Here is a 54,355-nt window from a genome sequence, read left to right as displayed (position 1 = left end):
GCCATATAGATCGCGCAGCCGGAACTCTCCCGGCTCCGTCGCGTCGATCTGCTCTTGCAGCCGCTCGGCCTCGTCCTGAGACAGCCTCCGCCTCACAGGAACGCCAGCACCACCAAACACACCGCCGGGATCGCCATCTGAACCGGCCGCAGCCGCGCGAACCAGCGCGGCGCCTCGCCCCTCCGCGCCGCCAGCGGGTCCAGCACCGTCAGCGCCGCGAAGGCCCCCGCCAGCACCAGCGCGCCCAGGGGCGGCACCAGCACCAGCGACAGGAACGCCGCCGAGAACAGGCCGAGCATCTCTGCCAGCACATGCGGCCGCGGCCCCTCGGGCAGGGCGAACGAGAATCCCCGCCGCACCCCCGACACGAAGATCACGATGCTCGCCCCCCACAGGACCGACAGCCGCAGCGCCAGCTCGTCCAGCCACGGCGGCCCCACCCAGACGCCAAGAAGCGCCACGACGAAGGGCACCATCGGCCCCCAGCCAAAGACATGCGCGTCCCACGGGATGCTCTTCCGGTCGGGTCTGTTCGCCTGTTCATCCATGTGGCCCCAGCGCAAAGGCGTTAAGGCCGGTTCCCCGGTCCGTGCGCAATCCTTACGAATCGCCCCCGAATCACCCGCCGGCGCCCCTCCGGCACCGCGCACACGAAGATCTCACGCTGTTCTCACGCGACTCCTACGCGGTTCATACGTTTCTCCGACGACAGGCGCGTGGGATTCTGGCGGTTAACGCCAGCCCGGCGCACAAGGCCACCGATGCCGATCCGCAACAGCTTTACACGTTATGATTGCATTCCCGTACCCGGACTTTGCCGGCGCGGCGATCCGTGCCTAGCTTGTCGGGTCGTCGACCACGGTGGTTCGGCGGTTCCTCCCTGAAGGACTGGCCACGCCTCTGGGCGTGGCCCTTTTCAGCCCCCGTCCCCCTTCAGCGCCCGCAGCGCCGCCGGCATCCGCCGGACCGCCCCGCTCCGCCAGTCGATCGCCACAAGCTCCACCTGCGCCCGAAACAGCGTCTGCGCGCCTCTTCGCACGACCTGCTCCAGCCGCACCCGAACGCCGCTCGCCTCCACCAGCGCCGTCGTCACGTCCAGCACGTCATCCAGCCGCGCCGGCGCCAGGAACTCCGCCTTGACCCGCCGCACGGCAAAGACGGTTCCCTCCTCGCGCAGCGCCACCTGGTCGATCCCCAGCTCTCGCACCCAATGCGAGCGCGCTCTTTCTATGTACTTCAGGTAGTTGGCGTGATAGACGATCCCGCCCATGTCGGTGTCTTCGTAGTAGACGGTTACCGCAAAGCTCATCCCTCGCCCCCGATCCGCGCCGCCAGCCGATACGCATGCGCCGCATCCGTCGCCGCCCGCGGCAGCACCGGGTCATAGGCCGCGCCGATCAGGCGCCCGATCTCGGGGCGCAGGATGACCGTCCCATTCGGCGCCTCGGCCAGCGCCGACCGGTCCGAAAACGCGGTATCCGACCACAGCAGGATCGTCTGGACCACCTGCGCCAGCGCCACCGTTTCGGCCGGCAATTCGGCCATCTCGCCGCTCATCCGCACGAAGACGAAGGCCGCCCGGATGGCGCCATCCCCTTCGAAACGGAAGGCGCGGTACTGGTTGGCGTCGACCTCTTCCAGGCGCGGCAGCAGCGCGTCAAGATCCGGGATCAGCCGACCAAGGTCGGGGACGTGCCGCAGCTCGTCCCACTCGCGCAAAAAGAAAAACAACAAATTCACGCCCAGCTCCGGGTCCGTCTCGACCACCGGATGCCGCGCAAGCTCCGTCACCGCCTGCAGCGCCCCCTTCACCACCGCAAGCGTCTGATCCTCGATCCCGAACACCACCGGCGCAATCGGTCTGCCCCAACGGGCAAAAATGTAACTGCCATCCGCGCGGGTAAAGAGCCGCGCAACCTCGTCAGGTGTCATGGAGCCTCCGTTCTTCGGCAATGCGACGCGTGCCTACAGCAGGGCCATGCGCCGGTCACGTGTCGAACAGATCCCCGTCCGAAACACGTGGCGGTCGAAGTCCCAGGTGAGACCACGCCCGCGGCGCCAGCATCCGCCCGCGCGGCGTTCGCTGCACGAGGCCCTGCTGCAGCAGGAACGGCTCGATCACCTCCTCGAGCGCATCACGGCTTTCGGAGAGGGCGGCGGACATGGTTTCGATCCCAACGGGGCCGCCATGGTAGTGCTCGGCGATCAGCCGAAGGTAGCGTCTGTCCGCCCCGTCGAGACCGATCTCATCCACGCCAAGCCGCGTCAGCGCCGTATCCGCGATATCCCGGGTCAGCCGTCCGTTCCCCTCCACCAGCGCGAAGTCGACGACCCGCCGCAACAGGCGCCCGGCGATCCGGGGCGTGCCGCGGGCTCGAGTGGCAATCTCGCGCGTGCCCTCCGGCTCGCTATCCACACCAAGAAGCCGCGCACCCCGCGCAACGATGGCCTGCAACTCGTCCACAGTGTAGAATTGCAGGCGCACAGGGATGCCGAAGCGGTCCCGCAGCGGCGTCGTCAGCAGGCCCAGGCGCGTCGTGGCCCCGACCAGCGTGAATGGCTGCAGCTCGATCCGCACGGTCCGGGCGGCAGGCCCCTCACCGATCACGAGGTCGAGCTCGAAGTCCTCCATGGCGGGATAGAGCACCTCCTCGACCACCGGATTCAGGCGGTGGATCTCGTCGATGAACAGGACATCCCGCGCCTCAAGGTTGGTCAGGATCGCCGCGAGGTCTCCCGCCTTGGCCAGAACCGGGCCCGAGGTCATGCGGAAGTTGACTCCCAGCTCCTTCGCCATGATCTGCGCCAGCGTCGTCTTCCCTAGGCCCGGAGGTCCGTGAAACAGGGCGTGGTCCATTGCCTTGCCGCGCATCCGCGCGCTTTCGATGAAGACGCGCAGGTTCGAGCGCGCCTCGGCCTGCCCGGTGAACGCATCCAGCGTCTGCGGGCGCAGCGCGTGGCCCTCATCCTCGGGCAGCGGCTCGGGGCGGAGCGTCGGATCTGCACCTGTCATTGGCAACACCATCCCCGAGGGCCCGAGGCACTCATGCCGGTGCCAGCCGCTTCAGCGCAGCACGGATCAGGGTCGCGGTATCGGCATCGGGCGTCTCGGCAGCCGCCTCGGCTGTGGCGCGGGCAGCCTCGGCGGGAGTGTACCCGAGGTTCGACAGCGCCGACATCGCCTCGGCCTGGGCCGCTGCGCTGCCGGTGCGATGGGGCGCTTCGGTGGACGGGGCGGCCGCGCCGGTCGAGGCTTGCCCGGCGTCGATCACGGGCGCCGGCTCCACGTCGGATACCGCGCCGCCCTGCGCGCCCAAAGCCATGACGGCGGGCGCCTTGTCCTTCAGCTCGTTCACCACGCGGGCGGCGATCTTGGGTCCCACCCCCGGCGCGGCCCGGATTGCGGCGCTGTCTCCCAGCGCGATGGCCCGGCTGACGCCCTCTGGCCCCAAAGCGCCGAGGATGGCGAGAGAGGCGCGCGCACCGATCCCCTGGACGCTCATCAGCAGGCGGTGCCACTCCTTCTCCAGAAGCGACGGGAAGCCGAAGAGCTGCAGCAGATCCTCGCGCACCAGCAGGTCGGTGAACAACGACACCGCCTCGCCCGGTCCGGCCAGCGTCAGGCGCGTCCTCTCCGAGACGTAGACGACGTAGCCCACGCCGCCGACGTCGATCAGCACGTGGTCGTCGCCCAAATAGCCGATCCGTCCCTGAAGCCGGCCGATCATGCGCGCACCGTGGCCCAGGCACGGGCCGTCGACAGGTGCACGGCGTGGCACAGCGCGATGGCAAGCGCATCGGCGGCGTCCGGCCCTTCCGGGACCGCGCCCGGCAGCTGCATGCGGACCATGTGGTCGATCTGCTCCTTGGCCGCGTGGCCCACGCCCACCACCGTCTTCTTCACCTTGTTCGGCGCATATTCCCCGATCGACAGCCCCGCCTCGGCCAGCGCCAGAAGCGCCACACCGCGCGCCTGACCGAGCTTCAGCGACCCCGCACCGTCGGAATTCACGAAGGTCTGTTCGATCGCGGCGGCCTCGGGCGCATAGAGGGCAATCACCTCGGTAAGTTGCCGGTGAAGCGCAACGAGCCGCAACGCCAGCTCCTGTTTTCCGTCCGAGCGGCAGAGTCCATTCGCCACGTGGCGCATCCGGCTGCCATCTGATTCGATCACACCCCAGCCCATGGTGCGAAGACCCGGATCGACCCCGAGAACGCGCATGCTGCCTGCCCTTTTATTCGTTGTTTTGCGAAGGCTAGCACGAATGGGGAACACGCGCCAAGCGGTCGGTTTCCGACCCCCCGCCTTCCGGTTGCGACGCAGAAGTCGAATTGCGACATCGCCCTGTCGAAATACGACATTCTGCATGCGACATTTCCCCTATTATTTCAGCCACTTGGCACCTTGATCTCGCGGTTCGGGCGAAGCACATGGGCGCCATATGGCAACCGTCATCAATGCAAGGAACGATCCGATGGCGCTTTACGATCTTCACCGCTCTTCCGAAACGCCCCGCACAACGGTTCTGGCCTACCGCGTGGCGTCCCTCGTCTTCGCTCTTGCGGACGGCTTCAGCACGCGGCGCGTTCGCCGCGCCTCGCGTGCACTGATGCGGCTGAGCGACTGGCAGCTTGCCGATATCGGCCTCACGCGGGCCGACCTGTCCCGCCGCTGAGCCGCACGCCGACACGCGACAAGGTCTCCCGCCGCAAGACGCGGCGGGAATGCCCCAAAGCGTCAGGCCAGACGCATCGTCAGCGTGGTCCAGTCGCCAATGACGTCCGTTTCGACCACGTCATAGCCGTTCTGGCGGTAGGCCGACACGACCTCCTCGGCCTGCGGGTTTAGAATCCCCGACAGGATCACGTGCCCCCCGGCGCTGGAATGCGATGCCATAGCGGGCGCGAGATCGATCAGCGGCCCCTTCAGAATATTGGCGAAGATCAGGTCGTAGGGTGCGGCGCCTTCGATCCGGGGGTGGTCGAACCCCGTCGCCTCAAGGCAGATAACCCGCCCGGCCAGGCCGTTCAGCGCGACATTCGCCTCGGCCACATCCACCGCGACCTCGTCGATATCCGAGGCGATCGGCACCACCGGCAGCGCGCTCGCGGCGGCCATCGCAAGGACCGCTGTGCCGCATCCGATATCCGCCACGGTCGTCGGCGCGACCCCGGCCGTCAGCAGCCGGTCGAAGGCGACGAGACAGCCCTTGGTCGTGCCGTGATGCCCGGTGCCGAAGGCCATGGCCGCGTCCACGAGCAGCGGCACGCAATCCGCGGGCACCTTGTCGGCATCATGCGAGCCGTAAAGAAAGAACCGCCCCGCCTCGACCGGAGCAAGCTCGCGGCGGACCTTGTCGACCCAGTCGATCTCGGGCAGTTCGGACACGGTGAACGGGCGGGCCGAGAACGTCGCGGCCAGCAGCGCCAGCCCCGCCTCGTCAGGCGCCTCGGTGAAGTAGCCGCCGATCTCCCACAGGCCCGAGCCGTCCTCCATTTCGAAGACGCCGACCCCCGCCGGTTCGGGGTCGAGCCGTTCCATGGCCTCGCCAAGGGCCTTCGCGTTCATCTCGTCCGGCACCAACGTCAGGGCAGTGTAGGTGGGCATGGGGAAACCTTTCGAGCGTGCTGTCTCAGAGAATAGATCCGGTCGGATAACGCATGGAAGAGCTACGCTCGCAAGGCCGCTCATGTCGAGGGGCGGTTCCGCGACCCTCTTGTGGTGAAGCCACAGACCTGCCCTACCTGCCTCACGATGGACATGCAGGTGAGGACCATGGTGATCGAACTTCATTGCTTCGGAGAAAGCGGAAACGCCTACAAAGCGGCCTTGCCGATGGAACTGGCCGGCGTGGAATGGCGCCCCGTCCTCGTGGACTTCTTCAACGGCGCCACCCGCAGCGAAGAGTTCCGACGCCTGAACGTCATGGGCGAGGCCCCGGTCATGGTCGATGGCGACCTCATCCTGACGCAATCGGGCGTTATGCAGCAGCACATCGTCGAGAAGACGGGTCGCTTCGGCGGCGCCGACGTGGCGGAGGCGCGCGAGGTGTTGCGCTGGCAGTTCTGGGACAATCACAAACTGTCGGCCCAGGCGGGGTCGACGCGCTTCCTGATGAACTTCCTGCCCGAGGAGAAACGCCCGCAGCCGGTCATCGAGTTCATGCAGGGACGGCTCCGCGCCGCCTACAAGGTGCTCGACTCGCACTTGACGGGACGGGACTGGATCGTGGGACGGGACGTCACAGTCGCGGATTTCTCGTGCTGTTCTTATCTCTTCTATCCAGAACCCTTCGGCTTCGACCGGGCAGACTGGCCCGAGATCGACCGGTGGCTCGGGAACATCCAGTCCCTGCCGGGCTGGAAGCACCCCTACGATCTGATGCCCCGCGGGGCTTGAGAGGAGGAAGAGATGACTGAGGCCTATATCTACGACGCCGTGCGCACGCCGCGTGGCAAGGGCCGCAAGGACGGTAGCCTGCACGAGGTCACCTCGGCACGCCTGTCCGCGGTAACGCTGAACGCCCTGAAACAGCGCAACGGCCTTGAGGGTCACGCGGTCGAGGACGTGATCTGGGGCAACGCCACCCAGGTCAAGGAGCAGGGCGGCTGCCTTGCGCGGACGGCCGTGCTGGCTTCGGATCTCGACCAGTCGATCCCGGGCCTGTCGATCAACCGCTTCTGTGCCTCGGGGCTCGAGGCCGTGAACATTGCCGCGAACCAGGTCCGCGCCGGCGCGGGCGACGGCTACATCGCCGGCGGCGTGGAATGCATGAGCCGCGTGGCCATGGGCTCGGACGGGGCGGCAATCGCGGTCGATCCCTCCATAGCGATGAGCAGCTACTTCGTGCCGCAGGGCATCGCGGCCGACATCATCGCGACCGAGTACGGCTTCAGCCGTGACGACGCCGATGCCTTTGCCGTGGAAAGCCAGAAGCGCGCCGCCCGCGCGTGGGAGGAAGGCCGCTTCGACAAGTCGGTGATCGCGGTCAAGGACGTGAACGGCCTGACCATCCTTGACCGTGACGAATACATGCGCCCCGGCACCGACATGCAGTCCCTGGGCGGCCTGAATCCGGCCTTCAAGGAAATGGGCGAGACGATGCCCGGCTTCGACCAAATCGCGCTGATGAAGTATCCGCATCTGGAAGCGATCAACCACATCCACCACGCCGGCAATTCGTCGGGCATCGTGGACGGCGCCGCGGGCGTGCTGATCGGTTCAAAGGAGTTCGGCGAGGCCCGCGGCCTGAAGCCCCGCGCCCGTATCCGCCAGACGGCCAAGATCGGCACCGACCCCACCATCATGCTGACCGGCCCCGTGCCCGTCACCGAGAAGATCCTGCGCGACAGCGGGATGGAGATTGGCGACATCGACCTTTTCGAAGTGAACGAGGCGTTCTCGTCCGTGGTCCTGCGCTTCCTTCAGCGGTTCGGTATCGACCACGATCGGCTGAACCCGAACGGCGGCGCCATCGCCATGGGCCACCCGTTGGGCGCCACCGGCGCAATCATCCTCGGCATCCTGCTCGACGAGATGGAGCGGACGGACAAAGAGACGGGCCTTGCCACCCTTTGCGTCGCATCCGGCATGGGGGCCGCGACGATCATCGAAAGAGTGTAGTCAGAATGCCCGCGATCGATTTCCAGTCCTGGCTCGATGCACGCTCGAAGAGCTTCTTCGACCAAGACTTCGATGCGCATCTCACACTGGTTTACCTGCCCTTCGCGATAGCGACCCGAACCGCGGTTCTGGTCGTGGAGGACGAGGCCAAGTTGCGCATCGGTTTCGACGCGTGGTCCGACATGCTGAAGTCGCAAAAGGCGACCCACATGATCTGCACCGCGCGCCACGTGGAAATCCTGGGCGACGACATGATGTCCGGCACCTTCGACACCGAAATCCTCCGGGATGCCGTCCGGATCTGCGATCCCTATCGCAGCACGGCGACGCTGAGGAAGATCGACGGAGCTTGGAAGGTGATCTCGATTGCGAACGGACTGACGAATTCCACCTGGCCCTTCGTCCTGCCGAATGTGGACCGGGACGCTGGCGGGCAAGAACTGATTTGGACGGGCGATACGGGCCCGAGGGGAGAGAACGATGGCTGATTTCAAGCTTGAGAAACACGAGGACGGCGTGGCCGTCATCACCTGGGACGCCGAAGGCAAGTCCATGAACGTGATGACCCGCGAGGCCTTCGCCGATGTCGACGCCATGATCGACGACGTGCTGTCGGACGACGCGGTGAAGGGCATCGTCATCACGTCCGGCAAGAAGGACTTTGCCGGCGGCATGGACCTGAACGTGCTGGCCAAGATCCGCGAAGAGGCCGGCGACCAGCCTGCCAAGGCGCTTTTCGACTTCACGATGGAAGGCCACCGCATCCTGCGCAAGCTCGAGCGGGCGGGACTGGACCCCAAGACGAACAAGGGCGGCAAGCCTGTCGCTTGCGCCATTCCAGGCACCTCTGCCGGGATCGGAACCGAGATCGCGCTCGCCTGTCACCGCCGCTTCATGGCGGACAATCCGAAGGCCAAGATCGGCCTGCCCGAGATCATGGTCGGCCTCTTCCCCGGCTCCGGCGGCACCACGCGCTATTCGCGCATGGTCGGTGCGATGGCGGCGTCCCCTGTCCTGCTCGAAGGCAAGATGCTCGACCCGAAGAAGGCCAAGAGCGCCAGCCTCGTCGACGAGGTGGTTCCGGCGGACGAGCTGCTCGACCGTGCCAAGGCCTGGGTGCTGGAAGCCAAGGACGCCGACATCGTCAAGCCTTGGGACCAGAAGGGCTGGAAGATGCCGGGCGGCGAACCCTACCACCCCGCCGGCTTTATGACCTTCGTCGGCGCCAGCGCGATGGTGAACGGCAAGACCAAGGGCGTCTTCCCGGCCGCCAAGGCGCTGCTGTCGGCGGTCTACGAGGGCGCGCTGGTGCCCTTCGACACGGCCCTGAAGATCGAGGCGCGCTGGTTCGTCAACGTGCTGATGAACCCCTCCTCGACCGCGATGATCCGGTCGCTGTTCCTCAACAAGCAGGCGCTCGAGAAAGGCGCGAACCGGCCCGAGGCCCCCGACCAGACCGTGAAGAAGGTCGGCGTGATGGGCGCGGGCATGATGGGCGCCGGCATCGCCTATGTCGCGGCCCTTTCGGGGATCGAGGTCGTCCTGATCGACCAGCAGCAGGCCAGTGCCGACAAGGGCAAGGCCCATGCGGAAGGGATCCTCGACAAGGGGATCAGCCGCAAGAAGGTCACCGCAGAGAAGAAGGCCGAGGTTCTGGGCCGGATCAACGCGACGACGGAGTACGAGGCGCTGTCCGGCTGCGACCTGATCGTCGAGGCGGTGTTCGAGGATACCGGCATCAAGGCCGAGGTCACGAAGCGCGTCGAAGAGGTCGTGGGCGAGGACTGCATCTTCGCCACCAACACCTCGACCCTGCCGATCAGCGAACTGGCCGAAGCGAGCAAGCGCCCCGAGCAGTTCATCGGCATCCACTTCTTCAGCCCCGTCGACAAGATGATGCTGGTCGAGATCATCAAGGGCCAGAAGACCGGCGACCGGGCCGTTGCCAAGGCGCTCGATTTCGTGCGCCAGATCCGCAAGACGCCCATCGTGGTGAACGACGCCCGCTTCTTCTACGCCAACCGCTGCATCATCCCCTACATCAACGAAGGGGTGCGCATGGTGAAGGAGGGGGTCGAGCCTGCCCTGATCGAGAACGCCGCCAAGCTGCTGGGCTTCCCGCTGGGGCCTCTCCAGCTGACCGACGAAACCTCGATCGACCTCGGGGTGAAGATCGCCAAGGCCACCAAGGCGGCCATGGGCGACGCTTATCCCAACGCCGAGGTGGACGAGGTCCTGTTCTGGCTGGCCGATGAGGGGCGCATGGGTCGCAAGGCCAACGCGGGCTTCTACGCCTATGACGACAAGGGCAAGCGGCAGGGGCTGTGGGAAGGTTTGGCGGACAAGTTCACCGTGGCCGACGCGCAGCCCGACCTGACCCGGGTGCAGCACCGCCTGATGATGGCGCAGGTCCTTGAAGCGGTGCGGGCGTTCGAGGAAGGCGTGCTCGAGGACATCCGCGAGGGCGACGTGGGCGCGATCCTGGGCTGGGGCTTCGCGCCGTGGTCGGGTGGCCCGTTCTCGTGGCTCGACATCCTGGGCGCCGCCAAGGGCGTCGAGATCTGCGAGGCGCTGACCGCCGAGTGCGGCGAGCGGTTCGAGGCCCCGAAGCTCCTGCGCGAAATGGCGGAGTCGGGCGCACGGTTCTACGACCGCTACGGCGAGGGTCAGGCGGCAGCTGCCTGATCCCTGAACCCTGCACTGTGATCAAACGCCGGGCTCAGCGCCCGGCGTTCTCGTTTCAGAGGTCAGGCGACGGTTTCGCGCGCCTCCTCCGCCTCGATGATCGAGGCCAGTGTCTCCGCCGCTTCGAGTGACAGGGGGGTATAAGGACCATCCTCCTCGCCCGGCATAAAGCTCCGCACTTCGCCGCAAAGTACTCTGGGGCAGTAGAACAGTGCGCCGATATTGGCGAAGATCACCTGATCCGTCTCGAAGCAGAGCGACACGACCTCGACCCGCTCCGCCGGCTTGAACCGGACGATCCCCCGCAGCCCTTCGAGCGCCTGCGCGGGCATCAGCGCGAACGGATCGCCGAAGACCTCTTCCGCGGTGTCGCTCTCCAGCATGACCGGCTGTTCGGGCAGCAGCATCATGTCGGACTGGTTGCCGAGCGCGCCGCCCGGCACGTGCAGCGGCAACAGGTGGCGCGGGCAGCTCGCCGGGTCCGACCACAGGACCGATCGTGTGACCCGCGTCACCGGCATCAACCCGTCGTCGAAGGTCAGGACGGTGTCGCCGGGCACGATGGCCTCGACGGGCCGCCAGCCGATGGTCGTTGCGACCCGGGTGCCTGCGGCCAAGCCAGATCCGCGCACCTCGTCGTGCGACGACGCGCTCACACTCTCCCGCTTCAAGAATTTCAGCATCTTCGACCCCTTCTGGAGATATGGCCGCTCGTGCCACGCGGCATATCCTCGGGGGGAATCGGGGCGAGATTGGGGTGCGCCGCTGGCGACAGTTAGGAAAAGGTTAATGCGTACCGGGAAATGTCATCCGCGTAGGCCCGCGCCACGATCTCGGCCGTGTCGGCATCATACAGGCCGCGCCAGTCGGATGGCCGCTCCGAAAGATTCTCGTGCGGGAGTTCAACCGCGATCCCGATCTCGGCCGCGAAGGCTGCGAGGTCCTCGGCCAAATTTTCCTGCCGCAAGATCGTCGCCCGCGGGAGCGTTCCGTCGGCGAGGCGCAGGTAGTCATCGATCTGGTCGGCCGCAATTTCGGCCCCCGTCTCGGGTTGGCGCAGAAAAGCGTCAAAGGGCATGGCATGCGCGCGACCGACGGCGGGATGATCGAAGCTCTGCCGGCGCAGCCAAAAGTAGTAGCTGACCATGCGGTCCCACGGGTTGCGCACAATGGTCACGACGCGCATGGCGTGGATCTGCTCGGGTGCCAGCAGCCCGTCGAGGTCGGACAGGCGCGAGTGCTTCCACAGCCGCCTATGCGCCTTCAGCTTCGCCACCCGGTCCCGGCGCCGCCGCGCCTTGGGAGTGTCGCCAATCAGGATGTCATCCTTCATCGCCCGCGCCTCGAGCGCGAGCGCAACGGAGGTGCCCCCGGTCTTGGGCACGTGGACAAAGATATAGCCGCGCCCCGGCGAAATGATCATGGCCGCCGTTTCCCGCTCGCCCCTGTCACCACGCGCGAGGAATACGCGCGGCCGGGGCCATACGCATCCGCTGGACCGTTGCCGAGGGGCGTCAACCGGCTTAGGTGACTGGAAAGCGACACCTGCAAGAGGCGCCGAAACAGACCCGATGACCGCATTGACCGAGTTCGAACGGCTCGAGGCGCCGGCTCTCTGGCGTCCGGGCGCCGGCGAACAGCGGCGGGATGTCGTGGTCTCCCTCGGTGAGGCGACGCTCGCCATCTACGCCATGGACGAGACGCCGCTGGCGCATTGGTCGCTGCCTGCGGTCGAGCGACGCAATCCTGGTGAGATGCCTGCCATCTTCGCCCCCGGCCCCGAAGCCGCCGAGACGCTCGAGATCGACGACGACTTGATGATCGACTCGATCGCGCGCGTGGATCGGGCGATCCGGCGACGACGGCCCCGGCCCGGCATCCTGCGCTCGGCCCTGTTCGCCGGCGCGCTTCTGGCGGTCGGTGCGCTCGCCATCCTCTGGCTGCCCGGTGCGCTGATCCGGCATGCCGTGTCGGTCGCGCCGCCGGCGGTTCGGGCCGATACCGGCGCCCGCCTTCTCGAAGAGGTCACCCGCCTCACGGGACCCGTCTGCAACGATCCGGCCGGACGCGGCGCTCTGGACACGCTGTCGCGGCGACTGATTGGCGAGGGCCGTGGCCGGCTCGTCATCCTGCGCATCGACCGCGAGAGTGCGGTGGCGCTGCCGGGTGGCATCGTGGCGGTGGCACAGCCCCTGATCGAGAACTACGACGAACCCGGCGTGGTCGCCGGTCACGTGCTTGCCGCCACCGAAAGAGCCCGTCAGCACGACCCGATCAAGCGGCTTCTGCGGGCCTCGGGCGCGGATGCGGCGCTGCGGCTGATGACCACCGGAGAGGTCTCGCAGCACGACCTGCGCGCCTATGCCGAGCACCTCCTGACGGACCAACCCGATCCCGCGACGATCGAGGGGCTGCTGGCGCGGTTCGAGGCCGCCGGCGTGAGCCCTCGCGCCTATGCCGCGACGCTGGAGCGCGACAGCGCCGCCCAGGCGCTCACCGAGGGGTCCGAGGCCGACGCGCGTCCCGTTCTGTCGGACGCCGCGTGGGTGGCGTTGCAGACGATCTGCGCTCAGTAGCGGGGAACGATCTCGCGGCCGGCTGTCGTCTCGATGATGACGTAGTTTCCCGAACCAAGCGCCGCGGTTTGGCTGGCGTAGTCGGTGAAGGGATAGACGAGGTAGTTGTAGCGGCTCGTCACATCCGCGCCCGCATTGGTCTTGAGCCTGCGCGGCACGGTCTGTGTCCAAACGAGGGCTTGCTGGAGCGCACCCGACAGAAGCTGCTTTCCAGCGTAAGGGTTCAGGCGTCCGTCGTTCCACGCAGGGCGATAGCCTTCGGGAACCGCGATCGGGGCGGGGGGCGCGGGCACCGCAATCACCGTGCCAACGTCCAAGGTGCCGGCCACCGCACGTTGCCCCGCCTCGTAGACCGAGATCAGCGGTAGCATCTCTGGTGCCACGGCCACCTGCGGCATCGCCCGTGGCACCTGCGCCACCGGCCTGAGTTGGGTCGCGCCGCCCTCGTAGGGGCGCGGGGTGATCCGGTGCGTCACGGTCGGTGGCGTGTAGCGACCGGCGGATACCGGTGCGGCCGCGGGCACGGGCGCCATCGGAGCGACGCGTGACGCCGCGGTGTCGGCGATCACCGGCGCCTCGCTCTCGGCGGTGCGGGCCAGCGTCGGCTTCAGCCCGCAGATCACCCGCCGATTGGCCGTCACCCGCGGCACCCAGATCGAGGTCGCCCCCTCGCCGCCCCGGACGTAAAGGCACCCTGCGCTGTCGACATACTCGCGCCTTGTGAAGGAGGCCGGCGGAAACTCGGCCGGGGGCGGCGCATCTGACAGTCGGGTGCCGGCCGTCGCCGTCTGCGCGGACAGCGCCCCGGGCAATGTGAGCGAAAGCAGGAGGGCCGTGCCCAATGCGCGAGCGTGTTTCATCATGTCCCCCAAGGACCAGGTGTTACCCGAGGATGTGGGGGAATCGTCCCCGCGGGCAAGGGTGCCGTCACTTTGTGCCGAACATCCGGTCGCCTGCGTCACCTAGGCCGGGGACGATGTAGCCCTGATCGTTCAGCTTCTCGTCCAGTGCGGCAGTCACCACCGGCACGTCAGGATGCGCCTCTTTCATACGCTCGACCCCTTCGGGCGCGGCCAAGAGGCACAGGAACCTGATGTCCTTGGCCCCGGCATCCTTCAGCATCTGCACCGCCGCGGCCGAGGAATTGCCGGTCGCCAGCATCGGGTCCACCGCGATCACCACCCGTTTGTCGAGCTGTGCGGGCACCTTGAAGTAGTATTTCACCGGCTTCAGCGTTTCCTCGTCGCGGTAGAGGCCGACGAACCCCACCCGCGCCGACGGAATGAGGTCGAGCATCCCGTCGAGCAGCCCGTTCCCCGCCCGCAGGATCGACACCAGCGCCAGCTTGCGACCGGCCAGCGTGGGGGCCTCCATCTCGGTCACGGGGGTGTCGATGGTGGTGGTCGTCAGCGGCAGGTCGCGCGTCATCTCGTAGGCCAGAAGCTGGCTGATCTCGCGCAGGAGTTGGCGGAACACGGCCGTCGAGGTGTCGCGGCGGCGCATGATCGTCAGCTTGTGCTGGATGAGGGGGTGCTCGACCACGGTGAGGTGCTGGGTCATGCGTCGATCCTTTCGAGAAGCGCCTGTCGCGTCGTCTCGTCGCAGAAGGCGGCGCGCGCGGCAACCCGGGCGGCCTCGCGGAACGCGTCCTCGTCCCAGCCGTGGAGGCGGGCGATCTGCTCGTATTCGTGGGTCATCGTGGTGTGGAAAAACGGCGGATCGTCGGTCGAGATCGTGACCGGCACGCCGGCTGCCCGCAGCTTCTCGATCGGGTTCGCCTGCCACTGGTAAAGACCCAGCGCCGCATTCGACCCGGGACAAACCTCCAGCACGATGCCCTCGCGCGCCAGCCGCTCGACCAGCGCCGGGTCCTCGATCGCCCGGACGCCGTGGCCGATCCGCTCGACCTTCAGGTCGTCGAGCGCGTCGCGGACGCTGCCCGGCCCGCCCCACTCGCCAGCATGCGTGGTCAGCCGCAACCCGGCCTCGCGCGCGCAGTCAAAGGCCCAGGCAAAATCGCCCTGCCGCCCCTTGCCTTCATCGCCGCCCATGCCGAAGCCGGTGATGAAATCGCCCGCCGTCTCGGCCGCGCAGATCGCCGTTTCGCGCGCCTTGTCTGGGCCGAAATGGCGGATGCAGGTGACGATGCCGCGCATCTCGGGTGCGCCTTCGCACTTGGCGGCCTCGGCCGCCTCGCACATCGCATACAGGTACTCGCGCCACGCCTCGATATCCCGGCCACCGCAGAAGTCGGGGGACAGGAACATCTCGGTATAGATCACCCCGTGCTCTGCCTGCCGCAGCAGCACCTCGTGCGTCAGGCGGGCGTAGTCCTCGGGCGTCTTCAGGACCGACGTCGCCTCTTCATAGACGCTGAGGAATTCGAGGAAGCCATCATACCGGTAGCTGCCATCTTCGGCGAAGATCCCGCTGAGGTCGTGGTTCTTCTCCGACGCGAGATCCCGGACGAAGGACGGCGGCGCGGCCCCTTCGATGTGCAGGTGCAGCTCGATCTTCGGCAGGTCTTTCACAGAAAGCTCCTTCCCGGTCCCTGGTTTAGCACGCCAAGATGATGTGCCACGCTCGCCGCGACATCGGCAAAGGCGACCTGCCCGACCGCCTTCGTGCCGGCGCCGACGGCAAGAACCGGAACGCGTTCGCGCGTGTGGTCCGTGCCGCGCCACGACGGATCGTTCCCGTGATCGGCGGTGATGAACAGCAGGTCGCCGTCCTTCAGGCGCGCCAACAGGTCGGGCAGCGCCGCGTCGAACCATTCGAGGTGCCGCGCATAGCCCGAGACGTCCCGGCGATGGCCATAGGCGCTATCGAACTCGACGAAGTTGGCGAAGGTCAGGGACCCCGGCTCAGCCTGGTCCAGCCGCGCCTTCAGCGCCTCAAGCAGGTCCGCGTCGCTGCCCTTGATCTTGGTGTCGATCCCCCGCATCGAAAAGATGTCGCCGATCTTTCCGACGGAATGGACGCGGCGCCCGGCGCCCTGCACCCAGTCGCACAGGGTCGGTGACGGCGGGGCGATCGCGAAGTCCTGGCGGTGGCTGGTGCGGGTCCAGCCGGTATCGGGCGAGCCGACGAAGGGTCGCGCTATGACGCGGCCGACCTTGCGCGCGTGCAGTTCGGGGGCGAGGTTCGCGCACAGCTGCAACAGGCGGTCGCGGCCGAACACCTCTTCATGCGCGGCGATCTGAAAGACGCTGTCGGTCGAGGTATAGCAGATCGGCCAGCCGGTCCTCAGATGTGCCTCTCCCTCTTCCTCGATGATGTTGGTTCCCGAGGCGTGACGGTTGCCGAGGATGCCTTCGGTCCCGGCCAACTCGCGTACGCGGGCGACGAGAGCGTCGTCGAAGCAAGGATCGGTGGGCGGAAAGAAAGTCCACTCCCACGGCACAGGCAGACCGGCAAGCTCCCAATGGCCGGAAGGGGTGTCCTTGCCGCGCGACACCTCGGTCGCCGCACCCCACAGCCCCTTGGGCTCGGCACCGAGGCCCGGCGGTTCGGTGCCGCTGGCAAGCGCAATTGCGCGGCCGAGGCCGAGACGGTCCAGGTTCGGCAGACGCAGCGGCTGGTCGGTGCCGGCAAGCGCCTCGGCGATGTGGCCGAGGGTGTTGGCACCGGCATCGCCGAACGCCTCGGCATCGGGCGCACCGCCGATGCCAACGGAATCGAGCACCATCAGGAACGCGCGTCCGGTCATCCGATGCGCTCGAGGATCAGGGGCTTTGGCTCGGCCGCTTCGCCCAAGGTCATGGCGGCGCGCAAGCTTTCTTCGGCCATATCGGCGGCGGTCTCGTCGGCAGCGTGGATCCGGGCGAGCGTGTCGCCGGCGGCCAGCGGGGTTCCGATGCGCGCGATCCGGTCGAGCCCCACGGCCGGATCGACCCGGTCGCCCTCGCGCTGTCTCCCGCCGCCAAGGCCCACCACGGTCAGGCCAAGCGCCGTACCGTCGATCCGGACGAGCGTTCCGCTTTCGGTGGCCGTGACCTTGCGGATCACCTGGGCGGACGGCAGCTCCCGGCGCCATGTGTCAGCGAAGTCGGCCGACCCGCCTTGCGCGGCGACCATGCGGGCGAACGACTCGGCCGCCCGCCCGTCGCCAAGCGTCTCGGCCAGGCGCGCGGCACCGGCCTCGGCGTCTTCGGCCTGCCCCGCCCGGGCCAGCAGCGCGCCGCCGAGTGCCAGCGAAATCTCGCGTAACCGCGTGTCCGCCGAGTTCCCGGTCAGCGTCTCCATAACCGACGCGATCTCGAGCGCATTGCCGCAGCCGGGGGCGAGCGGCTCGTCCATGGCCGTCACGAGCGCAGCTGTCGGGCAGCCTGCCTCGGTTGCGGTCTGGACCAGCGCCTCGGCCAGCGCCCGCGCGTCCGCAGCATCGCGCATGAACGCGCCGGACCCCGCCTTGACGTCCAGCACCAGCGCCTGCAGCCCGGCCGCCAGCTTCTTGGACAGGATCGACGCCGTGATCAGGTCGATCTGGTCTACCGTCGCGGTCACGTCGCGGATCGCATAGAGCCTCCGGTCCGCCGGGGCGATGTCGTCGCTTGCGGCGACGATGGCCGCGCCGGCCTCGCGCACCACGGCGCGAAAACGGTCCTCGGACAGCTCGACCTGCATCCCGGGGATCGACTCGAGCTTGTCGAGCGTCCCTCCCGTATGTCCCAGCCCCCGCCCCGAGATCATGGGGACATAGGCCCCGACCGCCGCGAGCATCGGCGCCAGCACAAGGCTGACCGGATCACCCACCCCGCCGGTTGAGTGCTTGTCGATGACCGGCCCCGGCAGGTCCCAGGACATGCGGCGGCCGCTATCGGCCATGCCGCGGGTCAGCGCGACGCGGCCTTCAGGCCCAAGCCCGGGGCCCCGACAGACGGCCATCGCGAAGGCGCCGGCCTGCGCGTCGCTGACCGATCCGTTGGCAAGGCCGGTGGCGAAGGCGATGAGGTCGGCGGGATCCGGCATACCACCGGTGCGAAGGGCGGAGAGCACGGTGCGGGGGGTCACGCGCCCTCCATGTGCTCGGCCGCGAAGGCGCCAGGCAGCAGGTCGGCCACGGTGACCTCGTGACGCCCACCGGCCGTCGTCGCCATCACCACGGGGGCATCGGCCGACGCGAATTCGGCGATCTTTTGGCGGCAGCCGCCGCAGGGAGGCACGGGGGACGGGCTGTCGGCGATCACCGCGATCTCGGCGATGCGGGTCTGCCCGGCGGCAACCATCGCGGCGATGGCACCGGCCTCGGCGCAGGTTCCCTCGGGGTAGGCTACGTTTTCCACGTTGCACCCGGCAAAGACCTGCCCGTCCGGCGTACGGATCGCGGCACCGACCTTGAAGCGGGAATAGGGAACGTAGGCGTTTTCGCGGACCGTCGCCGCGGCGGCAATGAGATCATCCATGGCGGGAATCTGGAACGTCACTCCGCGCTTGGCAAGCCGGAACAAGCGCGCCGCGCCGCTCGTTCCCCAGCGAAAGGGAGAGACACCATGTCTGACGATACCATCCCGGGCGACAAGAACACCGGCACGGCCAGTTTTCCCATTGCCGGCGCCGTGGTCGGCGGCGAGATGAAGCACCAGGACGAGCCGATGACCGAAGAGCAGGCGGTTCGCCTGCGCCAGCTGTGCGAAAAGCATGACGAGGCCTTCGACGGCAACCTGACCCGCCAGGAAGCAGACGCACGAATCGAGGCGCTGGAAAAGGCCTGAGCGGGAACCTCTGCGCCCGGCGCGGCGTTCGCCGGACAAGGAACGGAAAGGGAACACATCATGAGCGACGACCCGATGGAGCACCCCAAGGCCGAGGCGCCTTCCAACGCCGACAAGCCGGTCGAGCAATGGACGACCGGCGACGAGGCGATGACCGGCGCGCAGGCGAGCTATCTCAAGACGCTCTGCGAAGAGGCCGGCGAAGAGTACAATCCCGACCTGACGAAGGCCGAGGCGTCGAAACAGATCGACGCGCTACAGGAACGGACTGGCCGCGGCTGATCCCACCCGTTATCTCCCCGAGACGAGACTAGCCGGGAGAGACGGGGCAGATGGCGGACGACAAGCAGACGAACCTGCGCGAGGCGGCGCTGGCGTATCACCGCGAGCCGCGGCCCGGCAAGCTCGAGATCCGGGCGACGAAGCCCCTGGCGAACGGCCGTGACCTCGCGCGTGCCTACTCTCCCGGCGTCGCCGAAGCCTGCCGCGAGATCGAAAACGACCCCACCACCGCCCGCGACTACACCGCGCGTGGTAACCTCGTGGCCGTCGTCACCAACGGCACAGCGGTGCTGGGTCTCGGCGATATCGGGGCGCTGGCGTCCAAGCCGGTGATGGAGGGCACGGCCGTCCTCTTCAAGAAATTTGCGAATATCGACTGCTTTGACATCGAACTGTCGGAGCGTGACCCGGAAAAACTGGCCGAGATCGTCTGCGCGCTCGAACCCACCTTCGGTGCGATCAATCTCGAGGACATCAAGGCTCCGGACTGCTTCGTGGTCGAAAAGCTCTGCCGCGAGCGGATGAACATCCCCGTCTTCCACGATGACCAGCACGGCACGGCGATCGTGGTGGGCGCGGCCGCCACGAACGCCCTGCGGGTCTCTGGCAAGCAGTTCGAGGACATCAAGGTCGTTTCGACCGGTGGCGGTGCGGCGGGGATTGCCTGTCTCGACATGCTGCTGAAGCTCGGGGTCAAGCGCGAGAACGTGTGGCTCTGCGACCTCGACGGCCTCGTCCATGAGGGGCGCGAGGCATCGATGACCGAGCAGAAGGCGGCTTATGCCCAGTCGGGCGGCCCGCGCGACCTGGGCGACGTGATCGACGGCGCCGACCTTTTCCTGGGCCTGTCGGGGCCGAACGTCCTCAAGCCCTCGATGGTCGAACGCATGGCCGAGCAGCCGATCATCTTCGCCCTCGCAAACCCCTCGCCCGAGATTGACCCCGACGAGGCGCGCGCCGTGGCGCCGAATGCACTGATCGCCACGGGGCGGTCGGACTTCCCCAACCAGGTCAACAACGTCCTCTGCTTCCCGTTCATCTTCCGCGGCGCGCTGGACGTCGGCGCGACGACGATCAACGACGAGATGAAGATCGCCTGCGTCGAAGGTATCGCCGAGCTTGCCCGCAAGACGACCTCGGCCGAGGCCGCGGCCGCCTACCAGGGCGAGCAGCTGACTTTTGGCGCGGACTACCTGATCCCCAAGCCGTTTGACCCGCGCCTCATGGGCGTCGTCGCCTCGGCCGTTGCGGGTGCTGCGATGGAGACGGGCGTGGCCGAACGCCCGCTCGATGATCTCGCCGCCTATAAGCGGCAGCTTGACGCCAGCGTCTTCCGCTCGTCCTTCCTGATGCGCCCCGTCTTTGAGGCCGCCGCAACCGCCCGCCGCCGGATCGTCTTCGCCGAGGGAGAGGACGAGCGCGTCCTGCGCGCCGCCCACGCGATGCTCGAGGAAACGACTGACCGCCCGATCCTGATCGGCCGCCCCGAGGTTGTGGCGCTCAGGGCCGAGCGGGCGGGTCTCGACCTCCGCCCGGAGCGTGACTTTGACCTCGTGAACCCCGAGGGCGACCCGCGCTACCGCGATTACTGGACAACCTACCACGAGATCATGCAGCGCCGCGGCGTCACGCCCGACCTGGCCAAGGCAATCATGCGGACGAACACGACGGCGATCGCCGCGGTCATGGTTCACCGCGGAGAGGCGGACAGCATGATCTGCGGAACCTTCGGCCAGTACCTGTGGCACCTGAATTACATCACGCAGGTCCTCGCCACCGAGGGGCGCCGCGCCATCGGGGCGCTGTCGCTGATGATCCTCGAAGACGGGCCGCTCTTCATCGCCGATACGCATGTGAACGCCGAGCCCTCGCCCCAGCAGATCGCCGACACGGTCATGGGCGCCGCGCGCCACGTGCGCCGGTTCGGGATCGCACCCAAGGTGGCGCTGTGCTCGCATTCGCAGTTCGGCAACCTCGACTGCGACACCGGGATCCGGATGCGGGCCGCTCTCGAAATACTCGACAGCCAGCCCCGCGACTTCACCTACGAGGGCGAGATGCATGCCGACGCCGCGCTCGACGCCGCGACGCGCGAGCGGATCTTCCCGAACTCCCGCATCGATGGCCCGGCGAACGCGCTGGTCTTTGCCAACACCGACGCGGCCTCGGGCGTGCGTAACATCCTGAAGATGAAGGCTGGGGCGCTCGAAGTCGGGCCGATCCTCATGGGCTTCGGCAACCGCGCGCACATCGTGACCACCTCGATCTCGGCCCGCGGCCTGCTGAACATGAGCGCCATAGCCGGAACGCCCGTCGCGCATTACGGGTGACGGGAAACCCGCTCACCCAGGGGTGGTGCGGCTGGGAAACATGCTGCCGAGTGATTATCGAGTCTGCGCGAACATTGGGAGCGGGCATATAAAGCTGGGCACATCGTAGTTGTGCGGTTCGGGATTGGGATCTTCGACCCTGTCTGGCTGAAGCATCGCCTCGACCTCTTCGAGGCGATGACGCTCCAGTGTCTGCTGGCGCAGGATGTCCCGTTTTTCCTGTGCGCTCAGATTGACCAGGAGATCCCCTGAGAGTCCGGGATCGGCTTGAAAGCACGCTGGCTCGGCTTCCCCAAGCGGAGATTCGGCCGCTAGAATTTCATCGAGACCGCAAGGAAGACCTGAAGCGAGCGACACGACAATTCGTCAAGCAGAACGCGCTCACCCTCGTCATCACAAGCAGGCCGGACGACGATGGCGCATTCACGACGGGGCGGTTCGCGCCATCCAGCAGAAGGTGCAGAGCGCCGTCCCCATCCAGACTTGCCTTCTATACTCGCCGCTGGCCAACGCCGGGGATCTGGTCGGAAGAAGAGAATCTGGGCATCCTTCTCAGCTTCTTCGTCTCGGCAGGGGATGGCGAGCACATCCATGCGGCCGCCCACAAAGATCTACCAGCATACTGCGCCGAGAAAGCGTACGCCTACGGATTGGTCGGCGCCGACGAGGCGCAGTGGGTTTACACGATCCACAAATACACTGATTCCGATCTGTCTTGCGCGTGATCAAGTTGGTCCACGATACGAGGTGCGTGACGTTCGATCCGGCTATCCGGAGTTCCCGGTGGTCTGGAACGGGATCGGACGCTGGCTCGACAACGAAGAGGGTGCCACGTCCTTGCCCGGCAGCAAGACCGCCGAAAAGATCAACGCGATCGGGCGCCAGATCAGGGACCTTCGCAGCAAGGGCGAAGAAGCTTCCATGGCCGAGGTCAGACGCCTGAAGAACAAGAGAAAGTCCGCGGGCGCAAAAGGGGTTCCCAGCCTTCGCTCTCCGGTTGATATCGTTGCAAGGCGCAAGAGGCCGAACCGACCGAAGAAGGGCTTGCTCGCGAAGCTCTTGGGCCGCCGGAACAACTAGGTCCCACCTTCGACCTCTTTGACGTTCGCCGGCTTCGCGAAGGCCCGTACTGGCCGCTTTCGCTGGCCTGTGCAGGAGTTATGGGCGGCCGGTGGGCGGCCCCACGCCGGCTTCAGCCCAGACGCGACAGACGGCCGATCAGCCGGTCCCGTGCGACGGGCAGCGGCCGGTCCCCCAGCGAGGGCGCAAGCCGCTTGTCAAGAAAATGCCCGGTGATGTGCAGGCCCTGCACGATCTCGGGCACCGACGCCGGGCCCTGTCCCATCATGCACAGCGGCAGTGGCAGCAGCCGGTCCGCCCACTGGCCGGCAGCGTCTCGCGCTACCGCGCGCCCCGACTTGGGTGAGACGAAGGCCAAGTCGTCGCGCGCACCGGTCACGGCGCAGCGGGTCAGGTCCAGTCCAAAGCCCAGCCGGTCGAGCAGGCCCATCTCCCACCGCAGATAGGCGAGCGGCCAAGGAGCGTCCTCCATCAGATCGACCACGGCCAGCGTCGCCTCGTAAAGGCCGTGCTGCGCCTCGCGCTCGGGCAGGGCAAAGCTCAGCAGCGCGGTCAGCGAGGTGAGCCCCGACAGTGCCAGCGGATCGGTCATCAGCCCCGCCCGGCTCTTCACCGGCTCGACCGTATAGTGCCCCAGGTGATCCTCGAGCCGCGCACGCCACGCGAGGGAAAGCTGCGCGCCCGGCTGCATCAGGGGCGCCAGCCGCCGCCCGCCACCGCCGCGCACGACACCGGCGTGGCGACCGTGATCGCGGGTCAGGACCTCGACGATGGCGTCGGCTTCACCGTGGCGGCGCACGGACAGGACCATCCCCTCCTCGCGCCACTCGATCACGTCAGGCCCTCTTCCCCCAGCAGGGTGCGGCCCTCGCGGCTTTCGATCTCCACGACCCAGAGGTCGGGATCGCGGCTGCGCTCGGCGCGCAGGGCGGCGTCGACGTCAGGCTCGGCACCCGACATCCAGTCGGTCCAGGGGCGGGTGTCGGTCTCGAAATCCCAGGCGCGGGCGTAGACCCTCGCTCGCCCGTCGAGCGTCGCGCACTTGACGAGGATCGCGCCCGCCGTCTCGTCGCCGCGCATCATCACGTAGGCCGGAATGTTCGCCTGCCCCAGCCGTGCGAGGTAGGCCGAAACCCAGATGCCGCTGGCCAGCCGCGCCATCGCGACTTAGCTGCCGTCAGAGAAATCGAGGCCCATCTCCGAGTAGCGCTCGGCCTCGTCCAGCCAGCCGGGCCGGACCTTGACCTGCAGGAACAGGTGGACGGTGCGGTCCAGGAACTCCGAAAGCTCTTCGCGGGCGGCCTGGCTGACGGCCTTGATCGTTTCGCCGCCCTTGCCCAGCACGATGCCCTTGTGGCCGTCGCGGATGACGTAGATCACCTGGTCGATCCGGGCCGAGCCGTCCTGGCGCTCTTCCCAGTGCTCGGTTTCTACCGTCATCTGGTAGGGCAATTCCTGGTGCAGTCGCAGGGTCAGCTTTTCGCGCGTGATCTCGGCGGCGATCATCCGGGTCGGCAGGTCGGCGATCTGGTCCTCGGGGTACAGCCACGGCCCCTCGGGCAGCGCCTCGGCCAGGTGCTTGCGCAGGGCATCCACCCCGTGCCCCCTCTCGGCCGAGATCATGAAGGTCTCGGCAAAGGGGAAGCGGGCGTTCAGCTTCTCGGTCAGGGCCAGCAGCTTGGGCGCCTCGACCCGGTCGATCTTGTTGATGGCAAGGATCACACCCTTGGCCTCGCGCTCTTCCAGCGTCGACAGGATGCGCTCGACCCCTTCGGTCAGGCCGCGATGCGCTTCGACCAGCAGGACCACGAGATCGGCATCCGACGCCCCGCCCCATGCGGCGGCGACCATCGCGCGGTCAAGCCTGCGGCGCGGCGTGAACAGGCCGGGTGTGTCCACGAAGACGAGCTGGCTGTCACCCTCCATCGCGATGCCACGAATGCGGGCGCGGGTCGTTTGCACCTTGTGCGTGACGATCGACACCTTGGCGCCCACCATGCGGTTCAGCAGCGTGGACTTGCCGGCGTTCGGCTCTCCGATCAGGGCGACGAAGCCCGCGCGGGTGGTCATGAACGGTCCTTTCCTTGCAGGCGCGGTGTCATACGGCAATCCTTGGGCGCTGACCAGAGCGGACGAGGGTGTAGGCTCCGCTCGCCACGATCAATGCGGCCCCCATCAACATAAGCGCATCTGGCCGTTCCCCGAAGAGGAGGAACGCAAGGAAAAGCGCAACAAGCAAGCGCGCGTAGCGGAACGGCGCCACGACCGAGACTTCACCCATCCGCATGGCGTGGGTCAGTGCCGTATAGGCGCACACGCCGATCGCCCCTGCCGCCAAAAGCTGCATCAGCGCACGGGCGTCGGGCAGGACACGTTCCGCCTCGAACACGGCGATGAGGGTCCCGGCCACCAGCACCATCGCGAAGCCGGACGTGCCGAGTTGCCGCCAGCTAAGGCTCGACGGACTGGCGCGCGTGGCCAGATCGCGGCCGGCGAAACCGATCATCGCGACGACGGCGAACAGGAGCGCCGGGCTGAATGCCTCGCCCCAGGGCCGCAGCACAAGAAGGACACCGGCGAAGCCGACCGCCATGGCGACCCAGCGAGAAACGCCGACGCGCTCTTCCAGAAGCGCCGCCGCCCCCGCCGTCACGACGAGCGGCGCAGCCTGCAGGATCGCCGAGGTCGTGGACAGCGGCGCGAAGGCCAGCGCGAGCGCGAAGAACAGCCGCCCCGCCACCTCGAACGACGACCGCCAGAGTAGCGGGCCGGATAGAAGCGCCCGCGGCCAGACGGATTCGCGCGATGAGGCGGAGAAGCCGACGAACAAGACGAACCCGGTCGCGCCGAAGACCAGCGTGGCAATGCCCGGAGAAGCCGTTTGCGTGGCGGATTTGAAGAACGCGTCCTCGATCCCGAAGCCGATCATGGAAAGCACCATGAGCGCCGAGCCGAGGAGGTTGCCGGTCACTCCAGCCGGTCCAGAAGCGCCCGCGCGGCGGATTGCTGCGCCTCGCGCTTGGACTTGGCGGTCGCCCTCGCCACCTCGCCATTCGCCAGCCGCGCCTCGATGGTGAAGACAGGAGCGTGATCAGGGCCGGTCCGCTTCAGCTCGGCATATTCGGGGGGCGGCAGCTTGCGCGCCTGCGCCCATTCCTGGAGCGCCGTCTTGGGATCGCGGGCGTCGGCCTCGACCGCATCGATCCGCGTGCCCCACAGGCGCTTGATGCAAGCGCGCGCCGCCTCGAACCCGCCGTCAAGGTAGATCGCGGCGATCACCGCCTCCATCGCATCGCCCAGCAGAGCCTCCTTGCGGCGGCCGCCCGACATCATCTCGGACCGGCCGAGGCGCAGGACATCGCCAAGCCCCGCATCGCGCGCGACCTCGGCGCATGTCTCCTTCCGGACGAGCGCATTGTAGCGAGGCGCCAGCGCCCCTTCGGCCGCATGGGGGTCCGCCTGTAGCAGCGCCTCGGCCATCACGAGGCCCAGCACCCGGTCGCCCAGGAACTCGAGCCGCTGGTTGTCGGGACGCGTGGTCGTTGCGATGGAGCCGTGGGTCAGCGCGCGGATCAGAAGCTCTGGCCGCACGAAGTCATGACCTAGCCCCTCGGCAAACGCGCGTTGCTGAGCCGAGAGTTTCACACGATCTTCTCGAAGAAGCGGTCGAGGCGCCATGTCCAGAAGAACAGCATGGACTTGCCCGCGGACGAGAAGATCACGCGGTCGGCCCGACCCACGAGGTTTTCGAACGGCACGAAGCCGACGCCCATTGCGTTCTGGCTAACTCGGCTGTCCGTGGAGTTGTCGCGGTTATCGCCCATGAAGAAGAAATGACCCTCGGGGACCGTGTAGACGGGCGTGTTGTCCAGCCGCGAGTCGCGTACGTTCAGGATGCTGTGGGTCACGCCGTTGGGCAATGTCTCGAGGTAACGCGACTTCAGGCAGTCCTCGCCAAGCGCCACGCCCGCGTTCTCACATTGCGGCAGGTTGCCGACGGGACCCTGCTTCTCGAAGGTCTCGACGAAGGTCCCGGCCTCTTCCTGGGGGACTTCTTCGCCGTTGATGTAGAGCACGCCGTCGCGGACCTGAATCCGGTCGCCCGGCAGGCCGATCAGCCGCTTGATGAAATCGGACCCGGTGACGGGGTGGCGGAACACCACGACGTCGCCCCGCTCGGGCTCGGAGCCCAGCCAGCGCCCGTCGATGAAGGTGCACAGCGAGAACGGGCAAGAATACTGCGAGTATCCGTAAGCCATCTTGTTCACGAAGAGGAAGTCGCCGACCAGCAGCGTGTCCTTCATCGACCCCGACGGAATCCAGAACGGCTGGAAGAACAGCGTGCGGAACAACCCGGCGATCAACAGCGCATAGACCACAGTCTTGACGGTCTCGAGGATACCGCCTTCCTTATCGCGCTTCGCCATTCCCGCTCTCCCGCTGGTGCGGCGCCTAGATGCGGGAACGCTCGGGCGGCGTCAATCCTCGCGATCAGGGTCGGCATAGAGCCTCAGGATATCCGCCTCCATCACGGGGCCGGCCCAGCCAAGAGAGCCGCGGGCGCCTTCGACGAAATCCTCAATCTTCAGGTCCGGATAGGCGAAATACGCGTCGCGGACCGAGGGACGGCCGGCGGCGAAGACGACTCGTTCGACACCGGCCATGCCCATTGCGCCAAGGCACATCTCGCAAGGCTGAAGGGTCGTGACGATTGCGGCACCTTCGATCCCTTCGGGGCGGTCGGCGCTGGCACTGGCCATGGCGACGATCTCGGCATGGCGCGAGGGGTCGTTGGCGACGTGCACCTCGTTGTCGCCCCAGGCCACGACCTCGTCGTCGATCAGCACCGCCGCGACGATCGGGGCGCGGTCGGGATGACGCTCGGCGACTTCCAGCGCGCGGCGGATGGCATGGCCGAGCGCGCCCAGCTCTGCCTTGGTCGGCTCGATCTTCTGCGCGGCCATGTCAGTTTCCTTTCAGATGGTTCCGCCGAACGCTGCATGGCCCAAGGTCGTTCCGCGCCGCAGTCAGCCGCCAGCGGGCGCATCCGCGATCGGGAGCGCCTCGATCACGACGAAGGCCTGCGCCCAGGGGTGGTCGTCGGTCAGCGTGACGTGAATGATCGCCCTGTGCCCGGCGGGTGTCATCGCGGCAAGGCGGTCGGCGGCCCAGCCGGTCACCTCCATCACCGGCTGCCCGGTGGGAAGGTTCGACACGGCCATGTCCTTCCACGCGATCCCCATGCGCAGCCCCGTCCCCAGCGCCTTCGAGCATGCCTCCTTCGCGGCCCACCGTTTGGCGTAGGTCCCCGCGACATCGGCGCGGCGTTCGGCTTTGCGCTGCTCGGTTTCCGTGAAGACGCGGTTGCGGAAGCGGTCGCCAAAACGGTCCAGCGTGCCGGCGATCCGATCGATATTGGCAAGGTCCGTGCCGATGCCGAGGATCATGTCCGCCCCCTGCCGAGGGCCATTTCGGGTGCTGAGTGATTGGTGCGCATGGCCGGATTCTCCTTCTGCGCGCGCCACATAGCGTAGCGCGTGCGCCGGGTCACGCAGGGCTCACCTGATCGCGGCGTTCAGCCCCTTGCGCGTCTCGGCCGTGGCCAGTTGGTCGTGCAGGCGCTCGAACTCGGCGCGTGCCTTCTGCCGCTGGCCGGATTCGAGATAGGCGTACCCCCTCAGGATCGCGAGGTCGCGGCGGATCGACCCCGTCAGTTCTTCGAGGGCGTCGAAATAGGTGATCGCCGCGCGAAAATCGTCAGATTTGAAGGCGCGGACGCCGCGCTGATCCAGGATCATGCTTTCGATCTCGAGCCGCTGCTCGTTGGTCAGGTCGGTGACGGCGGCGACGCGGGCAGCGTCCTCGGTCATGTGGTTGGCCAGCATGGCAAGCGCCATTCCGTAGCGGGCATCCCGCTGGACCACGGCGCCAAGCGGCGCGGTCGAAGCGACTTGGAACGCGGCGAGCGCTTCGAAGGAGCGGTCGCGGTTCATTGCGCACCAGCCGCGTTCGTAGAGCACGTCGACCGATCGCGGATTTGCCGACCGCGCAAGGCACCCGGTCCAGTCCCCGGCGCGGGCCGCCTGCCGCACGGCCGCGACGCGCCCGTCGCCCTGGGCGGGCAGCGCGTCCATCCGGACGGAGCGGGTCGGCGCCGGGGCGACAGGGGCGGGTGCTTCGGTCGCCCCGGTCACAGGCGCGGCGGCCTTTACCGGCGCTGACGCCTGCAGCGCGGGGGCCGGTCGTGCCGTCTGCACAGCCGCGGGGGCCCTGCCGCGTCCGGCGAGAAGGCGCGTCTCGACCGCGTCGATGGACGCCTTGGCCGAAGGGCGGCTCTGGCGGGCAAAATCGGCCATCTCGCGTAGTTGCGCGTCCGTCCCGATATCGTTCGCTTTCTCGAGCGTTGCGACAAGCACCGACGGATCGGTGCACGATCCCAGCACGCCGCGATAGCTTGCGAGTGCACCGGCCGTGTCACCGCTCTTCTGCTGCATCAGAGCCAGCTGCCACGCGTTGTTGACCCGGTCGCAGCGCAGCAGTTGCGGCGTCTGGCGCGCGACCGAGATCGCGGTCGCGGCATCCCCGACCGCGACCGCGCGGTCAAAGCGGGACTGCCCCTCGCCCGTTGCAACCAGGCTCATCATTTCCGCGGGCGGCGTCCAGTCGGGATAGCTCGCGCGCAGATGGTCGAGCCGACCGCGCGCAGCCCCCCAGTTGCCGATCTCGATCAGCTTCCAGATGCGGTTGGCCTCTTCGCCCGGGCCGGCCGGGGCCGCCGTCGTGGCCTTCAGCTCCGACAGGTTCGCGGGCGGGCGCCAGCCCGGATGCGCCTGCATCAGCCGCTGGATCTCGGCCTTTGCCGAACGCATGTCGTTCTGCTCGACATAGTATCGCAGGGCGCGCAGTTCGGCGTCGCCAAGCTCCTGGGCGGCCACGGGACCGGCGAGGACGCTCAGCGCGACAGAGAGGGACAAGGCCGCGCGACGGACGGCGGTGCGGCAGCCGGGGGCGGCGAAAATCACACGGGGAAACATTGGGGCGCCATCTCCAACTGGGCGAGATAGGAAAAGAGGTGCAGCGTTGCGGGGTAGTAGGACTGGCCGGGATCGAAGGGCGGCATGGCCGATCCCGGCTCGGCCCCGCCTGCGCAGGCCGCCAGCGCGATGATCGCGCGGTAGCCGGCGTCGCTCGACGTTTCGAGGACCTCTCCGCTGTCATAGTCGATCACCGTGGCGACCGCCCCATCACCAGCCGTGCGGGTCGAGAAGCCGCTGCCGGCAGCGTTCGTGACGACCGGGTGCCCGAACTTCCCCGACCACGCCATCCAAAGCGGCACGCGAAGCGCCTCGTAGCCGGAATTGGCCGAGAATTCGGCAGGGCGGTGCAGCCCGTCCGACGACACGGTCAGCCAGTCGGGCACAGGGCCGTGACGCGCGATCTCGGCCAGCAGCACGTCACCATTGGCCGCCGCCCCGGCCAGCCGCGGCGTGCCGGCCGCCTGAGCAAGCTCCTCCCTCGCGCGCAGCATGTAGTAGGACGGGTTGATGACAAAGCCGTTCTCGGTTTCGAAACCCGAGGCACCCGGCAGGAACAGGTAGGCACCCGCATGGCCCGGAAAATCGACCACGCAGAGCGCATCGAGGTCGCGCGCGATCGCGGTCGCGCGGACCATGTACTCGGGCCGATCGAACCGTGCCGCCGCGCCCATCAGGGCCCAGGCGTAGAACAGGTCGCCGTCGCTGGCATTGTTCGTGTCGGGCACCGGGATCGGCGCGTCGGGCAGCCACCGCCACGCCAGCAGGGCGTCGGGGCGGACGGCCAGGTTCTGCTCCGCCCAACGGAACATCGCCTCGAACGCCTCGGGGTCGTTCATCCGCTCAGCCAGGACCATACCGTAGCCCTGCCCCTCGGAGTGGCTGGCGTCCTTCTGCAGGCGGTCCACGACGCGGCCATTCGTATCCAGGTGCTGGGTCTTCCAGGCCTCCCACGCCTGGCGAAGCGCATCCTGGGGCTCAGCATCGACCAGAGTGGCAAAGGCAGTTGGGGCCAAGGGCAACGTAGCGAGGAGGGACAAGACGCTTCTACGGTTCACGACTGCTTATCTCCGCGGGTGAGGATAACGAGGCGCAGCGCGACCATCGCGAACACCAGGCTGACGCCAAAGACCAGCGCGGTGAAGGCCAATGGCGACCACGACGCATAATTGCCGGCGACCTGCCTGATGTTGCCGATGGTCAGCGGCTCGACCAGCTTCGGCAGGCGGTCCGCATCGCGCCAGTTGTTCCAGGCGCCGTCATGGCCCAGCACCGAGATCTGGCCCTGCGGCCCGCCGATCGACCGGCGCGCGTTCGCGATCGCGGCCGCGACCTCGGTCAACTCGGTGTCGGGGCCCAGAACAAGGTGGATCGCCCGCGGGTCGCTCGCGTCGAGATGCGCAAGCACCGCCTTGCCCGTCTGCTCGGACAGCCAAACCTCGGCCTCGGCGCCGGCATCGGGATTGATCTTGCGGGCCATGATGTCGATCTGCTCGCTCATACGCTCGACCGAGCTTCCGAACGCCGCCCCCAGAACGCCGTTCGCGATACCGACCAGCCCCCCGCCAAGAGCGCTTTCGCGCGGCTGTGGCTCGATCGGTCCGAAGAGGTCCACGGGCAGTTCGCGGATCGGTTCACCGGATGCCGGCAGATCCTGCTGCGGCACGGGCTCGGCACGGGTCAGGACGTTGGCGATGTCGCTGCGCGAGATCGTGTAGTCGCCAAGCGGCAGCTCTCCGATCCGGTCGAGCGTGAGCGCGGTCATGGTGCTGCCCCGCGGCATAGGAGGCCCGAGCGTCGCGACGAGCGTCATCCGGTCCGCCGGGCTGAAGCTGCCCGCGTCGCCGTTCAGCGTCACCGCGTCCGAGCGTAGCGCGTAGATCGGCAGGCGCAGATCCGTAAGGCGCAGCTTTGGCGATGTCGGCACCGTCAAGGTCGAGCTCCCGCGGATCTCGAGCTTGGGGAACTGGCCCACGGGACAGGCGGCGTCCTCAGGCTGACCGGGAACGAGCGCCTCGAACTGGATCAGGTTCGGCCCTTCCTTCAGGAGGTTGGCGTAGAACTTGATCGGAAACTGCTCGATCAGTTGGCCGCCCTCGCCGTAGAGGGGCAGCATTCGGATCGTCTCGCCGTTGATGCGGATCAGCAGGACGGATTCTTTCGGCAAGTTGCTGTCGTAGACGTAGTCGAGGTGCAGCATCGCCTTCTGCGCGGTCAGGACCAACCAGTCGCGCGGCAGGGTGAAGATCTGGTCGCGACGGAAGTAATGGCTGGTCGTGCGCGTGGTAGGCATGCCGAGGCTTTCCAGCGTAACGGGCACGCCCACCATCATATGCGTCCGCGGATCGATCCCGCTTTGCGCCAGGTTCACCTCCTCTGGTGGCGCGAAGCCGGCCACCTCGACGAAGACGCCGTCGAGGAACCCGCCGGCAGCGGCAGCGGCCACGCCGTCGCGCGGCACGGACAGGGCGAGGACGCGCGCGCCGTCGCCGCCGCGGCGGAACGTGGCAGACGGAGCGTCTGAACTCGGCAGCAAGGTGATGCGGGCCATGCGTTGCGCCGCGGCCGTGTCGGAGGCAGGCGCGGGATCATAGGCAACGTCTTCGTCATAGGTCAGGACGCGGCCGCCCAGAAGGTCTGTCAGGCGGCGCGCCAACTCATCCAGCAGCGGCTGCGCGCCCGCGGCAAGCGACTCCGGATCGCGCAGAGCGATGGACAGGCCAATGCCCTCGTCATGGGCGAGAGCGGCCAAAAAATCGATCGGTCCGGGCACGAGCGGCTGGTCATCCAGCACCGCACCCGATCTCGCCATGTCGATGTCGGTCCACAGGTCAAAGGCCGCTTCGGGGCCGCAGAACAACCGGTGGACCTGCTCCATCTGGACGGTGATGTCGTTGCGCCCGCTCTGCCACAGGTCTTCGGGCACGTCGAAAAGATCGACTGCATCAGGATCGAAGTTGCCCAGATCGCCCTCGCCCACGAGCGTCCCGTTGAGCAGGATCTGCATCTTCGACCGTTCCGGCAGCACATCGACGCCCGACATATGGGCGATGCGAAGCTGGCCGGGCATCGCATCCTCAGGCAGGTAGATCGAGAATTCGGCAACCGGACTTTCCCCCTGCAGCCGCACGAGGCTCCCCGGATTTGCGCCGGCACTGCGCGACAACAGCGGCGCGATGGCAGTCTTTGGCTTGGGCTGCTCCGGCGCGGCAGTGGCGTGCAGCCGCGTCCGCTCGATGGCCGAGAACGTCTCGGCCGGTATAACGTCGGCACCCTCCTCAGCCGGCGCGGCGGGCGCCGCCTCGCTTGGCGCGGTGAAGGACGGGATCATGATGAGCGGCGCTTCCTCTTGCGCCAGAACCGGCGCAGCAAGGCCCAGCGTCACGGCGCAGGCGGCGGCAATGGCCTTTGAGCCGACGACCCCCCGCATCACTCGCCCGCCAACATCGAAGCGGGCAGGACGAACCGCGGATCGCCCCCCTGGAAGCCCGTCGCGGCGGCGTCAGGCTGGCGCGTACGCTCTTCCTTGGCCCGTACGAAACTGGCCGAGATGGGGTCCACGTAATCCTCGAACGCCGGCGCAGAGGGCAACAGATCCTCAAGCTCGACGACAATGGCCCCGGAAGCCTGTGCGGCACGGCGACGGCGGGCAGGCTCGGCCGCAAGGGCGGCACTGGTGCGCAGGATACCGCGGAGCGCGAGGCGCACGACGTAGACGATGCCGCCCACGAGGCCGATCTCGGTGAAGTAGCGCTCGCGCATCCTCGCCCAGCGGCTGGACCGACCGTAGATCATGTGCCCGATGGTTTCGGCCGAGATCCAGGGCTGACCCTTGGCGAACTCGAGTCCGAGGATGATCTCCTGTCCGGATTTGCGGGACCAGCGGACCGACCCCTTGATCGGGTGCGAAAGGCTGGGCGCATCTTCGAGAAGGGGGCGGAATGCGATCGGCGCACCTTCGACCACATGGCCCGGTCGGATGTCGTCGCTCATCGGAAGGCTGACCCGCACGCCCGAGTTCGACGCATCCAGAACCACGCCGCGCAGCGGGCGCTCGGGGCTGCCAGCCAACGCGAGGTCGGCCGGTTCGGCCATGGCGACGCGGGGCGCGCCGCGGCGCTGCTGCTTTTCGTGGATGCACTGCATCGCAGCGCCCACAAGGACGAAGTTGAACAGGGCCCATCCGCCCACGATCTGCAGAACCTCGCGGTCGCCGGGGAACATCACGTAGCGTATGCCGCCCATGACGACGCCCGCGGCCAGCAGGACGAAGAGGACCAGAAGCGGCCGCGCGATCGGCGAAATCAGGTCCTCGTCCAGCGTCTCGTCCTTGGTGGTCACGTTGAACTTCGCGGAGCGCGGCGACAGGAAGGTCTTGAACACCGCCCGCGAGAGGTAGGGCGCCTGGGCGGTCTCGTAGAGTTCGGAGATCAGGGGCCAGCGCGTCTTGTTGAACAGCGCGTTCTGCACGACGAACGAAACCAGCGTGTAGGTGATCGTGTAGGCGATGACCTCGGGATAGGTCGCCACGAAAATCTCGAGCCCGAAGAACAGGTAGAGCAGCGGCGCGATGAGGAAGACCATCCGGATCACCGGGAAGAACCAGAAGCTCATCGAATTGATGTAGCAAAGCCGCTGCGTCATCCCGAGGCCGCCGCGAAGGAGGGGGTTCTTCAGGATCAGCATCTGCATCATGCCCGTGGCCCAGCGGCCGCGCTGCTGGATGAAGGACACGAAGCTTTCCGGCTGGAGCCCCGCGATCATTGCACGGTTGATGTAGAGGGACTTCCAGCCTGCAGAATGGATGTCGAGCGCGGTCTCGGCGTCTTCGGTAATCGTCTCGCGAGAGAACCCTCCCACGCTGTCAAGCGCAGCACGGCGGATCAGCGCGGCCGAGCCGCAGAAGAACGTGCCGTCCCACCGATCGAGGCCGAGATGCGTGTGGCCGTAGAACATCTCGTTCTCGGGCGGGCAGCTGTCAATGAAGCCGATGTTCCGATTGATCGGGTCGGGGTTCAGGAAGAAGTGCGGCGTCTGCACGAGGAAGAGCTTGTCGTCGGTCACGAAGTAACCCGCGGTCCGCGCAAGGAAGTCGCGCGCCGGCACGTGGTCGGCGTCGAACACGGCCACCAGATCCCCGTCGAGCCGTTCGAGGGCGGCCGACATGTTGCCGGCCTTGGCGTGCTCGTTCCGCTCTCGGGTGGAATAGATGATCCCCAGGTCGGCGCAGAGCTTCTGCAGCTCTGCCCGCCGCGCGATGGCCTGTTCGGCGATCTTCGGGTCCTCGTGGTTCATCCGCTGATCGGTGCCGCCGTCGTCGCACAGCACCACCCGCAGCTTCTCCTTAGGGTAGTGCATGTTCCGAGCGGCCGCGAGCGTGATCGCAAGCATCGAGGCAGGCTCGTTGAACGAGGGGACGAGCACGTCGACCGTCGGAAGATCGCGTGCCGACACGACGGGTGCCGCAGGCCGGGTGATCGGGTCCGCCGTCATGAAGCAGGTGAGGAAGAAAATGCAGATCGTGTAGGTCTCGGTCGCCAAGAGTGCGAGGGCGAAAGTCATGGACAGCGGAGAGTCCCAGCCCGGCAGCGTCTCGGTCGCGCGCCAGACCCAGTAGCGAAGGACCATCGCGCTCGCCGTGGCGAGCATGACGAAGCGCAGGGACGTCACGTGCGCGACTGGGCGCAGCGCGATGACGATCAGGAGTCCGACGACCCCCAGCAGCGCCTGCGTCCAGGTCGAGGTCGGCACGAGCGCGACGCCGATCACGGCGATCGAGGCCGCGACCCAGAGGACGGACCACAGTCCGGTCGTAACGGGCTCGGTGCGGACGGATTGGGCGGCGGCGACGCTCATTGCGCCAGCCCCTGGGGCGCTGCGAACGGGGAAAGGTTGTGCAGCGTGGTCTGCGTCCCCCTGGCAGTGGTCGCGACAGTCTGACCAAGCGCCCCCGCCCGAATCGGCTCGAGCGCGGCGCTCTGGTCGCCCGGTGCGCAATTGCGCATCATCACGTCGATTGCTCCGGCCCCTTGCGGCAGCAGCCGGGCCGCCCCCGTGACCGGCCGAACTGCAAGGACGCACACCGCGCCGGGCCCGGCCATTCGGCTGATGAAGAAGTATGGCCCTAGCGCATCCTCGGCGCTTTGCAGCTGCGAGCTGTCGGCATTGGTAAAAGGCGCCGGCAGACCGCCCGCATCGCTGATAAAACTCTCGAGCTTCATGCGGCCACCGCGAGAGGACTCGCCGCCGCGGGCGCGCATGAGAATGAAGTTGTCGCCCTCCATCGTGGTCTGGTTCGGCAGCACGACCCGCTGTTCCGTGGCCCCGCCGACCCTGCGCTGCAGCGTCAGGATTCCCGTGGGCACGTAAAGCCAGGCGCGACCGGCCGGCACCATCGAGTAGGGCGTCATCGGGAACTCTTCGGCCGTCGCACCGCCCGGCGAGCCTCCGGTCATGGTGCTGCACGCCGACAGGGCCAGAACGGCCAACGGTAGGCATACGCCAATGGCGCGCCGGAAAAGGCGCGTTCTCGTCGATCTGAATGTCATGCCGTTCGGCCCCCGAACAAAATGCTCTCAGGCCGACCAGAGAAGCCGACCGTCACAATTCCGAGGATCGTTTCTTGGCCGTCCGATGGTGTCGGGACTGCGCCGGTTGACTGATCGACCCTCTATCCAAAGCGCGGCTCTAATGAACCACCGCCCAGTCTCGAACCGGGTTAATCAAAAGATAATGGCAAAATGTGCAGAAGGGCGAGGTATAAATCAGGCGGATGATTGTTGGCGGACGCTCCCCGTGACAGGAACGCCACGCCCTATAAACCATTGGTTGTACTCATATAATAGAGGTCAACCCAACCGGGAGAGTTTAGCTCTCTTTGTCGTCTTCGGCGTCGTCTTCGGCCTCATTGGGGAGGTTGAAGAAGCTCTCCGCATCGCTGACGTCGCGGTCGTCATCCTCGACCAGCTCTTCGCCGGTGTCGGAAAGCTTGAACCGCTCGAGCCCGGAAATGGCCGAGGGCATCTTGGGCTCGGACTCTCCGGCAAGGCTCTGCTCGGTCGAGACAAGCTTGCGTCGCTCGTCGTCGTTCATCACCTGGCCGTCCTGCGCCCGCTTGGCGGCTGCCTTCTGCACGGCAAGGTCCAGCTCGGACTGCTTGCACAGGCCAAGCGCCACCGGGTCGACCGGCTCAAGGTTGTTGATGTTCCAGTGCGTGCGCTCGCGGATCGACTGGATCGTCGGCTTGGTCGTGCCCACCAGCTTGGAAATCTGGCTATCGGCAAGCTCGGGGTGGAACTTGACCAGCCACAGGATCGCGGCGGGGCGGTCCTGGCGCTTGGACAGCGGCGTGTAGCGGGGGCCGCGGCGCTTTTCCTCGCCCACCGAGGCGGGGTTGAACTTGAGCTTCAGCTTGTGCTGCGGGTTCTTCTCCGCCTTGTCGATCTCTTCCTGCGTCAGCTGGTTGTTCGCGATCGGATCGAAGCCCTTCACGCCCGCAGCCACGTCACCGTCCGCGATGCCCTGCACTTCAAGTTCGTGCAGTCCGCAGAAATCGGCGACCTGCTTGAAGGTCAGCGTCGTGTTATCGACCAGCCACACTGCCGTGGCCTTCGCCATGATCGGTTTGTCCGCCATATCCTGTCATCTCCTTCGTCGTGCGCGCATGGCTCGTCCGTGGCCCGGGAAGGGCCGACCCGGGAAACGGGCCAAGTTCGCATTGTAGGGGAACTCAGGATGGATATAGTCGCGGCTGGGCAACATGGAAAGTGCCAAATGTTTCGCCTTCTTGCGCTTCTCGTCGCATTCGCCCTGCCGGCCCGGGCCGAAGAGCCCGGCAGATTCGACTATTATGTCCTGTCGCTCAGCTGGTCGCCCAGCTGGTGTTCCCGCCAGGGCGCCGCACAGGGTTCGCCGCAATGTGACCGGCCTTTGGGGTGGATCCTGCACGGTCTGTGGCCGCAGCACGAGCGGGGCTATCCGGATTACTGCACCACTACAGCGCGAGATCCGTCGCGGACGGAGACAGCCGCCATGGCCGACATCATGGGCACGGGCGGGCTCGCCTGGCGCGAGTGGCAGAAGCATGGCCGGTGCTCCGGCCTGAGTGCCGAAGACTACTTTGCCCTGTCCCGCACGGCCTTCGCCAAAGTAACGCGGCCAGACGTGCTGCGGCAGTTAGAGGGGCCCGTCCGCCTTCCTGCCCGTGTGGTCGAAGAAGCGTTTCTCGAGGCGAACCCGGCCCTGTTTCCCGACGCGATCACGATCACCTGCCGGGCGGACCGGATTCAGGAAGCGCGCATCTGCCTTGCCCGAGACACCCTTATGCCCCGCCGCTGCGGTGAGGACGTGATCGAAGACTGCAGCCTTACGGACGCGCTGCTCGACCCGATCGACTAGGCGCTCGCGCGCAGCCCCTCGCGGACGAGGACCATCAGGTTGCCGAAATAGCCCTCGGACCGGGCCGGCTGGTTCGGGTCTGACGTGACGGCCATGACCATTTCGGAACCGACCGCGATCAACTGGCCGCCGTAGCCCCGGGCCAGCGCGAAATCCTGGCCGCCCTCGCGCCCAAGGAACCAGCCCAGCCCGTAGCCCAGCCCCGACCATGGCGAGCGGGTGCGTGGCTGCCACGCTTCGGCAATCCAGTCCTCGGACAGGACCCGCTCTCCGTTCCACCGCCCGCCAAGGCGGTGCATCTCGCCGAACCGCAGCATCGCATCGAGCGTCAGGCCCATCTGGTTGCCGCCCAGATATCGCCCCTGCGGGTCGCGGAGCCAAGGCGGGATCGATGCGTCCAGGGGATCGCCCAGCCTCGTGCGCATCTGCTCCAGCAGCGTCATGCCGGTCGCTTCGGCAAGCACCGCACCCAGAACATGGGTCGAGCCTGTGGAATAAAGCATCCGGCCGCCCGGCTCTGCCACCATGTCTCGAGACAGCGCATCGGCCACCCAGTTGCCACTGGCGATCCACGCGCCATAGTTCGGCCCCGACGTCCGTTCGAGCCCCGCCTGCATCGAGGCAAGGTGGCCCACGGTGATCCCCGCCACGTCCAGGTCGGCCTCTTCGGGGATCACGCCGGGTGCGAGATCGCCGATCGTCGCGTTGAGGCCCGGCACCTCGCCCCGGTCGATGGCAGCGCCCAGCAGGGACGCCACCCAAGTCTTTGCAACGGATTTCACGTTGTAGGTCGCGCCCTCGCCGGGGCCGCGGATGACTCGGCGCAGGACGGGTTCGCCCGCCCGCCAGACAGCAATCGCGTAGAGCTGGTCGAACGATGATGCACGCTCGGCCACGGCGTCCCATCCGGACTGGGCGCGCAAGACCTGCGGGGCAAGAAGGGCGGCACCGGCAGAGGCGAGGACAAGGCGGCGGGTCGGCATCGGCAATCTTTCGATCAGGAGCGCGGAAGGCGTGGCGGTCCTTAGCCGCCCGCGACCTCCAGCATGATCTTTCCGATATGGCCCGACGATTCCATTCGGGCATGGGCCTTCGCGGCCTCGTGAAGCGGGAAGCTCTGATCCATGACCGGCCTGAACGTGCCCGCCTCGAGAAGCGGCCAGACCTCGTCGTGAACGACCCGCGCGATCGCGGCCTTGGCGTTGTGCGACTGCGGGCGGAGGGTCGAGCCGGTGAGCATCAGGCGCTTGACCATGACCTGCGCGAAGTTGAGCTCGGCCTTCGGCCCCCCGAGGAATGCGATCATCACCAGCCGGCCGTCGGGCTTGAGACTCTTCACGTTGCGCGGGATGTAGTCTCCCCCGACCATGTCGAGGATCACGTCCGCGCCGCCGAACTCCTTCACCACGTCGACGAAGTCCTCGTCCCGGTAGTTGATCGCCCGCTCCGCCCCCAGTTCCTCGCAGGCGCGGCACTTCTCGGGCGATCCGGCGGTCGTCAAAACGCGCGCGCCCTGCGCCCGGGCAAGCTGGATGGCAGTCGTCCCGATCCCGGACGAGCCCCCGTGAACGAGGACCGTCTCCCCCGCTTTCAGCCCGCCGCGCTGGAACAGATTGGACCAGACCGTGAAGGTGGTTTCGGGCAGGGCCGCGGCCTCTCGCAGCGACAGACCGCGCGGGATGGGAAGGCAGTGCGCGGCCGGAGTTACCACGTACTGCGCATACCCCCCGCCGGGGAGCAGGGCACAGACCTGCTCCCCGGCCTGACGGCTGACGCCTTCGCCGACCGCGACGATTTCACCAGCGCATTCCAGGCCGGGCAGGTCCGAGGCGTCGGGCGGCGGGTTGTAGGCCCCTGCCCTCTGCAGCGCATCGGGTCGGTTCACCCCCGCCCATGCGACACGGATCAGCACCTCGCCGGCACCGGGCTCGGGCACCTCACGCTCGGCCGGGATCAGGACTTCGGGGCCTCCGGGTTGCGCGATTTCGACCACCTGCATCTTCTTTGCCATCGTCTGCTCCGTTTCAGTGCCGGTCAGCCACGGACCCGGGAAATCCCTTGGGCCGGTGGATGGGGGCGCGCAGGCGCGACAGGACGAAATTCGGCCCGGTCATCACCGCCCGCCCGAGTGGGTTCGAGTTCAATGCACTCTTCATCTTCTCGATCCGCATCACATCGTCGATCCGGCGCGCGATGAAGGCCTTGGTCTCCTGGTGATCGACCGAATCGTCGCCCAGCCAGAACAGGACCGCCGAGGCATAGACCCCTGACAGCGTGGCGCGCTTGGTGTACCAGTTTCCGTCAGTGGACGCGTCGCCGAGCGCACTCCAAATCGCGTCCGCGGTGCCCCAGACGGCCCGCGCGCCGTCGGCCGTGTGGATCGGCAGCGCGAACAGCGTTGCGGCGCGGCGAGCGGCCTCCTTGTCGACCGAAGCGAGGCGCAGCCAGATTGCCCGCGCGACCCGGCCGGAATAGGTCAGCTCGGCCATGTCCTCTTCGCGGACGCGCCGGGCCATCTCGGCGTCGCCGCGGCGATGAAACGCCAGGGCGAGGTCCACCGCCCCGCGCGGAAACAGGCCGCGGGCCTGGGCAAGCGGCACGCCTGCGTCCGACGCCGCGCGCTTCAGGGTCTGCTCGCTCCACCCGTCGAACGGGACATGGGCGAGGGCAGCGTCGAGTATCTTGGTCTGGGGATCGTCCATGGAACCTCCGGGGCGTTCGTTTCGCTAGACAAACTAGGGAGGGCCGCGTATAAGGCCACCTCCTGCAACGATCCGAAACTCTAGACTTAGAAAGGTGGTGAAAACCACATGCAGGTTAGCGTTCGCGACAACAATGTCGATCAAGCGCTCCGCGCCCTGAAGAAAAAGCTCCAGCGTGAGGGTGTCTTTCGCGAAATGAAGCTCAAGCAGCATTTCGAGAAGCCCTCGGAGAAAAAGGCGCGCGAGAAAGCCGAAGCTATCCGCCGGCAGCGCAAGCTCGCCCGGAAGAAGGCCCAGCGCGAGGGCATGATGTAAGGCCCTCTCGGCATTGCCCGAACCTTTGCAAGATCGAGGCCCTCCGGACGTTCGTTCGGGGGGTTTTTTCTTGGCCGGCGGCACTCGGGCAGAAAGCCGCCCCTTGTTCCCGGCCTTGCGGCGCCTTACTGCATCCACGCTTCGAGGCGTGAGGACCACCATGGATCACTTCGACTACAAGGGCGGCCGCCTCCACGCCGAAGACGTGGACATGGCCGAGATCGCCGCCGCAGTCGGCACCCCCTGCTACGTCTATTCGACGGCCACGCTGACCCGGCATTTCCAGCTTTTCGACGAGGCGCTGTCGGGGATGGACCACCTCGTGTGCTTCGCCATGAAGTCGCTGTCGAACCTCGCGATCCTGAAGCTTCTGGGCGATCTGGGCGCGGGAATGGACGTCGTGTCGGGGGGCGAATACGCCCGCGCCCGCGCCGCCGGCATTCCCGGCGACCGCATCGTCTTTTCCGGCGTCGGCAAGACCCGCGAAGAGATGGCCGAGGCCCTGTCCGGCGGCATCCGCCAGTTCAATATCGAAAGCGAGCCCGAGCTGCGTACCCTGTCCGAGGTGGCCGACCGCCTCGGCGCCACTGCGCCGATCGCGCTGCGGGTGAACCCCGATGTCGACGCGCGGACGCACGAAAAGATCGCGACGGGCCGCAAGACGGACAAGTTCGGCGTCCCCATCAAGCGCGCCCGCGAGATCTATGCCCTCGCCGCCTCTCTGCCGGGGATCGAGGTGGTGGGGATCGACGTGCATATCGGCTCGCAGCTCACCTCACTCGAGCCATTCGAGCAGGCCTACCTGAAGGTTGCTGAGCTGACCCACCAGCTTCGCGCCGACGGGCATGACATCCGCAGGCTGGACCTCGGCGGGGGTCTGGGCATCCCCTATACCCGCTGCAACGAGGCCCCTCCCCTCCCGGCCGAATATGGCGCATTGATCCGCCGCACCGTGGGCGAACTTGGCTGCGAGATCGAGATCGAGCCCGGTCGCCTGATCGCGGGCAATGCCGGTATCCTGCTGACCAAGCTGCTTTACGTGAAGGAAGAGTCGGACCGCCGCTGGCTGATCGTCGACGGCGCAATGAACGACCTGATCCGCCCCGCGATGTATGGCGCGCACCACGACATCGTGCCGCTGAACGAAACGCAGGCCGGGGTCGAGCTGCAGGAGGCGGATGTCGTCGGCCCGGTCTGCGAATCGGGTGACACCTTCGCCCGCGCCCGCCCGATGCCGCCGCTGGCCGAGGGTGACCTGCTGGCCTTCCGCTCGGCCGGGGCCTACGCGGCGGTGATGGCGAGCGAGTACAACTCGCGCCCGCTGGTGCCCGAGGTGCTGGTCCGCGGCGATCAATTCGCCGTCATCCGCGCTCGCCCCACGATTGACGAGATGTTGGGGCGCGATAGGCTACCTGGATGGCTCTAACGCGGAATTCGCCGCATCGGGCCTGCTGAACGGGACGACGCCGGAGGTCCATGACCCCGAGACACCCCCTCCCCGACGCGGCCCGTACCGGGCTGCGCAGGCCGCTTGTCCTGACCCGTGCCGGCATGGTCGCGGAGCGGATCAGCCGTACCTTCTGGCCGCTCTGGACGATCTGCCTCGCCACGCTCGCGGCCCTGATGATGGGCCTGCAGGACGTGCTTCCGCTCGAGGTGTCGTGGGTCCTGTCCCTCGGGGTGATCGTGACGGCGGCCTGGGCGATCTGGCACGGCATCCGGCGGTTCCGCTGGCCGTCCGAGGCCGAGGCGCTCGCCCGGCTCGACGCCACCCTCCCCGGCCGCCCCATTGCCGCACTGTCCGACCAGATGGCGATCGGCGGCAACGACCCCGCCTCGCGCGCCCTATGGGAGGCGCACGTCACCCGCATGGCCGAGCGCATCCGTGCCGCCCGGCCCGCGCGCCCGGACCTGCGGATGGCCGCCCGCGATCCGTTCGCCCTGCGCTACGCCGCCCTTCTGGCCTTCGCGATGGCGCTGCTGTTCGGGTCGTTCTGGCACGTCGGAAGCGTCACGCAGATCGCCCCGGGCGGGGGCCAGGCCGCCGCGGGCGGTCCCTCGTGGGAGGGCTGGATCGAGCCGCCGGCCTATACCGGCCTGCCCTCGCTCTATCTTGCGGACCTGCCTGCGGACTCGATCGACGTGCCCGAGGGCAGCCGGGTCACCCTGCGCCTTTACGGCGAAGTCGGGGACCTGACGGTGAACGAGACCGTCTCGGGCACCACCGACCCTGAACCAGCAAGCGCTCCGCAACACGGCTTTCCCGTCGCGCAATCGGGCGTGATCGAGGTCGACGGCCCTGGCGGTCGCGCCTGGCAGGTCGCCATGCGCCCGGACGCGCCCCCTTTGGTCGAGGTCACGGGCGACCCCGAGCGCGCGACGGGCGGCGAATTCCGCCAGGCCTTTGCCGCACGCGACGATTTCGGCGTCGTGACAGGAGAGGCACGTATCATGCTCGACATGGAGCGGGTGGACCGCCGCTATGGCCTCGCCCCCGCTCCCGACCCGCGCGATCCGATCGTGGTGGACCTGCCCCTGCCGATCTCGGGCGACCGGGCCGACTTTACCGGCACCCTGGTCGAAACCTTCTCGGAACACCCCTGGGCCAACCTGCCCGTGACCATCACCTACGAGGTCGAGGACGAGCGCGGCCAGACCGGCCGGTCGCAGCCCTACGAGATGGACCTCGCTGGCCAGCGCTACTTCGATCCGTTGGCACAGGCCCTCGTCGAGCAGCGCCGCGACCTTCTGTGGTCGCGTGATAATGCCCGCCGCGTCGCCGACGTGCTGCGCGCCGTGTCATGGCAGCCGGCGGGACTGTTTCCGTCCGAGACGCTATATCTCCGCCTGCGCGTCCTGATCCGGCGGCTCGAAGCGGGACTCGACGTCGCGCCGCTGACCGCGGAGCAGCAGGACGAGATCGCGGCCGAGCTCTGGGCCATCGCGCAGGAGATCGAATTCGGAGACCTGAACGACGCACGCGAACGGTTGGAGCGCGCGCAGGACCGCCTGTCCGAAGCGATGGAGAACGGCGCCGACGATGCCGAGATCGCCGAGCTGATGCAGGAAATGCGCGAGGCGATGAACGACTACATCGAACAGCTCGCCCGCGAGGGGCAGGAGCAGGGCGACCAGCAGCAGGCCCAGGGCGAGATGCAGGAGATGACTGGCGACCAGCTGCAGGAGATGATGGACGAGATCCAGCGCCTCATGGAAGAGGACCGCATGGCCGAGGCGCAGCGGCTGATGGAGCAGCTGAACCGCATGCTCGAGAACATGCGCGTGACCCAAGGGCAGCAGCGCCAGCAGGGCGAGGGTCAGCAGGCCATGGAGGGCCTGCAGGACACCCTGCGCGACCAGCAGGAGTTATCCGACGACAGCTTCCGCGACATGCAGGAGGGCCAGCAGCCTGGGCAGCAAGGTCAACAGGGTCAAGAAGGGAGGCCGAGCCAACAAGGCCAGGGGCAGCAGGGTTCGCGAGGTCAGGGTCAGCAGGGCCAAGGGCAGCAGCCGGGTCAGGGACAAGGCACTGAGCAGGGCCAGGGCGGCGAGCAAAGCCTTGCCGACCGACAGCAGGCCTTGCGCCAGGAGTTGAATCGGCAGCGTGGCGATTTGCCCGGTGCGGGCACCGAAGAGGGCGAGGCCGCGCGCGAGGCGCTTGGGCGCGCCGACAGCGCCATGGAGGGGGCTGAAGAGGCCCTGCGCGAGGGCGACACGCCCGGAGCACTCGACCGGCAGGCCGAGGCGCTAGAAGCTCTACGCGAGGGGATGCGAAACCTCGGCGAAGCAATCGCGCAAGAGCAGCAGCAAGGCCGGGGTCAATCGCAGGGACAGGCGCAGGGCGCACCGGGCGGCCAGTCCCGCGACCCGCTTGGACGGCAGGCCGGTGAGAGCGGGCAGATGGGCTCGGACCAGCAGCTGACGGGGCAGGACGAGGTACGCCGCCGGGCCGAGGAACTGCTGGGCGAAATCCGCCGCCGTTCTGGGGAACAGGACCGCCCGGAGCGCGAGCTGGACTACCTGCGCCGCCTGCTGGAGCGGTTTTAGCACCCGGCGCGGACGCTACCCGGTCAGTCGAACGTCCCCATGGCGCGACCGACGAGCATGAAGCTGCGCGCGGTGCGGGTGTCTGCGAGCTGCACGATCTCACCATCGGTCAGGCGCGGCTCGATCCGGTCGAGGAGCTGGTCGAACACCCGCAGGAAATGCAGCGCCACGTCCCGGAAGATCGCGTCCGCCCGCAGCCTTTGCGTGACCAGCGCAACCATCTCGTCATCCCGCACGCCGCCAACCGCCCCGATGGACGCGCCGCGCTCGCCATGCGCGAACCGCCGCCACAGCTCGGGGCGCGCACGCTCGACCGTCAGATCGTCCATGTAGAGCCCCTGTTGGCTCAGAAGCGTCAGGAGATCCTGCGCAGCGGTCACGACGACCTTGCTCTGGTGATCGCGCAGCGCGCGGCGCAATGCGCGGAAGCCGACCTCGTCCTGGGCATCCTGCGGGAAATGCAGGGCCGTGATCAGCTCGGCGACCGGCATCTCGGGTCCGGCGGAAGGATCAGTCGGCTCCAGCGCCAGCGTCTGCTGCTGGTGGGACGCCGTCGCGGTGGCCGGGCGCGGCTGCGGTGCAACCCCGGCCGGCATCGCCGTCTGGACCCGCGGGCGGGTCGCAAGCGCCGCGTCGAGCTTCTTTTCCAGCGCGGCAAGGTCCGGCGCCCCCCGCCGCTCTCCCGACATACGCGCGATCTCGCGGGTCAGGGCGTCGAGCCGGTGCACCAGGATCGCGGCCATCCAGATCAGCGCGATCGGCCCCAGCACGGCGACAGGCACCATCAGGACGCGCAGCGGATCCAGGTCGGCCTCACCCCCGGTGAAGCCGAAGAGAACGATGGCCGAGATTCCCAGCCAGACGATCGTGGCGACCCATGCGACGAGCTGGCCGCGCAGGGCCGAACCGTCGCCGTCGTCCTGAAGGCGCATTGCCATTTCAGCTATAGCTGATGGACAGGATTTCGTAGGATTTCTCGCCGCCCGGTGTGCGGACCTCGATGCTGTCGCCTTCTTCCTTGCCGATCAGCGCACGCGCGAGCGGGGATTTCATGTTGAGCTTCCCTGCCTCGAGGTTGGCCTCGGGCTCCCCGACGATCTGGTAGGTCTTTTCCTCGTCGGTGTCCTCGTCCACGATCTTGACCGTCGCGCCGAACTTGATCGGGCCGGACAGCTTCGACGTGTCAATCACATCGGCGCGAGCAAGGATGCCCTCGATTTCCTTGATGCGGCCCTCGATGAAGGACTGCTTTTCCTTGGCGGAGTGATACTCGGCGTTCTCGGACAGATCGCCGTGCTCGCGCGCCTCGGCGATCGCCTGGATGATCTCGGGGCGGTCCCTGGACTTCAGGCGCTTCAATTCTGCGTTCAGTGCGGCCTGTCCGTTGCGGGTCAGCGGTATCTTTTCCATGTTTCCCCAATGGAGCTTCGGCGCCCCCGGCCCCGGGTGCGTCGGTTGCAATCGTCGATGTCGCGGGCATCCTGACATACCCTCGCAACAGGCGAAAGCACCCGCTGCAGCGCGAGCGCACCTGCGCCGTAACGCCGTGTTGCAATTGAATTCCCGCGCGATCCGCGGATATTCACCCAAACGCCCCACGGCATTCGGAGGAGCACGAGATGACCGAGACGACGCGCGAAGCAATGGAATACGACGTGGTGATCGTCGGCGCCGGGCCAGCGGGGCTTTCGGCGGCGATCCGCCTCAAGCAGCTCGACCCCGCGCGCGAGGTCGTCGTGCTCGAGAAGGGCTCGGAGGTCGGCGCGCATATCCTGTCGGGCGCCGTGCTCGACCCGGTCGGCCTCGACGCGCTGATCCCGGACTGGAAGGAAAAGGGCGCTCCGCTGAACGTGCCGGTGACGGAGGACAAGTTCTTCTATCTCGGCGAAGGCGGCAAGGTCTCGGTTCCGACCAAGCTGATGCCGCCGATGATGAACAACCACGGCAACTACATCGTCTCGATGGGCAATGTCTGCCGCTGGCTGGCCGAACAGGCCGAAGAGCTGGGGGTCGAGATCTTCCCTGGCATGGCCTGCTCCGAACTGGTGTACCACGAGGACGGCACCGTCAAAGGCGTCGTGGCGGGTGAGTTCGGCCGCAACGCCGACGGCACCGAAGGTCCGGGCTATGAGCCGGGGATGGAGTTGCACGGCAAGTACGTCTTCCTCGGCGAAGGCGTGCGCGGGTCGTTGTCCAAGCAGGTCATTGCCAAGTTCGGCCTCGACAAGGACTCGGACTTCCAGAAGTTCGGCCTCGGCATGAAGGAGCTGTGGGAGATCGACCCCGAGAAGCACTCCCCCGGCCGTGTCGTCCACACGATGGGCTGGCCGCTAGGGTCGAATGCGGGCGGCGGATCGTTCATCTACCACCTCGACGACAACCAGGTCTATGTCGGCTTCGTCGTGCACCTGGGCTACGCCAACCCGCACGTGAACCCCTACCTGTCGTTCCAGCAGTTCAAGCACCACCCTTACGTCAAGGACCTGCTCGAAGGCGGCAAGCGCGTCAGCTACGGCGCGCGGGCGATCACCGAGGGCGGCTGGCAGTCCTTGCCGAAAACCGCCTTCCCCGGGGGCGCGCTGCTGGGCTGTGCGGCGGGCATGGTCAACGTTCCGCGCATCAAGGGCAACCACAACGCCATGCTCTCGGGCAAGGCGGCGGCCGAAGCCGCCCACTCCGCGATCGAGTCCGGGCGCAGCCGCGACGTGCTGGAAGAATACGACCGCGACGTGCGCGACGGCCCCATCGGCAAGGACCTCAAACCCGTCCGCAACGTCAAGCCGATCTGGTCGAAATACGGCCTGAACGCTTCGCTGGCGCTTGGCGGGTTCGACATGTGGACCAACCGCTTCGGCTTTTCGCTGCTGGGGACGATGAAGCACGGCAAGACGGACGCGCAGGCGACCGAGGACGCCGGCAAGCACAAGGTGATCGACTATCCCAAGCCCGACGGCAAGCTCAGCTTCGACCGGCTGACCAACGTTTCCTTCGCGAACACCAACCACGAAGAAAGTCAGCCCTCGCACCTGAAGCTGAAGGACCCCGACATCCCGGTGCAGGTGAACCTGCCGAAATATGCGGGCCTGTCGCAACGCTATTGCCCCGCGGGCGTGTACGAATTTGTCAAGGACGAAGGCACGGGGCAGGACCGGTTCGTCATCAACTTCCAGAACTGCGTCCACTGCAAGACTTGCGACATCAAGGACCCGTCCCAGAACATCGTCTGGACCACGCCGCAGGGCGGCGACGGGCCGAACTACCCGAACATGTGAGCGGATTGCGGCGCCCCGGACGGGGTGCCGCGATTGCCCTTCGGGGGCGCGGGCTCTACTCTGCGGGGTAACGAGCGCAGAAGGATCCCGCATGTTCCGCACAGCCATTCTAGCCGCCGGTCTGGCCGGCCTGGCCCTGCCCGGCTTGGCCGAGCCGGACGCGGGGGCGTACCTCGCCGGTCGCTCGGCGCAGTTGGCCGACGATTTCTCGGCCGCCGAACGCTACCTATCCGAGGCGCTGTCACGTGACGGCGAGAACCTCGCGCTGCTGGAATCGCTGGCCGGCGCGCAGATGTCGCTGCTGGAGTTCGACCGCGCCGCCACCGTGGCTGAGCGCCTGATCGAGAATGACGGCACCAGCCAGGTCGCTGCCCTGGCCGTGCTGACCGAGCGGGCCGGAGAGGGCGACTGGCAGGGGGTGATCGACGCGCTCGACGAGGGGCTGACGGTCGGTCCTCTCTACGATGGCCTCGCGCGCGCCTGGTCTCTGATCGGCCTCGACCGGACCGAGGACGCGCTTGCCGCGTTCGACGAAGTGGCCCAGCAGGACGGGGTGGGCGTGTTCGGCGTCTATCACAAGGCACTCGCCCTCGCCTCGCTCGGCCAGTTCGAGAACGCCGCCAACGTGCTTACGGCGAACGAAGGCGTTCGCCTGACGCGTCGCGCCCTCAAGGCCGAGGCGCAGATCCTGTCGCAGATGGGACGCGCCGACGAGGCGCGCGCTCTTCTGGAAGAAGAGGCCGGTTCGGATTTCGACATCACGCTCAGCGACACCTACGACGAACTCGCCGATGGCGAGCCGGTCGAATTCACTGTGGCGCCCGACGCGCGCGCTGGCATGGCCGAAGTCGCCTTCGACATCGCCAACACGGTCGTGGGCGAGACCGCACCCAGCTACGCGCTGCTCTATTCCCGTGTGGCCGAATACCTGCGCCCCGACCATATAGAGGCGACGCTGCTCTCCGCCCTGCTGTTCGAAGAGATGGGGCAATACGGCCTCGCGATTTCGACCTACGGCAACGTGCCTGCGGAAAACCCCGCTTTCGTCACCGCCGAGCTTGGGCGGGCCGAGGCTCTGCGGTCCGAAGGGCAGCTCGACCAGAGCATCGAGGTCATGCAGCAGCTCGCCCAGGAGTACGAGGACGAGGCACTCGTCCATATCTCTCTCGGCGACGCGCTGCGCGAGGACGGCCGCTACGAGAAAGCGCGCGCGGCCTACGACGAGGCCATCGCGCTGTTCGACGAGGCCGAGCCGGGCCAGTGGATCGTCTATTTCGCCCGTGCGATCACTGCCGAGCGTCTTGACGACTGGACGGCCGCCAAGGCCGATTTCGAGACTGCTCTCGAGCTGAACCCCAATCAGCCGCAGGTGCTGAACTACCTCGGCTACTCGATGCTCGAACGCGGCGACGATCTGGAAGAGGCGCTCGACATGATCGAGCGTGCCGTGGCCGCCGCGCCCAATTCCGGTGCTATCGTCGACAGCCTTGGCTGGGGCCTCTACCGCGCTGGCCGCTACGAGGAAGCCGTCGATCCCATGGAGCGCGCGGTCGAACTGATGCCCGTCGATCCGGTCGTGAACGACCACCTGGGCGACGTGCTCTGGACAGCGGGCCGCAAGCTCGAGGCGCGGTTCCAGTGGCAGCGCGCGCTCAGCTTCGTGGGCGACAGCCCCGAGGACGTCGACCCCGAGCGCATCCGCCGCAAGATCGAGGTCGGGCTCGACCAGGTGCTGGAAGAGGAAGGCGAGCCGCAACAGAGGGTGGCCAATGGCGGCTGAGGCCTTCGCGCCCGCGAAGGTCAACCTCGCGCTCCACGTGACCGGCCAGCGGGCGGACGGATATCACCTGCTGGACTCTATCGTCGTGTTCGCCGATGTCGGCGACACCGCCGCGGCCGAGGCCGGGGCAGACGATTGGCAGCTGACGATCGACGGGCCCTTCGCGCATGGCCTTGATCCCGACGCGCCCAACCTCGTGACGCGGGCTGCGCGGCTGACCGAAGGGCCGCCGGCCCACCTGACACTGACCAAGCGCCTGCCCATTGCGGCGGGCCTAGGGGGCGGTTCGGCCGATGCCGCGGCCACGTTGCAGGCGCTGCACGCCTTGGACGGGCGAAAAATTCCGAACGACGTGCTGTCCCTCGGCGCCGACCTGCCGGTCTGCCTTGCGGGCCAGCCAGCCCGGATGCGCGGGATCGGCGAGGACCTCTCTGCCCTGCCCGACCTGCCGCCCGCTTGGCTTGTCCTGGTGAATGCCGGTCGCCACGTCTCGACCGGCGGCGTCTATGCCGCGCTCACGGTGAAGGACAACGCCCCCCTGCCCGAGCCCGTGAAGTGGTCGGACGCCCCCGCGCTCGCAAACTGGCTTGCCGGTACGCGCAATGATCTGGAAGAACCGGCGCGGGCTCTGGAGCCGGCGATCGGCGTGTCCTTGGCGCAGATCGGCGCCACCGAAGGCTGTCTGCTGGCACGGATGTCAGGCTCGGGCGCGACCTGCTTCGGCCTCTACGAAACCGCGCCCGAGGCCAGTGCCGCGGCCGACGCGATCCGTGCGGCACAGCCCGATTGGTGGGTCCAGACGTCGGGCATTGGCCGCTAGACGCTCTAGCGCAGCCGCGCGACGACGAAGTCGGCAAGATCGTGCAGCATGTCGCGCAGCGGCGCCTCGGGTAGCTCACGCAGCGCCGCCTGCGCCGTCCCGGCCCAGCCGAGCGCCGTCTCTTGCGTCGATCGCAGCGCCCCCGTCTCGACCAGCAAGCGGTGCGCCCGCTCGAGGTCTCCGTCCTCCTGCCGGCCCTTGCCGATGGTGCGCGCCCAGAATGCCCAGTCCTCGCCGCCTTCCGCGGCAGCGACGGCGCGGATGACGGGAAGGGTCATCTTGCGCTCGCGAAAGTCATCGCCCACGCGCTTGCCGGTCTCGTCCAGCCAGTCGATCACGTCGTCGGCCATCTGAAATGCGATGCCCAGGGCGTCGCCATAGATATGCAGCGCGCGGATCTGATCTTCGGACGCGTCGGCGATCACGCCGCCGGCCTCGGTCGCGGCCGAGAACAGCGCCGCGGTCTTGCCCCGCACGATCTTCAGATAGGTGTCCTCGCCCGTGCTGAGATCGCTCATCGCGGTCAGCTGCAGCACCTCGCCCTCGGCGATGGTCGCGGCCGCGTTGGCAAGGATGTCGAGCACCCGGAGCGAGCCCGTCTCGACCATCAGCTGGAAGGACCGGGCGAAGAGGTAGTCGCCGACCAGCACGCTCGACTTGTTGTCCCAGAGCAGGTTCGCCGTCGGACGCCCGCGACGTTGCGACGATTCGTCCACAACGTCGTCATGCAGAAGGGTGGCCGTGTGGATGAACTCGACCGTCGCCGCGAGGTGGACGTCGTAGGGGCCCGGGTAGCCAAGCAACCGCGCCGAGGCGATGGTCAGCATCGGGCGGATGCGCTTGCCCCCCGCGCTGACGAGGTGCTGCGTCACCTCGGGGATGCGCGGGGCGTTCTCCGAGGACATGCGCGCCCGGATCAGGGCGTCGACCTGCGAGAGCGGAACCGACAGCGCCTCGGCCAGCTGCTCATGCGGTTTCGCTCGTACATCCATGTCTTGCCTCTTTCGCCGACCCGCAGCCGCGGTTACCTCGATGCCATGAAAGAACTCATACGCTCCAACGATCTCGCCACGATCGCCTTCGCCAAGGCCCTGCTGTCGGGCGAGGGGATAGAGGTGTTCGAGTTCGACGTCCATACGAGCATGATCGAGGGATCACTGGGCATACTGCCGCGTCGGCTGATGGTGGCCGACCGGGATCATTTCATCGCCACCGCAATCCTGCGCGACAACGATGTCGATCTCGGGCGATAGCCTCACGCAGGATGCCTTCCTCGGGGGGCGACTGATCCTCGGCCAGTTCCGCCGCGGCTACCGCGCCGGGGTGGACCCGGTGCTTCTGGCAGCAAGCGTGCAGGCCCGGCCGGGGCAGAGCGTGCTGGACCTCGGCTGTGGCGCGGGGGCGGCAATGTTGTGCCTGGCGGCACGGGTCGAGGGGCTGGACCTGCACGGACTCGAGCTACAGCCGGCCTATGCGGCCCTGGCGCGTGAGAACGCGGCGCGGAACGGGATCTCGGCGACCATCCACGGGGGCGACGTGGTGCACATGCCCCCGGCGCTCAGGGCGCGGCGCTTCGACCGGGTCATCGCGAACCCACCCTATTTCGACCGGCGCACCGGCACGCCCTCGCCCGACTCCCCGCGCGAGACGGCGTTCGGCGAGACCGTGGCACTCGCCGCCTGGGTCGCCGCCGGGGCACGGCGCCTCGAACCGCGTGGCGTGATGAGCGTGATCCAGAAGGCCGACCGCCTGCCCGACCTGATCGCCGCGATGCACCCCGTCCTCGGCAGCCTCCGCCTGCGCCCCGTGCAACCAAGAGCCGAGCGTCCAGCCGCGCTTGTCGTGGTCGAGGGAATCAAGGGCGGACGCTCGCCCGCGCGGGTGGAGGCCCCTCTGGTCCTGCACGAGGGCGCGCAGCACACCGCCGATGGTGACGATTTCAGCGCCGCCGCGCGGGCTCTGCTCAGGGCGGGAGCACCTTGGGAATAACTTTCGGCAAAATAATGCGAACTGTGGGAAATGATTGTGACGCACAGATGACAGACGGCGAAAGGGTGCTTATCTTCTAAGGACCACAGCAACGGAGGTGACGATGTCTGTAAGCTCGCACGTTCAGGAACTGCGCAGGAAACACCAAGCACTGGCGGCGGAAGTGGAGGCCGCACAACGCCGCCCAGCCTTCGATGAATCCGAGCTGAAACAGAAGAAACGTCAGAAACTCCGACTCAAGGAACAGATCGAGCGCCTTACGCACTGATCGACCACTCTCCCTGAGCGAGAAAGGCCGCCCCCGAGGGCCAGCCCCTGCCGATAGATGTTGATGCACGCGTTCTTGATTTTGTGGACCGTTGATCGAACCTATCTGGTGCATGTCAGGGGTCATCAAGTGATCTCGAAGACCACGCAAAACTGGACGTAGGCGTTGGCCCGCCGAAGTTCGCGGAAGTCTGAAAGGTTCGTGATCGGGTTTTTTGGATCGGGGGCGCCCGCCGCCGGGTTGGCGCTCCTTTCTTGTAGCGCCTATGAGCTCTTGCGAGCAGGCAGGCGGCGGATGGTCTTGTTGAGCAAGGCGACCCGCAGAGCGGAGATGCACAAGGTCGACCAGGGTTGTCGGTCGTCAGAGATCAAGTGGTCTGTTTCCTTTCCGCGAGATCGGGCTGGTCAGCGGAGGTCGGCCTCCTCCGCGTCATCCCGTCGCGCCCAAGGATCGACCCTCAGATCTTCCAGACACCATCACCTCAGGCGATAGATATTCGCTGGCACCCTGCCACGCACTGTTGGGTGCTGGAGGGAAATCCGATCGTTTCTTCGCAGCCGATAACGGCTATAGTAGATCCCTTTCATGCACGCGGCCCCGTGCGAGGTCGATCCGCTCTTCATGGGAAATGGATACTCGAACCGCTCGCCGATCGCCTCTCAGGCGAGGTGCACAGCGACTTCCTTGTCGACGATCCCGGCGTGGACGTTTGCCGGGACCGGGTTCAGTTCGGCCGGAGCCAGTCCTGTTGAAGCACAGAGGTCGGTGCGGCTCTCGGCGACGACAAAGTTCCGCATGTCGTTCGTCATCGCTTTCCCGAAGTCGATGACGGCGAGATGCACGCGCCCGGCTGAGACCTCCGGCTGGAAGACGGTCGCGAACGACTGCTTCAGTCCAGCATCCCCGTCCATCACGAAGATCAGAGGCGCGTCAGTGTCGCCGATGTAGTCGCGCAGGCGCATCGCGTAGGCGAACTGCATCATGTCGTAGCGCAGCATCCTGCCGGTGGCCGGCAATCCATATTCCTCCGGGTCAGGCCCGAAGCCTTCGCGAGGCGAACAAGATGGGCGTCGAACTCGGCTTTCGTCCAGATGCGGGCATGGCGCGCCGAAACGCAGTCGAGACCTGATCTTCGTTCGACGCCAGGGACCAGGCTTCGGCTTCTGCTGGCGAAATCTCCGGGTCGAACTGGAATGACGCCTCCATTGTGAAACCCGGGCGTAATGCCCGGTGCAGAGATGTTGGAACACCACCGGCAAGCGGCGCTTCCGGCTGGGCCAGTTCACCGTCAGCGCCTGGCTGTCCGTGGCGAAGCGGGAGCCCACCTTGGCGAAGTCGACCCCGGGAGAAGTCCTTCCCGGCGCACCACGAAGCTCCTGACCCGGTCGTGGTAGAAGTCGATATGCCGGTAGATGTCGCGGTAGGGGAGGCCAGATCTTC

At 67.3% G+C, this 54,355-nt stretch carries 57 protein-coding genes (1 of these 57 cut by a window edge); 20 read left to right on the top strand and 37 right to left on the bottom strand.

Annotated elements, in window-relative coordinates; genetic code table 11:
- The 7 genes from ACFDS3_RS03920 to ruvC form a co-directional block, all read right to left on the bottom strand.
- Positions 1 to 96, bottom strand: the beginning of a protein-coding gene (locus tag ACFDS3_RS03920; RefSeq protein WP_375261037.1) for a DUF1413 domain-containing protein. The gene continues 126 nt to the left of window position 1, outside the view; the window shows 96 of its 222 coding nt (coding positions 1-96); it begins with the start codon at positions 94 to 96; its stop codon lies beyond the left edge, outside the window.
- Positions 93 to 548, bottom strand: coding sequence for a DUF3429 domain-containing protein (locus ACFDS3_RS03915; RefSeq protein ID WP_375261036.1), 456 nt, complete (start codon positions 546 to 548; stop codon positions 93 to 95). The genes ACFDS3_RS03920 and ACFDS3_RS03915 overlap by 4 nt, the downstream gene beginning before the upstream one ends.
- Before the next feature lie 368 nt (positions 549 to 916).
- Positions 917 to 1,309 carry a tol-pal system-associated acyl-CoA thioesterase gene (ybgC, locus tag ACFDS3_RS03910; RefSeq protein WP_375261035.1) on the bottom strand — a complete coding sequence of 131 codons (393 nt, stop codon included), beginning with the start codon at positions 1,307 to 1,309 and terminating at the stop codon, positions 917 to 919.
- On the bottom strand, positions 1,306 to 1,932 hold the full coding sequence (locus tag ACFDS3_RS03905; RefSeq protein ID WP_375261034.1) for a hypothetical protein: 627 nt from the start codon (positions 1,930 to 1,932) through the stop codon (positions 1,306 to 1,308). Before ACFDS3_RS03905 ends, ybgC begins: the two co-directional genes overlap by 4 nt.
- A 55-nt stretch (positions 1,933 to 1,987) precedes the next feature.
- Entirely contained in the window at positions 1,988 to 3,013 is a 1,026-nt protein-coding gene (gene ruvB, locus ACFDS3_RS03900; protein WP_375261033.1) for a Holliday junction branch migration DNA helicase RuvB, read from the bottom strand.
- Between the two features lie 31 nt (positions 3,014 to 3,044).
- Positions 3,045 to 3,728, bottom strand: coding sequence for a Holliday junction branch migration protein RuvA (gene ruvA / locus ACFDS3_RS03895; protein WP_375261032.1), 684 nt, complete (start codon positions 3,726 to 3,728; stop codon positions 3,045 to 3,047).
- Entirely contained in the window at positions 3,725 to 4,222 is a 498-nt protein-coding gene (gene ruvC / locus ACFDS3_RS03890; protein WP_375261031.1) for a crossover junction endodeoxyribonuclease RuvC, read from the bottom strand. Before ruvC ends, ruvA begins: the two co-directional genes overlap by 4 nt.
- 253 nt (positions 4,223 to 4,475) lie before the next feature.
- Between ruvC and ACFDS3_RS03885 the strand changes: the two genes are divergently transcribed.
- Positions 4,476 to 4,676: a DUF1127 domain-containing protein gene (locus tag ACFDS3_RS03885; RefSeq protein ID WP_375261030.1), complete on the top strand. Its 201-nt coding sequence runs from the start codon at positions 4,476 to 4,478 to the stop codon at positions 4,674 to 4,676.
- A gap of 62 nt (positions 4,677 to 4,738) precedes the next feature.
- On the opposite strand, the gene ACFDS3_RS03880 is transcribed toward ACFDS3_RS03885, so the two are convergent.
- Positions 4,739 to 5,608 carry a 50S ribosomal protein L11 methyltransferase gene (locus ACFDS3_RS03880; RefSeq protein ID WP_375261029.1) on the bottom strand — a complete coding sequence of 290 codons (870 nt, stop codon included), beginning with the start codon at positions 5,606 to 5,608 and terminating at the stop codon, positions 4,739 to 4,741.
- A gap of 168 nt (positions 5,609 to 5,776) precedes the next feature.
- Between ACFDS3_RS03880 and ACFDS3_RS03875 the strand changes: the two genes are divergently transcribed.
- The 4 genes from ACFDS3_RS03875 to ACFDS3_RS03860 are packed head-to-tail and all read left to right on the top strand — an operon-like array spanning position 5,777 to position 10,309.
- Positions 5,777 to 6,400 (top strand): glutathione S-transferase family protein, encoded by a 624-nt coding sequence (locus tag ACFDS3_RS03875; protein ID WP_375261028.1) that lies wholly within the window; start codon positions 5,777 to 5,779, stop codon positions 6,398 to 6,400.
- A gap of 12 nt (positions 6,401 to 6,412) precedes the next feature.
- Positions 6,413 to 7,624 carry an acetyl-CoA C-acetyltransferase gene (locus ACFDS3_RS03870; protein WP_375261027.1) on the top strand — a complete coding sequence of 404 codons (1,212 nt, stop codon included), beginning with the start codon at positions 6,413 to 6,415 and terminating at the stop codon, positions 7,622 to 7,624.
- Between the two features lie 5 nt (positions 7,625 to 7,629).
- The gene (locus ACFDS3_RS03865; protein ID WP_375261026.1) at positions 7,630 to 8,112 is read left to right on the top strand and encodes a hypothetical protein; all 483 of its coding nucleotides are present in this window, start codon (positions 7,630 to 7,632) and stop codon (positions 8,110 to 8,112) included.
- The gene (locus ACFDS3_RS03860; RefSeq protein WP_375261025.1) at positions 8,105 to 10,309 is read left to right on the top strand and encodes a 3-hydroxyacyl-CoA dehydrogenase NAD-binding domain-containing protein; all 2,205 of its coding nucleotides are present in this window, start codon (positions 8,105 to 8,107) and stop codon (positions 10,307 to 10,309) included. Before ACFDS3_RS03865 ends, ACFDS3_RS03860 begins: the two co-directional genes overlap by 8 nt.
- Before the next feature lie 62 nt (positions 10,310 to 10,371).
- Here the strand turns inward: ACFDS3_RS03860 and ACFDS3_RS03855 are convergent, their stop codons facing one another.
- Both ACFDS3_RS03855 and ACFDS3_RS03850 read right to left on the bottom strand, forming a co-directional pair.
- Positions 10,372 to 10,992 (bottom strand): Hint domain-containing protein, encoded by a 621-nt coding sequence (locus ACFDS3_RS03855; RefSeq protein WP_375261024.1) that lies wholly within the window; start codon positions 10,990 to 10,992, stop codon positions 10,372 to 10,374.
- A gap of 92 nt (positions 10,993 to 11,084) precedes the next feature.
- Entirely contained in the window at positions 11,085 to 11,732 is a 648-nt protein-coding gene (locus tag ACFDS3_RS03850) for a sulfotransferase family 2 domain-containing protein (protein WP_375261023.1), read from the bottom strand.
- 148 nt (positions 11,733 to 11,880) lie between these two features.
- On the opposite strand from ACFDS3_RS03850, the gene ACFDS3_RS03845 reads away from it, so the two are divergent.
- On the top strand, positions 11,881 to 12,885 hold the full coding sequence (locus ACFDS3_RS03845; RefSeq protein ID WP_375261022.1) for a hypothetical protein: 1,005 nt from the start codon (positions 11,881 to 11,883) through the stop codon (positions 12,883 to 12,885).
- Here the strand turns inward: ACFDS3_RS03845 and ACFDS3_RS03840 are convergent.
- The 6 genes from ACFDS3_RS03840 to ACFDS3_RS03815 form a co-directional block, all read right to left on the bottom strand.
- The gene (locus ACFDS3_RS03840; RefSeq protein ID WP_375261021.1) at positions 12,879 to 13,745 is read right to left on the bottom strand and encodes a hypothetical protein; all 867 of its coding nucleotides are present in this window, start codon (positions 13,743 to 13,745) and stop codon (positions 12,879 to 12,881) included. The genes ACFDS3_RS03845 and ACFDS3_RS03840 overlap by 7 nt on opposite strands.
- 67 nt (positions 13,746 to 13,812) lie before the next feature.
- Positions 13,813 to 14,445 (bottom strand): uracil phosphoribosyltransferase, encoded by a 633-nt coding sequence (upp, locus tag ACFDS3_RS03835; protein WP_375261020.1) that lies wholly within the window; start codon positions 14,443 to 14,445, stop codon positions 13,813 to 13,815.
- Entirely contained in the window at positions 14,442 to 15,416 is a 975-nt protein-coding gene (locus ACFDS3_RS03830) for an adenosine deaminase (protein ID WP_375261019.1), read from the bottom strand. The genes upp and ACFDS3_RS03830 overlap by 4 nt, the downstream gene beginning before the upstream one ends.
- Entirely contained in the window at positions 15,413 to 16,594 is a 1,182-nt protein-coding gene (locus ACFDS3_RS03825) for a phosphopentomutase (protein ID WP_375261018.1), read from the bottom strand. The genes ACFDS3_RS03830 and ACFDS3_RS03825 overlap by 4 nt, the downstream gene beginning before the upstream one ends.
- Positions 16,591 to 17,898 carry a thymidine phosphorylase gene (locus ACFDS3_RS03820; RefSeq protein WP_375261017.1) on the bottom strand — a complete coding sequence of 436 codons (1,308 nt, stop codon included), beginning with the start codon at positions 17,896 to 17,898 and terminating at the stop codon, positions 16,591 to 16,593. Before ACFDS3_RS03820 ends, ACFDS3_RS03825 begins: the two co-directional genes overlap by 4 nt.
- A complete protein-coding gene (locus tag ACFDS3_RS03815) occupies positions 17,895 to 18,290 on the bottom strand; it encodes a cytidine deaminase (protein WP_375261016.1) in 396 nt (131 codons plus the stop codon). The genes ACFDS3_RS03820 and ACFDS3_RS03815 overlap by 4 nt, the downstream gene beginning before the upstream one ends.
- Positions 18,291 to 18,377: 87 nt before the next feature.
- Here ACFDS3_RS03815 and ACFDS3_RS03810 point away from each other — a divergent pair, with 87 nt between their 5' ends.
- The 4 genes from ACFDS3_RS03810 to ACFDS3_RS03795 all read left to right on the top strand — a co-directional run bounded on the left by ACFDS3_RS03810 (position 18,378) and on the right by ACFDS3_RS03795 (position 22,291).
- The gene (locus ACFDS3_RS03810; RefSeq protein WP_375261015.1) at positions 18,378 to 18,599 is read left to right on the top strand and encodes a DUF3072 domain-containing protein; all 222 of its coding nucleotides are present in this window, start codon (positions 18,378 to 18,380) and stop codon (positions 18,597 to 18,599) included.
- Positions 18,600 to 18,659: 60 nt separating this feature from the next.
- On the top strand, positions 18,660 to 18,881 hold the full coding sequence (locus tag ACFDS3_RS03805) for a DUF3072 domain-containing protein (RefSeq protein ID WP_375261014.1): 222 nt from the start codon (positions 18,660 to 18,662) through the stop codon (positions 18,879 to 18,881).
- Positions 18,882 to 18,931: 50 nt separating this feature from the next.
- Complete coding sequence (locus ACFDS3_RS03800) at positions 18,932 to 21,211, top strand: NADP-dependent malic enzyme (RefSeq protein ID WP_375261013.1); 2,280 nt, start codon at positions 18,932 to 18,934, stop codon at positions 21,209 to 21,211.
- 747 nt (positions 21,212 to 21,958) lie between these two features.
- Positions 21,959 to 22,291, top strand: coding sequence for a hypothetical protein (locus ACFDS3_RS03795; protein WP_375261012.1), 333 nt, complete (start codon positions 21,959 to 21,961; stop codon positions 22,289 to 22,291).
- A gap of 112 nt (positions 22,292 to 22,403) precedes the next feature.
- On the opposite strand, the gene recO is transcribed toward ACFDS3_RS03795, so the two are convergent.
- From recO to ACFDS3_RS03725, 14 genes are all read right to left on the bottom strand, one after another.
- Complete coding sequence (recO, locus tag ACFDS3_RS03790) at positions 22,404 to 23,126, bottom strand: DNA repair protein RecO (RefSeq protein WP_375261011.1); 723 nt, start codon at positions 23,124 to 23,126, stop codon at positions 22,404 to 22,406.
- The gene (locus tag ACFDS3_RS03785) at positions 23,123 to 23,452 is read right to left on the bottom strand and encodes a DUF1491 family protein (protein ID WP_375261010.1); all 330 of its coding nucleotides are present in this window, start codon (positions 23,450 to 23,452) and stop codon (positions 23,123 to 23,125) included. Before ACFDS3_RS03785 ends, recO begins: the two co-directional genes overlap by 4 nt.
- A gap of 6 nt (positions 23,453 to 23,458) precedes the next feature.
- The gene (era, locus tag ACFDS3_RS03780) at positions 23,459 to 24,361 is read right to left on the bottom strand and encodes a GTPase Era (RefSeq protein WP_375261009.1); all 903 of its coding nucleotides are present in this window, start codon (positions 24,359 to 24,361) and stop codon (positions 23,459 to 23,461) included.
- Positions 24,362 to 24,389: 28 nt separating this feature from the next.
- Entirely contained in the window at positions 24,390 to 25,262 is an 873-nt protein-coding gene (locus tag ACFDS3_RS03775; RefSeq protein ID WP_375261008.1) for a DMT family transporter, read from the bottom strand.
- Positions 25,259 to 25,936 (bottom strand): ribonuclease III, encoded by a 678-nt coding sequence (gene rnc, locus ACFDS3_RS03770; protein WP_375261007.1) that lies wholly within the window; start codon positions 25,934 to 25,936, stop codon positions 25,259 to 25,261. Before rnc ends, ACFDS3_RS03775 begins: the two co-directional genes overlap by 4 nt.
- A complete protein-coding gene (gene lepB / locus ACFDS3_RS03765) occupies positions 25,933 to 26,718 on the bottom strand; it encodes a signal peptidase I (protein WP_375261006.1) in 786 nt (261 codons plus the stop codon). Before lepB ends, rnc begins: the two co-directional genes overlap by 4 nt.
- A gap of 51 nt (positions 26,719 to 26,769) precedes the next feature.
- Positions 26,770 to 27,255: a deaminase gene (locus ACFDS3_RS03760; protein ID WP_375261005.1), complete on the bottom strand. Its 486-nt coding sequence runs from the start codon at positions 27,253 to 27,255 to the stop codon at positions 26,770 to 26,772.
- A gap of 63 nt (positions 27,256 to 27,318) precedes the next feature.
- The gene (gene acpS, locus ACFDS3_RS03755) at positions 27,319 to 27,738 is read right to left on the bottom strand and encodes a holo-ACP synthase (RefSeq protein WP_375261004.1); all 420 of its coding nucleotides are present in this window, start codon (positions 27,736 to 27,738) and stop codon (positions 27,319 to 27,321) included.
- Between the two features lie 111 nt (positions 27,739 to 27,849).
- Positions 27,850 to 29,325 (bottom strand): hypothetical protein, encoded by a 1,476-nt coding sequence (locus ACFDS3_RS03750; protein ID WP_375261003.1) that lies wholly within the window; start codon positions 29,323 to 29,325, stop codon positions 27,850 to 27,852.
- The gene (locus ACFDS3_RS03745) at positions 29,310 to 30,383 is read right to left on the bottom strand and encodes a glycosyl hydrolase family 8 (protein ID WP_375261002.1); all 1,074 of its coding nucleotides are present in this window, start codon (positions 30,381 to 30,383) and stop codon (positions 29,310 to 29,312) included. Before ACFDS3_RS03745 ends, ACFDS3_RS03750 begins: the two co-directional genes overlap by 16 nt.
- Complete coding sequence (locus ACFDS3_RS03740; RefSeq protein WP_375261001.1) at positions 30,380 to 32,755, bottom strand: cellulose biosynthesis cyclic di-GMP-binding regulatory protein BcsB; 2,376 nt, start codon at positions 32,753 to 32,755, stop codon at positions 30,380 to 30,382. The genes ACFDS3_RS03745 and ACFDS3_RS03740 overlap by 4 nt, the downstream gene beginning before the upstream one ends.
- Complete coding sequence (gene bcsA / locus ACFDS3_RS03735; RefSeq protein WP_375261000.1) at positions 32,755 to 35,181, bottom strand: UDP-forming cellulose synthase catalytic subunit; 2,427 nt, start codon at positions 35,179 to 35,181, stop codon at positions 32,755 to 32,757. The genes ACFDS3_RS03740 and bcsA overlap by 1 nt, the downstream gene beginning before the upstream one ends.
- Positions 35,178 to 35,780, bottom strand: a complete 603-nt coding sequence (locus ACFDS3_RS03730) for a hypothetical protein (RefSeq protein WP_375260999.1) — start codon at positions 35,778 to 35,780, stop codon at positions 35,178 to 35,180. The genes bcsA and ACFDS3_RS03730 overlap by 4 nt, the downstream gene beginning before the upstream one ends.
- Positions 35,781 to 36,192: 412 nt before the next feature.
- On the bottom strand, positions 36,193 to 36,960 hold the full coding sequence (locus ACFDS3_RS03725; RefSeq protein WP_375260998.1) for a DUF1013 domain-containing protein: 768 nt from the start codon (positions 36,958 to 36,960) through the stop codon (positions 36,193 to 36,195).
- 138 nt (positions 36,961 to 37,098) lie between these two features.
- On the opposite strand from ACFDS3_RS03725, the gene ACFDS3_RS03720 reads away from it, so the two are divergent.
- Positions 37,099 to 37,722 carry a ribonuclease T gene (locus tag ACFDS3_RS03720; RefSeq protein WP_375260997.1) on the top strand — a complete coding sequence of 208 codons (624 nt, stop codon included), beginning with the start codon at positions 37,099 to 37,101 and terminating at the stop codon, positions 37,720 to 37,722.
- Here ACFDS3_RS03720 and ACFDS3_RS03715 read toward each other — a convergent pair.
- The 3 genes from ACFDS3_RS03715 to ACFDS3_RS03705 are packed head-to-tail and all read right to left on the bottom strand — an operon-like array spanning position 37,719 to position 40,424.
- Complete coding sequence (locus ACFDS3_RS03715; RefSeq protein ID WP_375260996.1) at positions 37,719 to 38,705, bottom strand: serine hydrolase domain-containing protein; 987 nt, start codon at positions 38,703 to 38,705, stop codon at positions 37,719 to 37,721. The two genes, ACFDS3_RS03720 and ACFDS3_RS03715, sit on opposite strands and share 4 nt — an antisense overlap.
- Positions 38,706 to 38,746: 41 nt before the next feature.
- A complete protein-coding gene (locus ACFDS3_RS03710; RefSeq protein ID WP_375260995.1) occupies positions 38,747 to 39,733 on the bottom strand; it encodes an NAD(P)H-quinone oxidoreductase in 987 nt (328 codons plus the stop codon).
- Positions 39,734 to 39,746: 13 nt separating this feature from the next.
- Positions 39,747 to 40,424 carry a COQ9 family protein gene (locus ACFDS3_RS03705; protein ID WP_375260994.1) on the bottom strand — a complete coding sequence of 226 codons (678 nt, stop codon included), beginning with the start codon at positions 40,422 to 40,424 and terminating at the stop codon, positions 39,747 to 39,749.
- A 108-nt stretch (positions 40,425 to 40,532) separates the two neighbouring features.
- Between ACFDS3_RS03705 and rpsU the strand changes: the two genes are divergently transcribed.
- The 3 genes from rpsU to ACFDS3_RS03690 all read left to right on the top strand — a co-directional run bounded on the left by rpsU (position 40,533) and on the right by ACFDS3_RS03690 (position 44,786).
- Positions 40,533 to 40,739 carry a 30S ribosomal protein S21 gene (gene rpsU / locus ACFDS3_RS03700; protein WP_007426337.1) on the top strand — a complete coding sequence of 69 codons (207 nt, stop codon included), beginning with the start codon at positions 40,533 to 40,535 and terminating at the stop codon, positions 40,737 to 40,739.
- 160 nt (positions 40,740 to 40,899) lie between these two features.
- A complete protein-coding gene (lysA, locus tag ACFDS3_RS03695; protein WP_375260993.1) occupies positions 40,900 to 42,165 on the top strand; it encodes a diaminopimelate decarboxylase in 1,266 nt (421 codons plus the stop codon).
- Positions 42,166 to 42,215: 50 nt separating this feature from the next.
- Positions 42,216 to 44,786: a TIGR02302 family protein gene (locus tag ACFDS3_RS03690; protein WP_375260992.1), complete on the top strand. Its 2,571-nt coding sequence runs from the start codon at positions 42,216 to 42,218 to the stop codon at positions 44,784 to 44,786.
- A gap of 23 nt (positions 44,787 to 44,809) precedes the next feature.
- Here the strand turns inward: ACFDS3_RS03690 and ACFDS3_RS03685 are convergent, their stop codons facing one another.
- Positions 44,810 to 45,718, bottom strand: a complete 909-nt coding sequence (locus ACFDS3_RS03685; RefSeq protein ID WP_375260991.1) for a hypothetical protein — start codon at positions 45,716 to 45,718, stop codon at positions 44,810 to 44,812.
- 7 nt (positions 45,719 to 45,725) lie between these two features.
- Positions 45,726 to 46,196: a transcription elongation factor GreA gene (gene greA, locus ACFDS3_RS03680; RefSeq protein WP_375260990.1), complete on the bottom strand. Its 471-nt coding sequence runs from the start codon at positions 46,194 to 46,196 to the stop codon at positions 45,726 to 45,728.
- Positions 46,197 to 46,405: 209 nt separating this feature from the next.
- Between greA and ACFDS3_RS03675 the strand changes: the two genes are divergently transcribed.
- From ACFDS3_RS03675 to ACFDS3_RS03665, 3 genes are all read left to right on the top strand, one after another.
- On the top strand, positions 46,406 to 48,058 hold the full coding sequence (locus ACFDS3_RS03675) for a 4Fe-4S dicluster domain-containing protein (protein ID WP_375260989.1): 1,653 nt from the start codon (positions 46,406 to 46,408) through the stop codon (positions 48,056 to 48,058).
- A gap of 91 nt (positions 48,059 to 48,149) precedes the next feature.
- On the top strand, positions 48,150 to 49,838 hold the full coding sequence (locus ACFDS3_RS03670) for a tetratricopeptide repeat protein (protein WP_375260988.1): 1,689 nt from the start codon (positions 48,150 to 48,152) through the stop codon (positions 49,836 to 49,838).
- Entirely contained in the window at positions 49,828 to 50,658 is an 831-nt protein-coding gene (locus ACFDS3_RS03665) for a 4-(cytidine 5'-diphospho)-2-C-methyl-D-erythritol kinase (RefSeq protein ID WP_375260987.1), read from the top strand. The genes ACFDS3_RS03670 and ACFDS3_RS03665 overlap by 11 nt, the downstream gene beginning before the upstream one ends.
- Positions 50,659 to 50,663: 5 nt before the next feature.
- Here ACFDS3_RS03665 and ACFDS3_RS03660 read toward each other — a convergent pair whose 3' ends face one another.
- Positions 50,664 to 51,650 carry a polyprenyl synthetase family protein gene (locus tag ACFDS3_RS03660; RefSeq protein WP_375260986.1) on the bottom strand — a complete coding sequence of 329 codons (987 nt, stop codon included), beginning with the start codon at positions 51,648 to 51,650 and terminating at the stop codon, positions 50,664 to 50,666.
- Between the two features lie 45 nt (positions 51,651 to 51,695).
- Here ACFDS3_RS03660 and ACFDS3_RS03655 point away from each other — a divergent pair, with 45 nt between their 5' ends.
- The 3 genes from ACFDS3_RS03655 (at position 51,696) to ACFDS3_RS03645 (ending at position 52,915) form a co-directional block, all read left to right on the top strand.
- Positions 51,696 to 51,911, top strand: coding sequence for a DUF2007 domain-containing protein (locus tag ACFDS3_RS03655; protein WP_375260985.1), 216 nt, complete (start codon positions 51,696 to 51,698; stop codon positions 51,909 to 51,911).
- The gene (locus ACFDS3_RS03650; RefSeq protein WP_375260984.1) at positions 51,892 to 52,647 is read left to right on the top strand and encodes a tRNA1(Val) (adenine(37)-N6)-methyltransferase; all 756 of its coding nucleotides are present in this window, start codon (positions 51,892 to 51,894) and stop codon (positions 52,645 to 52,647) included. Before ACFDS3_RS03655 ends, ACFDS3_RS03650 begins: the two co-directional genes overlap by 20 nt.
- A 103-nt stretch (positions 52,648 to 52,750) precedes the next feature.
- The gene (locus tag ACFDS3_RS03645; RefSeq protein ID WP_375260983.1) at positions 52,751 to 52,915 is read left to right on the top strand and encodes a YdcH family protein; all 165 of its coding nucleotides are present in this window, start codon (positions 52,751 to 52,753) and stop codon (positions 52,913 to 52,915) included.
- 659 nt (positions 52,916 to 53,574) lie between these two features.
- Here the strand turns inward: ACFDS3_RS03645 and ACFDS3_RS03640 are convergent.
- Positions 53,575 to 53,931, bottom strand: a complete 357-nt coding sequence (locus ACFDS3_RS03640) for a hypothetical protein (RefSeq protein ID WP_375260982.1) — start codon at positions 53,929 to 53,931, stop codon at positions 53,575 to 53,577.
- Positions 53,932 to 54,355 lie beyond the last annotated feature (424 nt).

The sequence above is a fragment of the Palleronia sp. genome (genome assembly GCF_042089775.1).
Lineage (GTDB): Bacteria > Pseudomonadota > Alphaproteobacteria > Rhodobacterales > Rhodobacteraceae > Palleronia.
The sequence above is the reverse complement of the archived record's forward strand: the minus strand, read 5'-3'. Positions and strand labels throughout refer to the sequence as shown.

Excerpts from the sequence above, each read along its gene's own strand:
- ACFDS3_RS03915 (WP_375261036.1), bottom strand. The coding sequence starts at position 548 with ATGGATGAACAGGCGAACAGACCCGACCGGAAGAGCATCCCGTGGGAC.
- ybgC (WP_375261035.1), bottom strand. The coding sequence starts at position 1,309 with ATGAGCTTTGCGGTAACCGTCTACTACGAAGACACCGACATGGGCGGG.
- ACFDS3_RS03905 (WP_375261034.1), bottom strand. The coding sequence starts at position 1,932 with ATGACACCTGACGAGGTTGCGCGGCTCTTTACCCGCGCGGATGGCAGT.
- ruvB (WP_375261033.1), bottom strand. The coding sequence starts at position 3,013 with ATGACAGGTGCAGATCCGACGCTCCGCCCCGAGCCGCTGCCCGAGGAT.
- ruvA (WP_375261032.1), bottom strand. The coding sequence starts at position 3,728 with ATGATCGGCCGGCTTCAGGGACGGATCGGCTATTTGGGCGACGACCAC.
- ruvC (WP_375261031.1), bottom strand. The coding sequence starts at position 4,222 with ATGCGCGTTCTCGGGGTCGATCCGGGTCTTCGCACCATGGGCTGGGGT.
- ACFDS3_RS03885 (WP_375261030.1), top strand. The coding sequence starts at position 4,476 with ATGGCGCTTTACGATCTTCACCGCTCTTCCGAAACGCCCCGCACAACG.
- ACFDS3_RS03880 (WP_375261029.1), bottom strand. The coding sequence starts at position 5,608 with ATGCCCACCTACACTGCCCTGACGTTGGTGCCGGACGAGATGAACGCG.
- ACFDS3_RS03875 (WP_375261028.1), top strand. The coding sequence starts at position 5,777 with ATGGTGATCGAACTTCATTGCTTCGGAGAAAGCGGAAACGCCTACAAA.
- ACFDS3_RS03870 (WP_375261027.1), top strand. The coding sequence starts at position 6,413 with ATGACTGAGGCCTATATCTACGACGCCGTGCGCACGCCGCGTGGCAAG.
- ACFDS3_RS03865 (WP_375261026.1), top strand. The coding sequence starts at position 7,630 with ATGCCCGCGATCGATTTCCAGTCCTGGCTCGATGCACGCTCGAAGAGC.
- ACFDS3_RS03860 (WP_375261025.1), top strand. The coding sequence starts at position 8,105 with ATGGCTGATTTCAAGCTTGAGAAACACGAGGACGGCGTGGCCGTCATC.
- ACFDS3_RS03855 (WP_375261024.1), bottom strand. The coding sequence starts at position 10,992 with ATGCTGAAATTCTTGAAGCGGGAGAGTGTGAGCGCGTCGTCGCACGAC.
- ACFDS3_RS03850 (WP_375261023.1), bottom strand. The coding sequence starts at position 11,732 with ATGATCATTTCGCCGGGGCGCGGCTATATCTTTGTCCACGTGCCCAAG.
- ACFDS3_RS03845 (WP_375261022.1), top strand. The coding sequence starts at position 11,881 with ATGACCGCATTGACCGAGTTCGAACGGCTCGAGGCGCCGGCTCTCTGG.
- ACFDS3_RS03840 (WP_375261021.1), bottom strand. The coding sequence starts at position 13,745 with ATGAAACACGCTCGCGCATTGGGCACGGCCCTCCTGCTTTCGCTCACA.
- upp (WP_375261020.1), bottom strand. The coding sequence starts at position 14,445 with ATGACCCAGCACCTCACCGTGGTCGAGCACCCCCTCATCCAGCACAAG.
- ACFDS3_RS03825 (WP_375261018.1), bottom strand. The coding sequence starts at position 16,594 with ATGACCGGACGCGCGTTCCTGATGGTGCTCGATTCCGTTGGCATCGGC.
- ACFDS3_RS03815 (WP_375261016.1), bottom strand. The coding sequence starts at position 18,290 with ATGGATGATCTCATTGCCGCCGCGGCGACGGTCCGCGAAAACGCCTAC.
- ACFDS3_RS03810 (WP_375261015.1), top strand. The coding sequence starts at position 18,378 with ATGTCTGACGATACCATCCCGGGCGACAAGAACACCGGCACGGCCAGT.
- ACFDS3_RS03805 (WP_375261014.1), top strand. The coding sequence starts at position 18,660 with ATGAGCGACGACCCGATGGAGCACCCCAAGGCCGAGGCGCCTTCCAAC.
- ACFDS3_RS03800 (WP_375261013.1), top strand. The coding sequence starts at position 18,932 with ATGGCGGACGACAAGCAGACGAACCTGCGCGAGGCGGCGCTGGCGTAT.
- ACFDS3_RS03785 (WP_375261010.1), bottom strand. The coding sequence starts at position 23,452 with ATGGCGCGGCTGGCCAGCGGCATCTGGGTTTCGGCCTACCTCGCACGG.
- era (WP_375261009.1), bottom strand. The coding sequence starts at position 24,361 with ATGACCACCCGCGCGGGCTTCGTCGCCCTGATCGGAGAGCCGAACGCC.
- lepB (WP_375261006.1), bottom strand. The coding sequence starts at position 26,718 with ATGGCGAAGCGCGATAAGGAAGGCGGTATCCTCGAGACCGTCAAGACT.
- ACFDS3_RS03760 (WP_375261005.1), bottom strand. The coding sequence starts at position 27,255 with ATGGCCGCGCAGAAGATCGAGCCGACCAAGGCAGAGCTGGGCGCGCTC.
- acpS (WP_375261004.1), bottom strand. The coding sequence starts at position 27,738 with ATGATCCTCGGCATCGGCACGGACCTTGCCAATATCGATCGGATCGCC.
- ACFDS3_RS03750 (WP_375261003.1), bottom strand. The coding sequence starts at position 29,325 with ATGTTTCCCCGTGTGATTTTCGCCGCCCCCGGCTGCCGCACCGCCGTC.
- ACFDS3_RS03740 (WP_375261001.1), bottom strand. The coding sequence starts at position 32,755 with ATGCGGGGGGTCGTCGGCTCAAAGGCCATTGCCGCCGCCTGCGCCGTG.
- bcsA (WP_375261000.1), bottom strand. The coding sequence starts at position 35,181 with ATGAGCGTCGCCGCCGCCCAATCCGTCCGCACCGAGCCCGTTACGACC.
- ACFDS3_RS03730 (WP_375260999.1), bottom strand. The coding sequence starts at position 35,780 with ATGACCGGAGGCTCGCCGGGCGGTGCGACGGCCGAAGAGTTCCCGATG.
- ACFDS3_RS03725 (WP_375260998.1), bottom strand. The coding sequence starts at position 36,960 with ATGGCGGACAAACCGATCATGGCGAAGGCCACGGCAGTGTGGCTGGTC.
- ACFDS3_RS03720 (WP_375260997.1), top strand. The coding sequence starts at position 37,099 with ATGTTTCGCCTTCTTGCGCTTCTCGTCGCATTCGCCCTGCCGGCCCGG.
- ACFDS3_RS03715 (WP_375260996.1), bottom strand. The coding sequence starts at position 38,705 with ATGCCGACCCGCCGCCTTGTCCTCGCCTCTGCCGGTGCCGCCCTTCTT.
- ACFDS3_RS03710 (WP_375260995.1), bottom strand. The coding sequence starts at position 39,733 with ATGGCAAAGAAGATGCAGGTGGTCGAAATCGCGCAACCCGGAGGCCCC.
- ACFDS3_RS03705 (WP_375260994.1), bottom strand. The coding sequence starts at position 40,424 with ATGGACGATCCCCAGACCAAGATACTCGACGCTGCCCTCGCCCATGTC.
- rpsU (WP_007426337.1), top strand. The coding sequence starts at position 40,533 with ATGCAGGTTAGCGTTCGCGACAACAATGTCGATCAAGCGCTCCGCGCC.
- lysA (WP_375260993.1), top strand. The coding sequence starts at position 40,900 with ATGGATCACTTCGACTACAAGGGCGGCCGCCTCCACGCCGAAGACGTG.
- ACFDS3_RS03690 (WP_375260992.1), top strand. The coding sequence starts at position 42,216 with ATGACCCCGAGACACCCCCTCCCCGACGCGGCCCGTACCGGGCTGCGC.
- ACFDS3_RS03685 (WP_375260991.1), bottom strand. The coding sequence starts at position 45,718 with ATGCGCCTTCAGGACGACGGCGACGGTTCGGCCCTGCGCGGCCAGCTC.
- greA (WP_375260990.1), bottom strand. The coding sequence starts at position 46,196 with ATGGAAAAGATACCGCTGACCCGCAACGGACAGGCCGCACTGAACGCA.
- ACFDS3_RS03675 (WP_375260989.1), top strand. The coding sequence starts at position 46,406 with ATGACCGAGACGACGCGCGAAGCAATGGAATACGACGTGGTGATCGTC.
- ACFDS3_RS03670 (WP_375260988.1), top strand. The coding sequence starts at position 48,150 with ATGTTCCGCACAGCCATTCTAGCCGCCGGTCTGGCCGGCCTGGCCCTG.
- ACFDS3_RS03665 (WP_375260987.1), top strand. The coding sequence starts at position 49,828 with ATGGCGGCTGAGGCCTTCGCGCCCGCGAAGGTCAACCTCGCGCTCCAC.
- ACFDS3_RS03660 (WP_375260986.1), bottom strand. The coding sequence starts at position 51,650 with ATGGATGTACGAGCGAAACCGCATGAGCAGCTGGCCGAGGCGCTGTCG.
- ACFDS3_RS03655 (WP_375260985.1), top strand. The coding sequence starts at position 51,696 with ATGAAAGAACTCATACGCTCCAACGATCTCGCCACGATCGCCTTCGCC.
- ACFDS3_RS03650 (WP_375260984.1), top strand. The coding sequence starts at position 51,892 with ATGTCGATCTCGGGCGATAGCCTCACGCAGGATGCCTTCCTCGGGGGG.
- ACFDS3_RS03645 (WP_375260983.1), top strand. The coding sequence starts at position 52,751 with ATGTCTGTAAGCTCGCACGTTCAGGAACTGCGCAGGAAACACCAAGCA.